Source organism: Dysgonomonas massiliensis (assembly GCF_900240225.1).
GTDB classification, from domain to species: domain Bacteria; phylum Bacteroidota; class Bacteroidia; order Bacteroidales; family Dysgonomonadaceae; genus Dysgonomonas; species Dysgonomonas massiliensis.
The window spans coordinates 115,343-173,013 of record NZ_OEPV01000007.1; the positions used below are offsets into that span (position 1 = coordinate 115,343).

Sequence of the window (57,671 nt, forward strand, 5' to 3'; positions counted from 1 at the left end):
TCTTTCACGCAGAGTACGACGCGCAAGTACAATCAATTCGTCGTAAGCACGATCGCGCGCCTCGTCTACTGCTTTCGAAAAATCAGGTTTCGTATTTTTCCATTCATAAAAAGTTTTTCTGGTTATTCCGACCGCATTACAGATTTCTGTCACCGACATATCAGCTTCGATTAACTCAACTATTACCTCTGCTATTTTCTTACTAAACTTTGCCATAACTTTTCTTGTATAGATAATTATCTTCCCAAATTATTGGCTTTAACGCTGCAAATAAACGGTCTCTATGCGTTTTAGCAGAAGTCTGAAAACTGAATCGCTACAAAATAAGGGAGCCATTCTGTTGGAAATATCACTAAATAAGGATATTTTTGCATCGTTCTAACATCGATAATAGAATTTTATAAAATGAAAGTACACCACGAAGGGCGTGACGTTTTAGCAATATACTTTGTCATACTGGCATTATTCAACGGAGCTTTATTTTACCTTTTCCCGGTAACTATACTGCAATACATCGTATTAGCTGTATCTGTAGTCCTTTATCTCATCGTTCTCAATTTCTATCGCTCGCCAAACCGCAAGTTCAGCGGCGATGCCGAAGGAAAAGTTATAGCATCGGCAGATGGCAAAATTGTAGCTATTGAAGAAGTTTACGAAGGCGAATATTTCAAAGATAAACGCATCATCGTATCCATTTTCATGTCTCCATTCAACGTGCATGCCAATTGGTTCCCTATCAACGGAAAAGTTCTGCTCAAAAGACACCATAATGGTCGTTTCAAAGCAGCCTATCTTCCTAAATCGAGCACCGAAAACGAGCGTTCGACAGTAGTAATCGAAACTAATGACGGCAAACATCAGGTATTACTTCGTCAGATAGCCGGAGCAATGGCACGCCGTATTGTTACCTATGCCGAAGTCGGCGAAGTTGGTCACGTTGACGAACATCTTGGGTTCATTAAACTAGGTTCACGCGTGGATGTTTATCTTCCACTTGGTAGCGAAATCCTTGTCGAAATGGATCAAAAAGTAACCGGTAATCAAACCGTAATTGCAAACTTGAAATAAAAGACACAAATGAAAAAGCATATTCCAAACACCATAACTTCTTTAAACCTTTTATCGGGGAGTATTGCAACAGTAATGGCCTTCAACGGCGAATACATGTGGGTGGTGGTTTGGGTAATAATAGCAGCTTTATTCGATTTTTGTGACGGATTTTCGGCTCGTCTACTGAAAGCATATTCACCGATGGGTAAGGAGTTGGATTCTTTAGCTGACGTGGTCAGCTTCGGATTCGCACCCAGCATGGTTGTATTCCGTTTTCTATCGGACAATGTAGACAAGATCAGCTACAATCCGATTGTTTGCGAATATCTACCCTACTTCGCATTCTTGATTGTAATTTTTTCGGCACTTCGCCTTGCTAAATTCAATATAGATACCCGTCAAAGCGAATCTTTCATCGGGCTGAACACTCCTGCGAATGCTTTGTTCTGGACAAGTTTCATATACGGATTAACACACGATGTTCCTTTGATTACATCCAGCCTTGTATATGTAGTATTGGTCGGAGTACTTGTTTTTTCGTTATTACTTACATCCGAGATCCCAATGTTCTCCTTAAAAATAAAGAGTCTACGCTTCAAAGGCAATGAATATCGTTACTTCCTATTGATATTTATTATACTGATGCTTATATTCTTAGGCATACTTGGTATTGCTGCCGGCATATTACTATATATTGCTCTGGCAATCATCGAAAGCAGAACACCGAATACAAACAATGCAGAAAATTAATAGTTTTTTGCACCCAAAGCTTGCATATATCGCGTATTTGTCGTAATATTGCACTCGATTTAAAAAATCAGGTCCTATAGCTCAGCTGGTTAGAGCACATGACTCATAATCATGGGGTCCTTGGTTCAAGCCCAAGTGGGACCACCCAATAAAAGAAGCAGTTAAGAAGAAATTCTTAGCTGCTTTTCATTTCTATAGCTATGGCTTTAGTAGATCTAAGGGGCTCTTTGATACAATCATTAGATATAATTCAGAATGTCAGAAATTTTGGCTATTTTGAAAAAGTTAGGATGCTCAATTATTTGCTCCGATTGCTCATGCTTCCACGTAACACGATAAGGTACATGAACAGCATTTCCATTTATATCTAACACTGGTATTATATCTGATTTTAATGAGTTTCCTACCATTAGAAAATTATTTGGAACACAACTTTCTTTTTTAAGTAGCTCTTTATAATCCAATATTTTCTTATCACTCATTATATGTACGGAATCAAATATATCTTTTAATCCAGACTTTTCTATTTTTCTTTCTTGATCAGTTAAATCACCTTTAGTAGCCAGGATTAGTCTATATTTTCCTTTTAGATTAAATAATGTTTCTTCTACACCATCTAACAATTCTATGGGCATCTGCAATAGTTCGTGGCTTAGACTGATAACCTTTGCAATTAAATTACTGCATGCTAAGTCATTTTTAGCCAAACGTCCTATAACTTCAATCATACAAAGAGTCATACCTTTGGCTCCATAACCGTATAAATGAAGATTTTTCATCTCTGTTGAGAATAATTCATTTGATACTACTTCAGAAGGTGCTATATCCTTCATTATTGAGCAAAATTCTCTTTCAAACTCCTGAAAGTATAATTCGTTGTCCCAAAGAGTATCATCCGCATCAAATGCTACAATCTTGATTAAATTTTTCATTTCTGTTTTTAATGATTATTTTTTTATGTCGTATCTTTATAAAACAAAATTACAAGAGGTATCAATATCAAAAAAGGACAAATGTCCAATTTAGTCATGTCACAATCTAAAATCAACTTACGATCTTATATAGAAGAACTATATTTTGAGCACGGACAAGCATACATATCTCTAAGGGAATACAAAAAAGATGATGTTCTTATCAGACAAGGCAATCAACAGAGTAAGGTGTTTATCTTAAAAGAAGGATTTGTAAAATGTTTTTTCACAGAAGATAACGGCAAGGACTTTATCGTTGAATTTCTAGGACAAGGAGAGATTATTGGCGAAATTGAAGCTATAAGGGAGATCAACTGCTTGTGCTCAGTTCAAGCTGTCTCGGATGTGACTGCTTATTCTTTCACCAGATCATTTTTTAATTCTTTATTAGAAAGAAATCCACAATTTACCCAAAGTCTGTTGAACGAGTTGGCTAGACGTATTGTAAATACAAGCGTTCGCGCATCAAATCAACAGTTATATACGGTCAAATATGGATTATCGAAATTAACTGATCTGCAAAATCGATTAAATATCTTTTTATCAAAACAGGATATGGCCGCCTATCTAGGTGTTGATATACGAAGTCTAAACAGAGCTTTAAAAGGATAGCTGTGAGAATCATTGAAAACGCATAGTGAAAAAATCCTCTACAATTAACACAACAATTTGGTGGAGCAATAGCAAGAGAATACTACTACTTTTGAAAATATATCCATAAAAATACAAACCTCTTTAGCCTAATAACAATTTCTAGTGGGGTTATTCAATAAGAAAAGGAGTTAAGAAGAAATTCTTAGCTGCTTTTCTTTTTTGACAATTACTATTCTAGGGAACTTTAGATAAGTTTTGTAAACCAAACTGTAAACCAAGAATTGAATCAATATGTTGTATTATAAATCGAATCCGATAAAGTAAAAGGCTGATATCTGTGATATCAGCCTTTTTTGTATTATAAGCTATAAACTTTAATCTTCCTTAGTCAGATCTAAAACTTCGTTATCTCCACCTCTCTCTACATAAAGTTTCTTCAGAGGATTACGATGAGCCTCGTCATACATCTTTCTATTTTGAAACACATCAACCGCCATATAAATTGCCTGACGGAAAGACTCTTCCGAAGCTTCGTTCTTACCTGCAATTCCATATGCTGTTCCATGCGCCGGAGACGTACGTACGATAGGCAAACCAGCCGTAAAGTTTACGCCTTCTTCCATAGCTAGCGTTTTGAAAGGTGCAAGACCTTGATCGTGATACATAGCAAGGACTCCATCGAAATGTCCAAATTCACCTGCACCGAAGAAACCATCTGCAGCGTATGGTCCAAAAGCAATTATATGCTTTTCTTCCAATTCTTTGATCGCAGGAATAATAATATCTTTCTCTTCCGATCCAAGTAAACCATTTTCGCCGGCATGAGGATTCAGCCCTAAAATAGCAATGCGAGGACGACCTATACGGAAATCGCGTTTAAGGCTTTCATTGAAGCGAATTGCAGCATCTACAATCTTTTCCTTCGTAATACTACCCGGAACTTGAGATAGTGGCATATGTCCAGTTACAAGAGCTACACGGATAACATCCGTAGCCAAGATCATCAGACTTTTCGATCCATTTTCACCAAAACGTTCCTCCAGATACTCGGTATGTCCCGGGAAATGAAAATCGTCGCGCTGTATACTGTCTTTATTGATAGGTGATGTTACAAGCACATCTATTAATCCTTCTTTCAGATCGGCAACTGCACGTTCAAGCGATTCGTAAGCTGCTTTTCCTGCTGTTGGAGTAGCTTGTCCCAAGTCAATCTTTACATCTTCATTCGTAATGTTTATCAAATTTACCTTATTGATTACAGCTTCTGATGCACTGTTGATCTGATTAAAATTTATGGCTTGCAACTCCATCGCTTTACGATGGTATGCTGCTGCTTTTACCGATCCGTAGATCACAGGGATAAAACTCTCAGCCATACGTATATCTGCAAATGTTTTGAGAATAACCTCGTAACCAATGCCATTTATATCACCTTGCGTAATTCCTACTTTTATCATAATTTATTTTTAGTATCTAAATTAAGGATTTAATTCGAACCTACAATTCGACTCCATTGATCAGCTAATATCTCTACATAATCAACAAATAACTTCACTCCTTTATACCTATAAATGGCTACCGGAGGTGCTACTTCAAATGGTTCTACTTCGAACGGAGAGTAATCATCGTGCAAGTAGACAAATATTTCTTTAGTAAGATAATTATAGAATGTAACGTTGCCATTCTGTTCCTGAGCAAAGGTAACACAACTATCGATATTTAGATCACCCGCATTGCCCGAAGAGCGAGAGAAACAATCTTTCAATCCTCCGCCAACAAAAGTATCTGTCAGAGAGAAAGTAAATTCATTAGTATCAATAAAAGAGTTTTCAACCTTATCGCCATCAGTCCAATAATTGATGATTCCCCCGACATTAGTCGAGAACAGAATATGCTCATCAATAATATTTCTGCCAACAGGAATACAATGTTCCAATTTACATAACCATCCGTAAGACGATCCGTTTTTATTCCAAATATACTGGCGGAATCGTTGATTCCCATTTATCGTAAAATCTATCACTGATGCTTGCTCCAACAAATTTGTCATTCGAGGAAATTGAGCTTTAAACTCTTCCGACAAATCTAACTTAGCGCTATGTATTCTATCAAAATTAACTTGATTCTTCATATTACATCATTGCTTTTTACTCTTCTCGGTCGACAGCATACCGCAAGCTGCAAATATATCTTCACCACGAGATGAACGAATTGTACAAGTCAACCCTTTTTTAGTCATGAAATCACGGAAAGCCTCCATTTTTTCACGAGTTGAAGTTACAAGATCAACATTCGGTATAGCATGGAATCGAATCAAATTTACACGACAATCCAAATCTTGGAGTTGTTTTGCTAATGCTCGTGCATGATCCAGCGAGTCGTTGAAGTTGTTGAACATAATATATTCAAACGATAAACGACGTTGCCCAGACCAATTATATTGCTTCAACAATTCCAGCACACCATCAATAGGGAATGCTTTTTCGGCCGGCATAATCGACAGTCGCTGCGATTTTTCAGGACTGTGAATACTTATCGCCAAATGAGCAGAGCTTTCTTCTAAGAATAGCTTCAGCTTAGGAGTTACACCCGTCGTAGAAACCGTGATACGCTTCGGACTCCAACCCATACCATAATCGGAAGTCATTATCTCCAATACTTTCTTTAGCACGGGATAGTTATCCAAAGGCTCGCCCATTCCCATAAATACGGTATTGGTCAAATCTTCGGCTTCGTGTACCGAGTACAGCTGATTGATGATCTCGTTCGCCGTCAGATTCCCGTTGAATCCCTGCTTTCCAGTCATACAGAACAAGCAGTTCATTTTACAACCTACTTGCGATGAAACACAAAGGGTCTTTCGATCGTCTTCCGGAATCATCACCGATTCGATCAACTTTCCTTTATCTGTCTGAAATAAGTATTTTACTGTTCCGTCTATCGACTTCTGAAATTCGCGAGGCTCACTTCGACCAACATCGAATTTTTCGGACAACAAAGCTCGGTTAGCCACAGATATATTTGTCATCTCGTCAATTGTCGACACTCGTTTCTTATAAATCCAATCAGCAATCTGTTTTGCTGCAAATTTAGGCAAACGACACTCTTCGGCTACAGCCCGGAGTTCCTCCATCGTCATACCCAAAAGGTGTCGTTTATCCATAATAATGTTTATCGTTTCTATCAGATACGTTTTTTAATTTCTTCTGTTTCTTTTTCATAACCAGGTTTACCTAGCAAAGCAAACATGTTCTTTTTGTAAGCCTCAACTCCCGGTTGATCGAATGGATTGATACCTAAGATATATCCACTGATGCCGCAAGCTTTCTCGAAGAAATAAAGAAGCTGACCAATTGAGTTTGCATCCAATTTAGGAAGTTCAACTTTGATATTAGGAACACCACCGTCAACGTGAGCGATCTGAGTTCCAAGCTCTGCCATTTTGTTTACGAAATCAACGTTTTTACCAGCCAAAAAGTTCAATCCATCAAGATCTGCTTCGTCTGTTGGCACTAATAATGTACGATTAGGTTCAGCTATCGAGATAACTGTTTCGAAGATTGTACGCTCACCTTCCTGAATCCATTGTCCCATCGAGTGAAGGTCTGCTGTAAAGTCAACAGCTGCATTGAAAATACCTTTGTTTTCTTTTCCTTCGCTTTCGCCGTAAAGTTGTTTCCACCACTCAGCGATGTAGTGTAATTTAGGATGGAAGTTTACAAGGATTTCAATTTTCTTGCCTTTTTTGTATAGCTCGTTACGAACAACAGCATATTGTTCTGACAAGTTTTCTTCGAATGGTACGCTCGGAGCAGTAGCTGCTTCCATAGTTGCAGCACCTGCTACTAATTCTTTGATATCGATTCCTGCAATAGCAATAGGAAGCAATCCTACCGGAGTCAATACCGAATAGCGTCCACCTACGTTATCAGGAATAACATACATTTTGTATCCTTCTTTTTTAGCCAAAGTAAATAGTGCACCACGAGCAGCATCAGTAATAGCCACGATACGTGATTTAGCCTCTTCTTTACCTACAGCTTTTTCCAATTCAGCTTTCAAAATACGGAATGCCAAAGCAGGCTCTGTTGTAGTACCTGATTTAGATATATTGATCAATCCGAATGATTTTCCTTTCAGGTATTCAAGAAGTTCTACCAAGTAGTCTTCGCCGATGTTGTTACCTGCATAAAGGATAACCGGATTTTTACGATCTGTTTGCAACCAGTCGAAATAGTTTGACAATGAGTCGATAACAGCTTTAGATCCAAGATAGCTACCACCGATACCTACAAGAACTACAACATCGCATTTGCTGCGGATACTAGCAGCTGTTTCTTCTATATCTTTGATAAACTCAGGAGTGATAGATGAAGGCAAATTCAACCATCCTAGATAGTCGTTCCCTTTACCAGTTCCTGCGTGTAATGTTTCGTTACATTTTTTTGCCAATGCAGCTTGTGCATTGATGTCTTCTTGCGAAATAAATCCTAATGTCTTGCTGACATCTAACTTAATTGACTTGCTCATAATCTATTATTATTACCTATTATTTCAAAAAATGTTCTCTTAATTTTTTTATTTCCTGACGTGCCGGAGCTTGTTCGTACAAAATGCGATATACAGTCTCGACTAATGGCAACGACACACCGAACTTTTCGTTCAGTTCCATTACGCATTTAGTTCCGAAATAGCCTTCGGCTATCATCTGCATTTCTATCTGAGCTGCTTTGACCGAATAACCTTTACCGATCATCGAGCCGAAAGTACGATTACGGCTGAAGCTTGAATATGCTGTAACCAGCAAATCGCCCAAATATGCCGAATCATATATATTTCGCTCGAGCGGATAAACTGTTTCGAGAAATTTGCTCATCTCGCTGACTGCATTCGATACAATCACAGCCTGAAAGTTATCACCGTATTTCAAACCATGGCAGATACCCGAAGCTATGGCATATACATTTTTCAGTACGGCTGCCAATTCTATTCCGTCAACATCAGCCGAAGTAGAAGCCTTTACAAATCGATTGTCAAATATCTGAGCCAAGGCCTCAGCTTTTTCAATATCAGCACAAGCTATCGTAGGATATGTCATTCTTTCCAAAGCAATCTCTTCAGCATGACATGGCCCTCCAATAATGGCTACATTATTGCGAGGCACATTGTACTCATCTACCAGATAATCGGTCACCATCACATTCTCGGGAGATACAATCCCTTTGATTGCCGAGATAACAAATTTATCCGAAAGACTGACAGTCAACTTTTCGAGATGCCCTTTCAAGAAAGGAGATGGTACTGCAAAAATCAGCGTATCCGAATCTTTTACTATTTCACTAATATCCGAATAGAAACTGATTCTATCAGTATTAAATTCTACGTTCGTCAGATAAGAAGGGTTATGCCCAAATTTGCGGAACTCTTCTATTTGCTCCGGGCGACGCATATACCAATTGATGTGCTTCTGTTGCATCAGCATGATTTTGGCCAATGCTGTCGCCCATGTTCCTCCACCTAATATGGCTATTTTTCCCGGTAAACTCATATATTTTTATTTATTGAACTTTAGCTACCCAAGCTGCAACCTCTTCGGCTGAAGGTAGGGTAAGTTCCAATTTATATTTCTTGTTTGCTTCGCTCATTTCCTGACGAAGTTTGTTCGGATTCACATCTTTCATATCTTCGACAAGCAGATATCCTATTTTTTGTAGAGCAGGCACCCATTCTTCAGCAATACCAAGTTCTACATATTTGGCAGGAGCATCTTTCTTCGCTACTTTTTCAGGACGCATCTGAGGGAAGAACAATACTTCCTGAATAGAAGTTTGTCCTGTCAACAACATCACGAAACGGTCCATACCGATACCCATTCCCGATGTAGGAGGCATACCGTATTCCAATGCACGAAGGAAGTCTTGGTCGATAAACATCGCCTCGTCATCTCCTTTTTCTGACAATTTCATTTGTTCTTCGAAACGTCCACGTTGATCGATTGGGTCATTCAGCTCAGAATATGCATTCGCAAGTTCTTTACCATTAACCATCAACTCGAAACGTTCAGTCAACTCTGGATTGTTGCGGTGACGTTTACATAGCGGAGACATTTCGATCGGATAATCGGTAATGAATGTTGGCTGAATGTAGTTTCCTTCAGCTTTCTCTCCGAATATCTCATCAATTAGTTTGCCTTTACCCATTGTTTCATCTTGCTCAACTCCTAGCTGTTTACATACTTCACGAAGTTGCGCTTCATCCATTCCATTGATATCGACACCTGTATTTTCTTTGATCGCATCAATCATAGTCACACGTCTGAACGGAGCTTTGAAACTGATTTCTTTTCCATCAACCGTAACAGTTGTAGTTCCGAGAACATCCATACAAACACGCTCAACCATTTGCTCCGTAAATTCCATCATCCAGTTGTAGTCTTTGTAAGCTACATAAATTTCCATTGCTGTAAATTCAGGATTGTGAGTACGATCCATACCTTCGTTGCGGAAGTTACGAGAGAACTCATAAACTCCATCGAAACCACCTACGATCAGACGCTTCAGATAAAGTTCATTCGCAATACGCAGATACAAAGGAATATCCAATGCATTGTGATGTGTAATAAACGGACGAGCTGCTGCTCCTCCTGGTATACTTTGTAGTACCGGAGTATCAACTTCGATATAACCTCTTTCGTTGAAGAAATTACGCATCGAGTTGAACATTTTGGTACGTTTAATGAAAATATCTTTCACTTGATCGTTAACCACAAGGTCAACATAACGTTGGCGGTAACGTTGTTCTGGATCGGTGAATCCATCATAAGTAACACCATCTTTCACTTTTACTACCGGTAGCGGACGAAGTGATTTTGATAATACTGTCAATTCCTGAGCGTGTACCGATATTTCGCCCATCTGTGTACGGAAAACGAATCCTTTGATTCCGATAAAGTCACCTATATCAAGCAGTTTCTTGAATACAGTGTTATACATTTCTTTATCTTCTCCCGGACAGATATCATCGCGAGTTATATATACTTGAATACGTCCTTCAGCGTCTTGTAGTTCGACGAACGATGCTTTACCCATGATGCGACGTCCCATTATTCGTCCTGCGATAGTTACTTCGCGCTTAGGAGCATCATCAGAAAATGACTGCTTTATCTCTTCCGAATATGCATTAACATCATACATTGCCGCAGGATATGGTTCGATACCCAATGCGCGCATTTCTTCAAGGCTTTTGCGGCGAATAATCTCTTGTTCGCTCAATTCCAACACGTTCATACTTACTTTATATTAATTTTTACGATTTAATTACTTGATTTATAAGTCAGCAAATTTACGAAATTTAATCGTAACATCGTGCTTTTAACGGCGAAATCGCCTTATCGTGAATGATCATTAACAAACAAGGCCTCTGCACAATACAGAAGCCTTGTCGATACGATATAGAACTTTTTTATTTTTCAGTCAAAACAGCAATGCATTCCTCAACAGTCAGCTTGCTTTGCTCGCCCGTTTCCATATTCTTCAATGCTATTTTACCCTCTGCCATTTCTTCTTCTCCTACAATAGCAACAAAAGGGATTTTATTAGAGTCGGCATAAGACATTTGTTTTTTCATTTTTGCACTATCCGGATATATCTCTGTCGAGATATTGGCTTGACGCAATTTAGAAATCACCGGAAGAATAAATTCTTCTTCTTTCTCTCCAAAATTAACAAATAGCACCTTAGTTCCCTTGATAGAATCTTTCGGATAAAGATCTAACTGATTCAAGACATCGAAGATACGATCTGCACCGAACGAGATACCCACACCCGAAACATTATCCAAGCCAAAAATACCTGTTAGATTATCATAACGACCACCACCCGTAATACTTCCGATCTGAACATCAAGCGCTTTTACTTCGATAATAGCTCCGGTATAATAGCTCAATCCACGAGCTAATGTCAAATCAATTTCCAATTCGCTGGCTAGCGGTGTTAGATCGATACGATTCAGAATAAACTCCAATTCTTCGACACCTTTCACTCCTATCTCAGAAGCACTCAGTACATTTTTCAGCGTCGAAAGTTTTTCGCGATTATCTCCTTCAAGAAGTATAATAGGTTGTAATTGATCGATAGCAGATTGTGGCAAGCCTTTCGAAGCCAATTCTTCATTCACTTTTTCTAGGCCTATTTTATCTAATTTATCGATAGCAACAGTTATATCAACTATTTTTTCAGGCTGACCGATAATCTCGGCAATACCTGAAAGGATTTTACGGTTATTTAGCTTAATCGACACACGAATGCCAAAACGGGTAAATACTGTATCGATAATCTGAAGTAATTCAACCTCATTCAACAGCGAGTCAGAACCTACGATATCGGCATCACACTGAAAAAATTCGCGATAGCGACCTTTCTGCGGACGATCGGCACGCCAAACCGGTTGTATTTGAAAACGCTTGAAAGGGAACGTAATTTCATTACGATGTTGAACCACATAGCGTGCGAATGGCACTGTCAAATCGTAACGAAGTCCTTTTTCGCAGGCTTTGGCAGCAAATCTGGCAGAATTTTTATCAGCCAGTTCTTCATCACTAAAATTGCTAAGAAAGTCTCCAGAATTTAATATTTTGAAAAGTAATTTATCACCTTCTTCTCCATATTTTCCCATCAGCGTCGAAAGATTTTCCATTGCCGGAGTTTCTATCTGACGGAATCCATAAAGTTTATACACTTCACGTATTGTATCGAAAATATAGTTACGTTTCGCCATTTCTTCTGGCGAAAAGTCACGAGTTCCTTTTGGAATAGATGGTTTTTGCATTTTCTTAATTATCTGAATCGTTAAAATATTAGACCACAAAGATAGGTCTTATTTCACAAAATAACTTACAACAAAACATGAAATCCGCTCATAAACAATCAAGTTGCGACAGCAAGTGTATAAACACTTATGCGAATATCTGTTATTTTGAGCAATTCTTTAGCACACGCTTCTATTGTCGATCCTGTTGTCAGTACATCATCTATTAACAGAATATGTTTACCCTCAAACAACTTTATCAGTCAAAGAAAAGATATTCTCGACATTCGCCCAACGTGCTTCGCGCGAATCACTTTTCGCCTGAGAAGGATTATTTATTGAACGAACAACCACAGTATCATTAAGATTTACATACGTTCGTTCAGCAATTCCCCTAGACAATTCATATGCTTGGTTATATCCTCGTTCCTTCAATCTCTTTTGGTGAAGTGGAATTGGAACAATAAAATCAATTGATTCAATAAACTTACTTCCATTCAAACTATCGCCACACAACTGACCGAGATAAACACCCAATTCAGGATTGTTTTTATATTTCAGCTCATGAATTATTGGCTGCAAAGTGCCACCTTTCACAAAATAAGCGAATGCTGCTACTCTTTCAAAGGGGATTCGCCCGGCAAAAAACTCTTCTAATTTATTATTTTCCTCGTCGTGATAGTTAGTTCTCGGAATCTTCGAGAGACAATCCAAACAGATATGTTTCTCGTATTCGGCCAGTCTTTTTTCGCACGAAGAGCACAGAGAAGGGAAAAAGAAATCGAGCAAATTACGAAAGATCATCACAGTCAGTTTTCAAGAGTTTGCTTACCATTTTCAAAACTGCATCCATGGAGAATCCTCTACCCAGAGCAAACCGTATCAATTTATTTCGACGATCATAATCATCCTTGCCCTTTACTGTTTTCAGCTTTATCTTCAAGATTGATTCAAGCTGTTCGTTAAAACTTTCATCTTCGAAATCATCTAATATTGGTTGATAAACAGAAGAAGATATATTTCGTTTACGGAGTTCAAACACAATCTTAGTCTTGCCCCATTTGTTGAACCGCATTTTGTCGTTGATAAAACTCCGACAGAAACGCTCATCACTCAAGAAACGTTCGTCTTTCAAGCGTTTTACAATACGCGCAATCTCATCCTCCTCCAACTCCCAAGCTTTCAATTTGCGACGCACATCCCACTCGCATCGCTCTGCTTTAGAACAATACGCTGCGATTCTATTCAATGCTATGGGTTCGGACAATTTCATTCTTGAATTTAGATATATGCTACAACAATACGATCATTTTTGCTAATATCCCAAACAACACGAATATTTTTATATCCTTTACTTTCTAACATATCAATCATTTCCTGCCCTTTGGCACGATTGATCTCGAAATAAAGTTTTCCGTTCGGATTGAGCAACTCACGACCAATATCTGCTATACGTTCGTAGAACATTAACGCCTTGTTATCCGGAACAAAAAGTGCCGAATGAGGTTCATACTTCAATACGTTGGCCGTCATATCACCTTTCTCGCTATCCATCACATAGGGAGGATTGCTAACAATGATATCAAATTTATGCGATTGGGGATAACGTCCCAATACATCTACGCATTCGAAGTCTACAATCACATTATTAAGAGAAGCATTACCTCTTGCAACCGCCAAAGCTCCTTCCGAAATATCCCATGCTGTCACTTTTCCTTCGGGCATATATTTAGCTACCGAAATAGCTATACAACCACTTCCTGTACCAATGTCCAATATTGATGCTGATGGATTTAAATCTTTATTTTCGGCAAGTATAAGCTCTACTAATTCTTCGGTTTCCGGTCGCGGAATCAAAGTATCTGGTGTAACCTTAAATGTCAAACCAAAAAATTCTTCTTCGCCAACAATGTACTGAATAGGCTCGAATTGCTTCAATCTATCGACCACAGTAGCAAGTTGAATATCGTCAATATCAGCTTTATCGTCCAGAATCAACGATGGATATTGACATTTAGTGATATAGGGTAAAATTATGCGAATGAAGGCTGAGATTTCGCCTTCATCGTAATAGCCTTTCAGGCTGTTCTTAATAGCCGAAACAGCTGATTGGACTTGCATAATTATTCTTCAGTAGTTTCTGTATCGTAGCGCTGAAAAAGGAAATCATTATAAGGATAACGCTCGATATGTATAGTTTTCACTCTTTCGTAAAGCATTTCACGCAATTCTTCAAGATTAAGCTTCGTCTTAGCCGAAATGAAAATACAATCATTCGCCATTTTGCTCATCCATGTCTTTTTCAATTCCTCAAGAGAAAGGTTTTCACGTTTCACCGGAGTCAGATCATCTTCGTCTTTCGGCACATACGAAAAGGCATCCACTTTATTGAATACCAAAATCATTGGTTTTTCTTCGCCATCGATTTCCAACAAAGTCTTGTTTACAACTTCAATTTGCTCCTCGAAGTTAGGATGTGATATATCAACAACATGAACCAATAGGTCTGCTTCACGAACTTCATCCAAAGTAGACTTAAACGATTCGACAAGGTGTGTCGGCAACTTACGGATAAATCCTACGGTATCGGACAATAAAAATGGAAGATTGTCAATAATAACCTTGCGAACAGTAGTATCCAAAGTTGCAAATAGCTTATTCTCAGCAAAAACATCCGACTTACTCATCAGATTCATCAAAGTCGATTTACCCACATTGGTATAACCTACCAAAGCAACACGAACCATTTTACCGCGGTTCTTTCGCTGAGAAGCCATCTGTTTATCGATGCTTTTCAGCTGATCTTTGAGCCAAGAAATACGATCGAGTACAATACGACGGTCGGTCTCTAGCTGGGTTTCACCCACACCACGCATCATAGCACCACCACCTCGCTGACGGTCTAAGTGAGTCCACATACGGGTCAGACGTGGCAACAAATATTGGTATTGTGCCAATTCGACTTGAGTCTTTGCGTATGCAGTTTGCGCACGCATAGCGAAAATATCAAGAATAAGACTCGTTCTGTCCAAAATCTTGACTTTCAATTCGGCCTCAATATTACGTAGCTGACGAGGAGAAAGCTCATCATCAAATATGACTATACCTATTTCCTCTTCTTCGATATATTCTTTAATTTCTTGTAGTTTCCCTGTTCCAACAAAAGTTGTAGGATTGGCATAATCCAGTTTCTGTGTATACATTTTATCTGGAATAATGCCGGCCGTATCGGCTAAGAAAGCAAGCTCGTCAAGATACTCTTTCACACGATCTTCGTTTTGCTGCGGAGTAATTAGACCAACTAGAACTGCACGTTCGTTTTTTGCTTCCGATATAATAAAGTCTTTCATATAGTTACCTCAAAATTTTATAGACGACAAAGGTAGTTGTTTTTCAGCGAACCTCAATCAGTCGACAACAAACATATTTTTGAAAAATAAAAAAGTTAACTTCAGCTATACTTACGAATATATACTTTCAACGCCAGTACAATAGGAACAACTACCGAAAATGGAATAAGAAAAGAAAAATCTAGCTTTATAGCCGCATAAACGCCAATTACTCCACCTACTAATCCAACCAGAAGAAGTACAAAACCAAGCTTAATACTATGCAATCTTATACCTCTTACTGCTTTATTGTTAATCTTATTGTAATCGGTATCAACAAATAGAGAATCCGCATAATTACCAATAAAAAACTGCCACAGCTCCAACTCTCTTTTTGTCAATATTTGCTTCGGTTCATCAACAACATAATCGACAACGACAGAATCCTCTTTTATCTTAACTTTCACCTTCGATTTCCAAGCCAATGGATTAAAAATCCAGCTACTTAAACAGAATAAACCCCTACGAAAGATTAAAAGATTCTCTGTCTGTCTAATCAATTTAAATCCTGCATCCGTAAAATATTTAATTGTCTTATCAATTAATCCATTTTTATTTACATGGTCAACCACCATATTTCCTATAAATCTTGCCATCTAGGAAAAAATATTTTTACTCTCCTTCAACTTTTGTCGGCTGAGTATCATTTTGTTTAGGCTGCTGTTCGTTAGTTGCTTCTTGCTGCGGACGCTGACGATCACGGTTTCGACGGCGAGGCAAGAACAAACGTTTCAGAGTACGCGCTTCTTTCGTATAAACGATACCAATACCTTGTGTGTACTGAGCTTGTTCGTAAACACGTTCGTTGGTTTTATTGTATGCTTTGATAGTCCAATTGTTTGACAACTGATACTCGGCATCGAAATCTCCGATAAATGAACTTTCGGTAGTTGCGGACTGATTATAACCTACACTTGTATGTAGTTTCAGCTTGTCATTCATAAATCGTTTCGACACATCTACCGACATACCCAATTCGTTCATCGATCCATCAGCCGATTCTATGTTCGTACCAATTTCCCATTCTTTGCCCAAAACTCCACCCAGGACAGAGTTCAAAGCACTAGACAACGTACTTGAAGCCAATCCGGTCCACATACTTGTACCAATCTTACTTCCTGCTCCGCTCGAATAGAACGATCCCGTTCCTATCAGATACGCAAACTGAGTTATCCTTTGTTCATCAGTTGCAATCAGACTTCGCACCTTACGCTTCGTATCGTCCGGAGCATCCGGCAATTCCACATCGTAAGTAAGCTCCATCTTGTCCATGTCTCCGCTGATTCCCAAAACGCAATCGACATTCACTTTAGGAGATGTATCATCCGTACCGAAACTCTGATCGAGAGTCGTCAAATCGGCACGTTTTCGGGCATAAGCCTTAATATTGAATTTAGTTTTCAGCGGATCGCCAAGGAAAGTCAACTTACTACCTTCTCTGATTTTCATATCAAACGATTTCAAACCCTGCAAACTGATGCGCACACTACCATCAGTGGCCTTAAAATCACCGAAGGTATTCATCGTCTCGGTGTTCAGATCGTATGTAAAATTAATCTTTCCATTACCTTTAATTTCCATTTTGTCGCCCGTAGTCGGATCTATCACAACAGTCAACAATATATCGGGAGTTAAGGTTATATTGGCATTCATATCAATATTCATCGTCGGAGCTTGCAGCACCACTGGCTCAACCTTATCCAATTTATCTTCTGGAACATTTATATATACCAAGTTTTTATACTCGGTAGCAGACGATGTTTGCGGAATAAGAACATTGATTTTCGACTTCTTATCGTTTTTTATGTTCATATTCATCGACATACCAGCCTCATCCCCCTTTATATTTACTGTTCCCGAAGCATATACTTTTCCGTAGAATAGGCTATCCACGCGATTCTCGGTATTCAAGAACATTAACTGCTGCGCACGCATATCCAATGAATATTTCATATCATTAAAATATTTGTGCGTCAACCGCGCATTAACCGTTGCCTTATTCCCTTCATTATCTTTCAGTATAAGATTATCGAATCCGATCTTATCGGGCGTAATCTCGATTGTATCCGAAATACTGTAAGTCACGTTCGTATAATCGATACCCAGAGATGTATCGTTAAATCCCAAAAATCCCTGACTGACTGGAGCCTTAAAATAACCTGTTACCAGCAATTTCGAACTAACCGTTCCAGAAAGATGATTTAGTGTACCTTCCATAAAAGGCGCTATCCAGTTTATAGGAAATCTGTCTGCTTCAAGCCCCAAAGCCAAAGAGTCGTTTTCTAAGAAGACAAATCCTGCGAATTGCATTAACTTACGCTTACGATGTTCTAGAATCGTATTTACCGCAAGCCCCTGCTTCTCCGTACTCCAATAGCTTTGAGTATTCAATGTTCCGAGCGAATCGCTGAATACAACAATATCTTTTGCCACAAAATTATCGGTATAAAGCTCCAATCTGTCCAAAATATTCGTCAACAAAATATCGCCATCAAGCTCCATCTTAATATGATTCACATCGAAAGCTGAAAGCACATCCCCCACCTGAGCATGATTGAAGTAAACGTTCAGGGTATCTGTAGGCAATTCGGAAATAGCTCCTTCCATTCCGAATATTCGTTTTTTATTCAACGCAATACCAAAATCATAGATTTCTGTCTTTCCACCCAGATATTCTATTGTTGCAGGTAGTACTCCAACAATCAATTCTCCAATGTGAATATCGCTTGGTGTGACATCGTGATTAATAATCAGACTATCTCTTTCGTTACGACTAAATGTTGTCAATCCTTCCAACCTTCCATCGATTACGATATCTGTATTTCCCGGATTACTGCTTTTCAATCCTATCGATGATTCAACCTTGTCGTTTGCTCCCAATATTTTAAATACTCCCGAATAATCTCCGGCCGTTGTTCGGAGCATACTCTTAAGGTCGATATCAAACACTGAGTCTTGATTCTGAATATTCAAAAACGCAGCTTCAACCAATACATCCCCATACTTCACATTTGACGCATAGCCTTCCGCAAACACATGTTTAATAGGGAATTTGGCTTGTCCCGATATCACAAGTGAGTCTACGACATCTACCGGTAATTGAAAAACTCGTCCAAGCTCTTCGGTATTTCCCACTTCTAAAGAGAAGGCTAAATCATTCTTGAATTCATGATTTTTGTGTTCTTCCTCATCAAAAACAGCAGGCAGATAGCCATGCAGTATGTGAGTCAATTCATCGTAGAACTCCACAAAATTATATTTTCCCAAAAGCTTCGCTCTTGCAAATTTTGACGAAAACTCGGCATACATTATATCCTCCATGACATTATTCACAGCAAGACTAATCTTACCCGGCTTGAAGACGAATGTTGTATCTCTCAATACAAAATCGTTTATTTCCACAAGCCCCGTCATGCGATCGACATCTATTCCTTTCAAATCTCCGCTCAGCTTAAGACTCAACTCTGGCTCGTTCCAGTATTCATTTTTATAGAATTTTTCAACATCCAAATGTTCCAGATCCAGATCGAAATGTATATCCGGAACCTTAGCCTGCGTCATCATTGCATTTGCTGCAAATCGTAGTGCCGGATTATCCGAATCGATCGAAACAGCCATATCCTGAGCATTATAATGCCCATTGAAATTGATGTCTTTCAAATCATTTGCTTGAAATTCAAATAAGCCTACATTTCCTAAAGCATTGACCGAAAGAGGCTGCTTCGTTGTCTGAACAAGATCAACATCCGTAAAAACAGTCAGTTTACCAAAACCGCTACCAGCACCCATCACTCGGCCCAAATCAAAATTTTGAGTTGCCAAATGAGCTTTCGCGGCAATATTGTTAAAGGTTGTATCTGTTCGGCCGGTAGTTGTAAGCATCAATACTCCGGCGCTTGTCGAAGCATCGGCATCCAACTTGAAGTTACCCAAATGACCATCCAGATTGGCCTGTAAAAGTATATTGCCCAGATTGCGCAACATATCGGGAGCTACAAAAAGAGAATCACCCAGTCTGGCTAAATCTGTAACTCCTTTAGGCGTAAGCTGCAAACGCGACAACTTTAGTTTTATGTCAGAAATACCATATTGCATACAATCCGACATATAGGCATTTGCCTGCAAAGCGGCATCGTCGCCATAATTCACAAGGAAAGTATCTACCGTAACCATTGGCAATTGCCCCCACGCATTTGCTTTCAGTACAATATCTGAAGTTAAAAATTTCGCGTTCGGTAAGAAGTATGCAATATCCCGAGGCGCAATATTGGTTTCATCAACACCTAGATGAAACTCATCGGTAGCCATATTGTATTGAACATTGGACGCTACCAACTGCGAGTTCTCAAGCTTCAATATCAGTTTATCGGTTTTATAGATATCTTTTTCGCTTCTGAAATGTGTTTCAACAGAAGTAATCGCCAATCCTGATTTATCTCTGACAGCCAAATTATTCAACCTTACATCCAATTGGTCGGGATCTAATGAATTCAGATTCAAATCAGCATTAAAGTCTGACAATGCAATATGCGAAGCATTAAAGATGCCCGGAGTTTCGGGATCAGACAGAACATCGTATGTCAATCGCCCTCTTTCCAATAGGACATCGCTTACAACGATCATCAACGATGATTTAGTCGTATCTGTTTGCGTAGTATCGCCAGTGGCAAAAGCATCAATCAAGAACTGGAAGTTAAAGTCGGAGATTGAATCTTTTTTATTGACCGAAATATCAAAATCTTCGAGCAAAACCTGATCTATCTGCAGCCTGTTGTCCAACAACTTCCATGGGCTGAGCTTTACGTCCAACAATTTAGCATAGAGCAACGTATCCTGACTTTGATCTTCGACATATACTCCTTTGAGCGTAACATGATTGAACAGCGAAATCTGCACTTCTTCTATCGAGGCTTTCGAGTTGATCATCTCGCTAAGCTTGTCAGTTACCACTCCCACCAAACGGGTTTGGATGGCAGGTATAGATAGCAGGCCATATATCAACACATTCAGCGCCAATATACTGACCAGTACCCAGAACGAAAAACGAATGATTCGAGCTAAACAACCGCGTTTGGGTTTCGGCTGTGGCTCATCCGCTTGCTGAGTATTTTCAATATCTATAATCTCCTCCATCGGTTTTGTATTATTTCAATTTTTCAGTCCACTCGCTTTCGTTGAATCCTACCAAAACAAAATCGTCGGCAACAATCAATGGACGTTTTACCAACATACCATTAGTTGCCAAAAGCTTTATAAGCTCCTCTTTCGGTGCTATTTTGACAACATCTTTCAGATTTCGCTCTTTATATATCTTGCCCGATGTATTGAAGAATTTAGCAATAGGCAAACCGCTCATATCAATCCATCGAGTCAATTCCTCTTCATTTGGATTTTCTTGAGTGATATCACGATCTACGACTGATATATTATTATTTTTCAACCACTTTGCGGCATTGCGGCATGTACTGCATTTTGGGTACTGCAAGAATAATACTGATTTCATTTTCTTAATATTTAGATGTATTCAGTACAAAAATAGCTCAAATAGCCAAATTCAAGCATTTTTTACGCATTTAAAGTGCAGATAATTAATAATAAGACTTAAATTTATATACTTTTGTATCCTGTAAACATAAAATCACAACGGATGATTAAATCGATGACCGGCTTTGGTAAAGCCATTGGAGAATTGCAAGAACGCAAAGTTACTGTAGAAATTAAGTCTCTTAACAGCAAACAAATGGATCTTTCGGTCCGTATGCCCAATATATACAAAGAATATGAGATGCCGTTGCGCAACTATCTGAGCAATACGCTTGAGCGAGGCAAAGTAGATTTCCTTTTGTATACTGAATCGATAAACGGAGAGACCAGCAACAGCATCAACCAAAGCGTTGTAGAAGCTTACCACAAACAAATAACCGAGTCGGCAGCCAAATTAGGAGTTAGCGTTCCTAACGATTGGTTTACAACACTGCTTCGTATGCCCGATGTAATGAAATACGAAGTACAAGAAATAGATAGTGAAGAATGGAGCGAAGTTCTGAAAATAGTTGAAGAAGCTGTAGCTAAACTTAACGATTTCCGCCAACAAGAAGGTCAGATGCTGGAAGATTTATTCAAAACAAAAATTGCCAACATCAAAGAATTATTGATTAGTGTTGATCAATTTGACGCCGATCGTATAGAAAAGGTAAGAACACGTATTACCGAAAGCATCGAAAATCTGAATGTAGATTACGACAAAAATCGTCTGGAACAAGAATTGATTTATTATATCGAAAAGCTGGATGTTAACGAAGAAAAAAATCGTTTGAATAATCACTTGAAATATTTCATCGAAACTCTTAAAAACGGATCAGGTCAAGGTAAAAAACTTGGATTCATCACACAAGAGATCGGTCGTGAAATAAACACGCTGGGTTCGAAGGCAAACAATGCCGAAATGCAACAGATAGTTGTACAGATGAAAGACGAACTTGAACAAATAAAAGAACAAGTTCTGAATGTTCTGTAACCCTTCATATCTGAAATAAAATAACCAAACAAGAAAATTTAAATTCGGTTATCTATACAAACATAGAGTTTCAATAGCTATAAAACGTTATTGAAACTTCTTTTTTAAGGATTATCTATTTATGAAGCTATCGCAAGTCAACGAAAAGCAATATCTTTGTTTAAAAATTCGGCTCACGAAAGTTATCTTCTGAATGATAAAGAAGAATGGCAACAAGCTATCACTGATTTTTTATCGTTCGGATCAAATAAAGAATAACTACTATTTACAACATGAGTAAACTAATTATTTTTTCAGCGCCTTCGGGCTCTGGCAAATCGACCATTATCAATTATCTCCTTTCGCAAAACCTTGGATTGGAGTTTTCGATATCTGCCACCAGCAGACCTCCGCGTGGCAGCGAACAACATGGGATTGAATACTACTTTCTTTCGCCCGACGAATTTCGTGAGCGTATTGCTCGTGATGAATTCCTCGAATACGAAGAAGTTTATCCCGATCGATTTTACGGAACACTGAAATCGGAAGTTGACCGCATAGCAGCAAAAGGTCACTTCGTAATATTCGATGTAGATGTAGTGGGCGGATGCAATATCAAAGAATATTATAAAGAAAATGCCCTTTCGATATTTGTCGAACCACCATCAATCGAAGAGCTTCGTGCCCGACTCAACGGCAGGGGTACCGATTCTCCTGAAGTAATTGAGGACCGCATCGCCAAGGCCGAATTCGAGCTTGCTTTTGCTCCCAAATTCGATGTCGTTATAGTAAATGACAATCTTGACCACGCAAAAGAAACAGCTTTAAACGTCATAAAAGACTTTTTATCGAAATGAAAATAGGAATCTACTCTGGATCATTCAACCCGATACATATCGGGCATCTAGCTTTGGCTAATTATATTGTCGAGTTTACCGACCTCGACGAAGTCTGGATGCTTGTTAGCCCTCAAAATCCTTTCAAAGAAGAGGATAAACTTGTTTCGGAGCGTCAGCGATTTGAGATGGTAAAACTGGCAGTAGAAGGATATCGCGGAATACGTGCAAGCGATTTCGAACTAACTTTGCCAAAACCTTCGTACACTATCACTACATTGCAAAGCTTAAAAAGAATGTATCCCGAGCATGAATTCTCACTGATAATGGGAGCCGACAACTGGTCAGTCATCGAAAAATGGAAAGACTACACAAATTTAATCGAAGATTTTGCAATTAAGATTTATCCACGTCTCGGCGACAACATTACCATACCACCACGACTTCGCGATAAAGTAGAGGTTATCGATTCTCCTATTATGGAAATTTCATCAACTTTCATCCGCGAAAGTATTGCCGAAGGCAAATGCATCAAAGCGTTTCTGCCCGAAAAAGTACAACAATACATTATAGCAAACGAGCTATACAAATAAAGCAGACATCATGACATACCAAGAAGAACTAATTAAAGATTTAAGTATCCGCCTAGCCAAACTACAAGCAGCTATGCAATCAGGCGGTTACGAAGCGTGTATTGTATCGACGCCAGTCAATGTTTTTTATCTTACCGGAGTTATCTACAATGGCTATTGCTATGTTCCGGCCGAGGGTAAACCTCTTCACTTTCTGAAAAGAACTGAGAATTTTAAGTTCGAAAATATAATTCCGATTCGCAAACCTGAGCAAATTAGCGAAGAGTTCGCTAAACTGAATATTCCGCTTCCTAAAAACGTTCTGCTCGAAGTAGATCTTTTGCCCTATACCGAATGTAGCCGTCTGATGGGAATGTTGGGTATAGAAAAAGCTGCCAACGCTTCGGTATTGATGCGTCAGGTACGTATGATCAAAACTGATTTTGAAATTGAGCAAGTAAGGCTTTGCGCCAAACAACATCAGGCAGTATATGCTACCATTCCATCCCTATTTCGTCGGGGAATGACAGACATACAGCTTCAAATTGAGATCGAACGTCAAATGCGACTTCACGGATCGCACGGTATTTTCAGAAGCTATGGTATGAACATGGATATCTTTATGGGTAGCCTCTTGACCGGCGATAATGCGCAGGCATCTTCGCCATTCGATTTTGCTCTCGGCGGTCATGGTACTGAGATTCTTCCATTGGGAGCTACCGGCGAAGAAATAAAAGAAGGAATGACTATTATGGTAGATATGGCGGGAAATTACCGCCCATGGATGGACGATATGACGCGTGTCTTCTCCGTAGGAAAAACTACAGAATTGGCATACAAAGCCCACGAAGTATCTCGCGAAATTCATGCAAAAATAGAAGCCACGGCTAAACCCGGAACATCTTGCGCCGAAATATACAACATAGCTATGGACTACGTCCAGAAAAACAATCTGGAAGATTATTTCATGGGAACTATACAGCAAGCCAAATTCGTAGGACATGGTGTTGGTATTGAAATAAACGAACCACCGGTTCTGACTCCTCGATCGAAAGAAGTACTTGAGCCGAACATCGTTTTTGCTCTCGAGCCTAAGTTTGTCATTCCGCAAATAGGTGCAGTAGGCAACGAGAATACACTTCTGGTAACAGAAACCGGTATCGAAAAATTGACTATATTCGAAGAATCAATCATCGAATTGTAAATCAAACGGATGAAAACAATCAACATAAAAGGACAGCTTGTCGATTTCAACGAACCTCTGGTAATGGGAATCGTCAACATTACGCCCGATTCATTCTACTCGGCGAGTCGCAAGCAAGATGAAGCTGATATAATAGCGCGCATTCAGCAAATTGTAGACGAAGGCGGTAAAATTATTGATATCGGCGGGCAATCGTCGAATCCTAAATCGCCGTTTTTATCGGCCGAAGAAGAGATGAGCAGACTGAGATATGCCTTAGCTATCATCAACCGCGAGTTTCCCGATATCACTATTTCAGTCGATACTTTTTATGGCAGTGTAGCTGCCGAGTGTGTCGAAAAATATGGCGTAGCCATCATCAACGATATATCGGGTGGACAAATTGACAAAGACATGTTCAAGACTGCAGCACGTTTGCAAGTTCCCTATATTCTGATGCATATGCGTGGCACACCGCAAGATATGAATCAAAAAACGGACTATAAAAACCTGATTCAGGATATTTTTTTATATTTTTCCGAAAAAATAAGAGAACTGAACCTGCTTGGCGTTAATGATATCATCGTTGATCCCGGTTTTGGATTCAGCAAGACTCTCGATCAGAATTACGAGCTTTTTGCAGCGTTGCGTGGATTCGAAATACTTGATTGTCCTCTACTTGTTGGCATTTCCCGAAAAAGCATGATTTATAATTTATTAGGGATTTCTTCGGCCGAAAGTTTAAATGGTACAACAGTTTTAAATACATTTGCGTTGCAGAATGGTGCGAATATACTTCGCGTTCACGATGTAAAAGCGGCAGTTGAAGCTGTAAAGATTACAGAAAAGCTGAAACAATACGCTTTTTGAAAATACGAAGATTAAGAATATATGATCAATTTCGGAATAAAAGATATTATTGACATTGTACTGGTAGCTATGCTTATGTATCAGCTTTACCGCTTGGTGCAGCGTGCAGGTACTTCGTCGGCCGTATTCAAGGGCGTAATATCTTTTATCGTTATCTGGATTCTGGTTTCTTACGTATTCGAAATGCGACTACTTGGAAGTATCTTCAATCAGATTGCTCAAGTAGGACTGCTTATCCTTATCATTGTTTTTCAAGACGAGATCAGGCGTTTCCTCATGTCAATAGGTTCGCACAAAGCATTTTCATTTTTATTTCCAAAGAAAAAGAAAAACGTACTTACCGATGCTATTATTACGCCGATTGTCATTGCATGTTCCAATATGGCACGCGCACACACTGGCGCACTAATAGTCATACAACAAGAAATTCCACTTTCGAATATTGTCAAAACAGGAGAAGAAATCGATGCCGAGATCAGCACACGGCTCATCGAGAACTTATTCTTCAAGAATAGTCCTCTGCACGATGGAGCAATGATCATCATTGGCGACCGCATCAAAGCTGCTGGTTGTATATTACCCGTAACCCAAAGTCCGGATCTTCCAAAATATCTAGGATTAAGGCACCGCGCAGCTGTAGCTATCTCGCAGGAAACTGATGCAAAAGTTATTGTAGTATCGGAAGAAAGAGGGAAAATATCTTATGTTGCTGATGGAAAAATCCAAATCAGTATCACCCCCGAGCAATTGCAAGAATTGCTGATGGACAGTTTCACTAAGGGTAAGAAGAAATAAAGAGCCATATAAATTAGCTTTTATTTAAAACACCGTTTAGCCCCTCATTTCGAAAAAATAAATCATTTGCCATTTATCTGTAGCTTTGTATTAGGGAAAAGTTTGCGTATTCTACGCATTTCAGCCTTAGAAGCTTCGCCCCACAAGTAAAGTTCTTTGATATCCATATCGCCCATTTCATCAGGAATGCGAATTTCTTCCACAAAAGTGATACTTACTGAATTTGCTTTTTTTAGTCTCAATAATTCTTTAGGGATAGTATCGGTTTCGAAAAATATAAAACTGTCTTTACCCTTCTCGAAATAATATTCTAACACTGAATTTCTATTCTCTTTTCGACGAATCAACCAGCCTATTTCCGGCTTCAGAGCCATTGTCTCCCTACATTGCTTGACACCCATAAAACCAGCCCATATCTCTAAAGGAACAGTTATCGTGTCAGAGACATTCACCTGAGTAAAATTCAGATCGACTCGATGAATTTCAGATACTAGATCAGCATCAAGAGCCAATGTCTTAAGATCACACTTTTTACCCGTCGCATAATATGGAAAGAACTTTACGATCCACCCATCAGCTACCCTAGGCTCTCCGCACATCATTGGATCATGAATTTTAAAAATCTTTCTCCAAAAAAGATTATCAACATTTCCTTTCGATGATTGTATGATTTTTTCTAAGACCGGCTCTATTTCTTCAATCCACCACTCGAGCTTATACTTTTTCAGACTTTGTGCTTTAGCCAGCACTCGTTCCCAATCTGCAGTTGTTCCTTCTAATGTTATTTCTGGAATGCCACAGACTGACATCGAATGTACGAATTCGAAATAACTTTGAAACGTACCCATTATGGTTATCTGCGAAACGGTACGGCTCACATCTGTTGTTGTCGTGAAATCAGCACGCAATATATCTATCAATTCCTTTCCTGTATATTTCGCTATCTCAGGCGGAAAAGTGGCAAAGATGTCTTCCCAAGTCAAATTATCTGTTATCAAAGACTCTGTTTTAAGAGTACGTTTTCCTTCGAAATCGACAAAGAACGGACGCATTTCCTCGGAGTTGAAATTAACATGATTAGCAAAGCCCTGCGAAATAAGCAACCAAATCATATCTGGAGATAAAATCAACGGTCGATGCCTTTCATAAGCAATACGAACCGTTTTCCAGAAAGGATGATTTGCACTTGAAAAAACTAAAGAATCACTACCAGCATAATGACCTCTGATCTTACTATCAATAAGAGGTCCGTCTTCCAATTCGAATTTTGATACTCCAAGCTCTAAATTGACCAAATAATCTAAGACAGACTTCAGCGGCATTTCATCTATAAGCTCTGTATCTCTCACTAATTCCTCGACATCAAACGTAATACTATGTACCGAATCGTCGCCTCTAACTTTCATTGGCCTACTTTTAGGATATATCACATGGCTATCGTCTACATAAGGTAAAGTATCCTGAAATGTAGCCTCCACCACATCGGATTGTTTATCTTTGGTTGAATCTTTTGAGTGACAAGCAGCAATGCCTAATATGACGCAGAAACAGAAACAAAGCAAGGAGCTGATTTTTTTCATGGCACTGGATTTAGATTATTCTCTTAAAGATAATTATTAAAACATGCTAAAACTGTATAAACACTAAAAAATATAAATATTCCTGCACCGACGAACAATCTCAAAAAATGTTTCTATCTTTACGATAACGTACAAAAGTAGTTAATATGAAAAGTGAAGATAAAATGAACAGTACATCTAAAAAAGTATTAGCAGTAGCTATTATAGCAGCTGTTAGCAGCGTGGCAGTGTATGCGTATGTTCAATCAAAAAAAAAAGAAGAGAAGAGAAAAAATCTACCGATGACGTTTATGTAAGATCTCGTATGAGCAGATATGCACCATGTCGCATGGCTGCTAATCGAGCTCACTTACATCACTGATTCCTTTTTTGTTGACCAGTAAACGGTATTTACGGTAGTAGGTTTCATTGTTCGATACACAAGCTATAATCATATATAAGGGGTACTCTTTGTACCCTTTTATCGTTTTGTAACCATTATCCGCATCAACCATATAAAGAGGCAAAGTAGGATCGGCCATCTTCTGCACAAACCCCGACAGATTGAAACGCGTAATATCATTGATCCCCGTCAGGCGATATTGTTTATATTTCTCGATATCCTTGCGTGAAAGACGAACTAACTTACGATACATCATAACTTTTTCGTCATAAATCTGATTCTCAGCCTCAACCAACGGACTTCTGTTGCGCAGAGCCTGAATTTCTTCGGGAACACGCTCTTCGGGAATAACATCAAAAGACTCTTTTATCCAGCCGATTTCCTGATTACGAACATTCAATTTTCGCTTATGATCGAAATACTTGCGGCTCATATGTGACGAAAAATAGTAACGCATCAGATCCTTAATACGATCTTTACCTATATAACTAATAACCAAAATGATAAAAAGGTCGGTCGTGAAATTACCGAAACGCTGAGTTGCAAAAAAAGATATAACTGTAGCAAAAATCATGGCTACTCCGGCGGCAATACCATATAACACTTGCTCGGTCAGAGCGCCATCTTTCTTTTGGGTAACGTGCAGATACAAATCGCTTTCGACAAACTTTTTCAGAGCTGTACGCTTTATTACCAGCAACTTGTTATGATCATCATTTCCTTCGACGGGCAATTGATAACCCATTTTACGCTTGTAATCCTGCTCATCAAGAAGCAATTCGACCAGAGGTTTCTTCAATTCTGCAAATTCGGGATTATTCTTATGGGCAACCATTATCCTGAATACGTGTTGCGCAATCGTATTTGCCCAGAATTCGTCGCCAAACAAGAAATAATCACGCTGCTTATCACTTATCGTATCCACTTCGAGGCGCGAATATTGCGAACGAAATCGTTCCGATATCTCTCGAATCTGCTCTACTAATTTATCAATTCGTTTTTTCAGAAAAACATTATCCCTTTCGCAAAGAATGAAATTGGTCTGATCACGCAAAGCACTTTTTGTGATGCAGGCAAACATCTTCACCTGATAAAGATAATTTTCAGTTTTGGCCTCACTATCCGGCTCGCCCAACAGCTCGCCTATTGCTCGCTGCAAACGAGGTATCGGTCCTCGTCCTTCTTCCAGAATTCCGGCTATCGTATAGACCGGAGTAATAAGACGGATATTGTTTTTTGTATCTCGGTAGAATTGTTCTTTCGTGTAGGTCGACCGATTTATATCCAGACTATTAGGCACATAAATCCATGTATTGATCTTAAACTCACTAAAATCAGTATCATTCTGATCGGGTACAAAACCGACTTTTGTCTCGATCGAGAACTTGTCATGTATTTTTATTTCGGGTATTATCATCTGCCTATAGCATACAGATCACCATTTTGTATAAGGTTGTTTCACCAGCGAAGCATTGTAATAGCGTTCGTCGCCAGTCACTTCTTCGCCAAGCCATTCGGGCTTTTCGTATTTTTCATCTTCGCTACCTAACTCAATTTCAGCAACTATCAGCCCTTCATTCTCGCCAAAGAACTCATCGACTTCAAAAACATGCTTGCCCACAGGAATCAGATAACGCGTTTTATCGATTACTCCGGGTTCACACAACTTGATAAGCTCTTTTGCTTCCGCAATATCAATTTCTTTTTCCCACTCAAAACGTGTTAACCCATTTGCCGAGCTATTTCCTTTGATTGTCAAGAAAGCTTTATCTCCGGCTATTCGGACACGAACCGCACGCTCGGGAACAGAAGACAGATATCCTTGTACAATATGCGTATGACTAATGGCCAAACTTTTAAAGTCGCCTCCGACCAGAAACTTCCTCTCTATTTCGACCATACCACTGGTTTTTATTGTATAATTTGCTGAATTGCACCTAGTTTAGGATAGAATATCACTTTTATAGGGCGTTTATTGTTATCGAACATATTAGGAGCCAAAACATCCTGAATACCATATTGAACAATATCGCACTCTTTGTTTACAAAAGCTTTATTATTGTATGATATTTTCAACATTCCTTTTCCTGGCACATTATAGATAATGCCTTTCGAGAATTTCTTCTCCATTTCTTTGGCTTCTTTTTCTGTCAACTCTTGCTCAACACGAGGCTCTTTGTTCGTCAAGCTGATATAAACCGGAGCTCCGGACAAGTCGTTTGGCTCAACTACTCCCAATTTGCTAGAAAAACGAAAAAGTATTTCACGCTCTATATCCTGCTTGTCGGGTATAACAGTAAAGGTACGCAAACCTTTCTCGGTCGTTTTTGTCCCAATAAACATAGCCATAAGTGCTTTTTCCTGAGCATCAAGCTGATTCATAACCAATTCATAAGCAGCTCCATCCGGTGGCATATTATCGGCCTCGCCCGTCAAGATATTGGTACGACTCTCGCGTAAACGATATATTTGTTTCGCTATCAACTCTGCTTGCTTAGCCGTAGATCCGGCACGAAGAATTTCTTCCGACAAAAATGTATTCGGGTTCAAAATCACTTCATTCTTCGATTCTTGAACCACAGTTTGTTTAACATTTGGTACAAAATCATAACCCGAATTGATTGCACAGATCAAACCATCCTCGGTCAGCGTTACATAAGGAGCAGTGGTGTTAGCACGAAATTCCACTTGATATGAATTCTGACTATCGATCACGCCTTCCGTTTCGGCAGTCAAGCCATCCAACGTATATTGGACTTCATTCTCAATTATCGGATTCGAAATATTCAGATAACGCTCGGCATACTGGTAGTACTGCCCCGCTTTCAGGGTCGTCTTAGTATATTCGGCAGTCACTTTAATCGAAGTTTTCGGCAACGAATAATTCACGCCAAAGTTATTGCCTTTAACGGCATTCATCCGCACTGTATTCTGCGCTGTCAACGTACACGACAAAGCTGCGCTAACTACTAGTAATATAAAGGTTTTCATATAAAATCAATTTGCTATTCCTATAATACAAAGCTAAGTATTTTTTTTGATAATGATATATTTCGAATATTATTGTATGTGAAGACGGATTTCGAACAGCTAACTATTCGAACGCACATTTTGAGGATAAACTAGTAGAAACGAGTTTTTTATGTTTTTTTTATGTGTTTTTTTTTATATGCTAAATAAAAGCTATATATTTGCAGACCAAAAAATTAATTATACAGAATTAAAAAATATTTGAAATGACAAAAGCGGATATCGTTAATGAAATTGCCAAAAACACTGGCATCGACAAAGCAACTGTATTGAAAACAGTAGAGTCGTTTATGGAAGTTGTTAAGGACTCTTTGAGCAAAGACGAAAATGTGTACCTAAGAGGGTTCGGTAGTTTCATCGTGAAAACAAGAGCAGAAAAAACTGCACGTAACATATCTAAAAATACAACTATTATCATACCTGCACACTCAGTTCCAGCTTTCAAACCGGCTAAAACTTTTGTTGCACAAGTTAGAAAATAATATTCTTAACAAATAACATATTAAAAACTAAAAGATATGCCAAGCGGAAAAAAAAGAAAAAGACATAAAATGTCTACGCACAAGCGTAAAAAAAGACTTAGAAAGAATAGACATAAAAAAAGAAAATAAAATAACTTTTTAGTCTGAAAATGTACAAGAACAAACTTAAAATTGTAAAATAATTTATAAGTTTGTTCTTTGCGCATATTGGCAGCTGCCAAATAATGCCACAAGCTCTTTGAAATCATTATTAAAATCTAAAATAATATGGATAGTGAACTAATTGTAAACGTCCAAGCAGACGAAGTATCCATCGCAGTTCTGGAAGACAAAAAACTTGTAGAACTACAAAAAGAAGGACGCGACGTCTCGTTTGCCGTGGGCAATATTTATGCCGCAAAAGTAAAAAAACTGATGCCCGGGCTGAATGCTGCCTTCGTAGACATAGGCTACAAAAAGGATGCTTTTCTTCATTATTTAGATCTCGGTCCACAATTTAAATCTATTGCAAATTTCTACCAACAAGCATTAGCCGACACCAAGAAATTCCCCAACATTTCGAAGATGAAGCTCGAGCCCGACATCGAAAAAAACGGGTCGATTAACGATATACTGAAGGTAGGAGATCAAATTCTGGTACAAGTGGCAAAAGAACCAATTTCGACAAAAGGCCCACGCCTTACATCCGAAATATCATTTGCAGGTCGTTACCTTGTACTGATTCCGTTCAACGACAAAGTCTCTGTTTCACAGAAAATTAAATCGCGGGAAGAGCGAATAAGACTTAAACAGCTCATCCAGAGCATAAAGCCAAAAAACTTCGGGGTAATCGTGAGAACTGTTGCCGAAGGAAAAAAAGTTCAGGAACTAGACACTGAATTGAAAACCCTTGTTAAGAGATGGGATGACAACATGCCCAAAATACAAAACTCGAAGCTACCCGCACTTATATTTGAAGAGACCGGACGTATTGTAGGACTATTGCGCGACGTATTCAGTCCATCATTTAGTCACATACACGTAAACGACAAAGAGACATACGCACAGATCAAAGATTATATAACACTCATCTCGCCCGAGAAAAAAGATATCGTAAAACTTTATGAAGGCGAACTGACAATCTTCGACAACTTTGCCGTTACAAAACAGATAAAAGCCTTATTCGGAAGAACCGTTACTTTCCGCAATGGAGCTTACTTAATAATAGAGCATACGGAAGCTCTGCACGTAATAGACGTAAATAGTGGAAACCGATCGAAAAACCCTGAGGCCGGACAGGAGCGCAATGCATGGGAAGTAAATGCCGCCGCGGCCGAGGAGATAGCACGACAATTGAGACTGCGTGATATGGGAGGGATCATCGTGATAGACTTTATCGACATGACACAGAACGAGAATAAGGCGAATCTGCTGGCAAAAATGCAGGAAGCCATGTCCAACGATAGAGCAAAACATAATATTCTGCCTCTGAGCAAATTCGGATTGATGCAAATCACACGCCAACGAGTGAGACCCGAAATGGAAATTTCGACAACCGAAGCTTGTCCCGACTGTAATGGTAAAGGCGAAGTACGCCCATCAATACTATTTACAGACACCATGCGCTCGAAAATCAGCTATCTGGTAAACGATCTAAATGTAAAGAAATTCACCTTGCACGTACATCCGTACGTAGATGCCTTTATTAAAAAAGGATTTCTTTCGCTAAATACTCAATGGAAATGGCGATATGGCCGAGGATTCAAGATTATTCCTAATCAGGATCTGGCATATCTCGAATACCATTTCTACGATGAAAAGGGCGAAGAAATAAATATGAAACAAAAATATGAAATGATATAATGAAAGCGGGAATCGTTGTGGGGACGATTTCCGCTTTTGTTTTTTATGTATCTTTATAGATAATGGATATACTCATAATATGCTGAAAGATTTAATAAGATTAGCTCTTTTTGAAAAGCGTACACTTCTTCAGGGATGGATAGTATGCTCATTGCTAGTATTTCCATTAACCTTTCTGCCGGTACTGGTCTCTGATGGCTTCAATATCCTAGCAATCATCCGACGCATTCCTCTATCCATATTATATTCAACTTCATTTTCGCTCATTGCCGTCATTGTATCAATTATTAATAATTTCAACGAATTAAGTATGAAACGTGATGTTTTCAATTATCCAGCTTTCACAAGTCTTAATTTTCAGGGGAAAATGGATGGTTTTGGAAACATCGTGGAAGATATAGACATGTTTATCATGGGTGAAATAGAGGAGTATCGTTTCATTATAAAACTTGAGAATATAAATCTAAGAAAAAGGACTACAGATGTTATAATCATCCCATTCCTTGACATATATGAAGATAAATCACTCGTAAAAAGACTAATAGCAGAACAAGGTTTCTACAAAGACACTGTTCTCAAGAAAAAGATAAAAGCCTCTCAAGCAGATTTAGAGACAGATGCCTTTATTAGAAACCATCTTATAGAACTTTGTAGTTATCTAAGGAATAACGACATGGTTAGACACGATATTAAAGAAACTGTCTAACGAATTATATCTTACATTTTTATTTATCTTTATCTATACAAGTAAAAAAATATTGACTATCATGAAAAAAGCAATTTTCACATTCATAATATTCATAATATCTACGTGCTGCTTCTCTCAAAAGAAAGAAGTAATAGAACTATCGATAAAAGATGAAATATCAAAAGGCATATATTACTTTATCATTAATGGAGATGATAAGATTTTAGGAGATTCCATAACAATAGATATTGATGGATTAGAAATCATTTTTTCTAAATCTGATTTTCAGAAGAAAGCCTCGAAATGGCTTAGACGTTATTACTATGGGAGTGATTATATTGTTGAAAAGATTGAGGGAGATTCGACACATGACTATTTAATCTACAATCATTGCAACCGGCACGCATTCGTTACAGAGAATAAGAAAATAATAAAAATTAGACTGATTGAAAAACTCATAAACTGCGAGGAAACAAAGGGCGAGCTTGAATAGCTTTCAAATAATATACGCACCTAATAGAGCATGCTATAAATAATACAGAATTCTGATACAAGTGTTACTTTTTGACAATTAGGTTCAAGATGGCGGACAGACAATTAGATATAGACGGAATTAAAATAAGAGTAGTAGGAAATGTCGATAAAATCGAAGGATTCATATACTACACATGTTACATGGAAGATGGTAATTTTATAGTGTTTTCTAAGTTTGACGGAGATACCTTATTGCTAAATGGCAACGACAAAGGTGTAGATAAGAAACTGATACAGAAACTAATTGATATACTGAGTAACGATTAGAAGTAAGTCGTCAAATTTATGTAATTTTACACCGTACAAAAGATCATCTTCACCTATAAACAATGGCTGCTAAAAAGAAAATACTCTGGGCTGATGACGAGATTGACATACTTCGTCCTCACATCCTTTTTCTCGAAGAAAAGGGCTATTCTGTCACACCCGTCAACAGCGGGCAAGACGCATTAGATGCTATCAGAGAAAAGCTATTCGACATAATTTTCCTTGACGAACATATGCCCGGATTGAGCGGCTTAGATACATTAACGTTCATCAAAGAAATTGTACCCGACACACCTGTCGTAATGATCACGAAAAGCGAAGACGAAGGTATTATGACTAACGCTATCGGACGAAAAATAGCCGACTATCTGATCAAGCCAGTAAATCCTCATCAGATTCTTTTATCCCTCAAAAAGAATCTGCATAAAGATGATATCGTTACCGAAGCAACCGTAGAAAGTTACCGTGATGCATACAACCGCATCAATCAACAGATAAACGAAGCCGAAACTGCCGCCGACTGGACAGATATATATAATAAAATTACGAATTGGGATATCGAGCTAACGAGTTCTCAAAATCCGTTGCTCGATCTATTGAAAATGCAACGGCAAGAGGCTAATAACGCTTTCACGAAATTTATCAAGCGTAATTACGAATCGTGGATTCAAACACCGGACGAAGCACCGACGCAAAGTCCAAGAGTATTCAAGGAGAAGATTTTCCCCCTACTCGATCGCAACGAAAAAGTATTCGTCCTCTTAGTAGACAATCTTCGATTAGATCAGTGGCGTGAAATCAAAAACCTATTCGCTGCCGATTTCAACATTCAGGAAGATACTTACTTTAGTATTTTGCCTACTACAACACAATATGCACGCAATGCCATGTTTGCAGGATTAATGCCCTCTCAGATAGCAAAAATACATCCTACACTATGGGTGAATGAAGAAGATGAAGAAGGCAAAAACTTACATGAAGAGGAACTTCTAAGGGCTCAAATCGAGCGTTTACATCAATCTTATACTTTCAGCTACAATAAGCTAATGACTTCTGCCTCGGGCGAAAAATTAGCTCAGAATATATCGAATCTGTCGAACAATCAGCTCAACATAGTTGTTCTAAATTTCATTGATATGCTTTCGCATGCTCGTACCGACTCGAAGATGATTCGCGAGCTAGCCTCAGACGAAGCTGCTTACCGATCGCTTACCCGGTCGTGGGTCAAACATTCAAGTACGATTGATTTAGCTAAAAAAGCCGCAGCAATGGGATATAAGATTGTTCTGACAACCGATCATGGCACTATACGCGTGAAACGGCCGCAAAAAGTGACAGCCGAGAAAGATCAGATCAATTCGAATCCGCGTTACAAAGTAAGCCGTCACATCGGATACGATCGTAAACAGGTTTATGACATCTTGAATCCCGAAAAGGCAGGCCTACCAAGCCAGAATATAAGCAGTAAATATATCTTTGCTTGCAACGATGATTTCTTTGCTTATGCGAACAATCAAAATCAGTTTGTTTCGCATTATACCAATACATTTCAGCATGGTGGCATATCAATGGAAGAAATGATTGTACCTTTTATAACAATGACATTAAAATAAATATATGGAACTAAAAATTCAATCGTTAGATACAATAAACGAAACAGCCAAAGAATTCGTTCGAGCGATGGGCGATAATACTGTTTTTGCATTTCACGGACCAATGGGAGCCGGCAAAACAACATTTATCAAAGCCGTATGCGAATGCCTAGGCGTAGAAGACGTAATCAACAGCCCTACCTTTGCCATCGTGAACGAATACCGTTCGAAAAGTGCTGAACTGATATATCACTTTGATTTTTATAGAATCAATAAAATAGAGGAAGCTTACGACTTCGGATACGAAGACTATTTCTACAGCGGAAGCTTATGCTTTATCGAATGGCCTGAAAAAATAGAAGATATTCTTCCTTCCGATGTAGTAAATGTAGTGATAGAAATACAAGAAGACGGTAGTCGAAAAATTACTTTCTAAAAAATAATTGCTAAAATATCCACTTTCATCAAAGAGGTTTATCTATACAATAGAAAAGGTCTTTGATTATCGATTAAGAATATAACTATATATTACGGCAATAATAAACAAAATAGCCCTCTCTAACGAAAGGGCTATTTTTATAAGTTAAGGAAACGTTCCTTATTTATTTTTTACTGCTGTAAAGATTACGACACGGTTCCAAGCATCATTTTGGAATGGTTGAACTTTGTCACCACTTGCTTGAGTTGTAATACGGTCTGCGCTGATTCCGAATTTTTCAACCATTACTTTCTTAACTGCCTCAGCACGTTGTTCAGAAATTCTTTGGTTTACTTTTGCGCTACCAGTTGCTTTATCTGCATAACCAGTGATAATACAACGATAGTCTAGATTATCTTGGAAGAATTTCGCAGCATTGAAGATGTTGATTTCTTGGTTTTCTTGTAATTCAGATTTACCAAGTTTGAACACTACTACAGCATTCATCAATACTTCTTCAATAGTTTCTTCTACGGCTTTTTCTTCTACAATAACTTGAGGTTTTTTAGCCAACTCTTCTTTCAAACCTGCAATAGCATTATCTTTATTAGCTAGAGCAGCTCTTTGTTCGTTGATCTGACCATTCAGTTTATCTACTTCCGATTGGCTGTAAACATCTGATTGTTTGAATCCTCTGTTGATATGGAAAGTAATACCACCAAGTACATTAACCATACCATCATATGAACGATCTTGCACAATACCATTGAAACGGTCTTCAAGAAGTGTTCCATTGGCTTCAAGGTTAAGACTTACTAAGTTTGACACATGATAGTCAACTTGGAATCCTAAACGAGGAAGAACCATGTTAGATTTGCTAATTCCTTGTTTACCGAATTCTTCAGGACTTCTACCTTCATTGATATTTACCGAATTATTGCTTTTTCCATGAACAAAAGCAAGTCCTACAAATCCATAAACATCTACTGCTCTGCTTGGATCATACTTTCCAAAGATATTTGTTAGATTCCACATTCCATCCAATGATCCTTGAATATATTTATGTTTGTAATACTTATCTACCGCTGGATATTTACTTTTTGATTCCCAACCTGCTACTTGAGCACGTAGGCCAAATACGGGAGTAAAGTGTTTACCGAAAGAGAGTGCCACTTGTGGCGTGATTAATTTACCGAATGATGCATCTCTATAATACTCGCTAAAAGTATATGATGCGCCACCTTGTGCCTGGATAAACCAGTTGTCACTAAACTTTGCTTTCTCAATAACTTTTTCCTGAGCCGAAGCTGATGTAGCAACTAAAGCGAATGCTACTAGTGAAAATAGTAATTTTTTCATCGTGAAGTTTTAAATTATTAATACATCTATAACAAGATAGATAGTGATTGTGTTTAATAAATTAGGCCTTTTTTTATAATTTTAGCTTAAAATATAAAGACAAATGTATGAAAACATTTTCGCTCATTCTTGTAATCTAAATTTCTTTTTTAGAAACGTTAGTTAACAAAAGTAAAACCAAAATACATAAAACACTATAAATCAGTAATTTAAAATCAGCCTAAAAGTATCATAACTTTTATCTATAGATATTACACTTTTATCGCCAGACATGAATTCTCTAAGTTTTTCAGGGATTTCGACAGTAGAAGTTATGATATGCTCAACAGTCTCATTGAATTTAGCTGGATGAGCAGTCTCCAAGAAAACGCCAACTTCGTCGCTATTCAAATTATCTAACAAAGACTGATATGCACATGCACCATGAGGATCTAACAGATAACCGGTTTTAGTATATGCTAATTTCAATGCCTTGGCTATTTGATCATCATCATAGCTGAATCCTGAAATTTCAGAGGTTATTCGTTCATGAGAATGTCCATACAAGTCAATCACTCGGGCAAAATTGCTCGGATCACCCACATCCATTGCATTGGCAATTGTCTGAACAGATGGACGAGGAGTATAAACTCCGGTATTCAGATATTGAAGAAATATGTCGTTTCTATTATTTGCAGCAATAAAACGCCTAATAGGCAACCCCATACGTTTAGCAATAAGTCCAGCCGTAATATTCCCAAAGTTTCCACTCGGAACTGCAAATACAACATTATTTGCTTTCCCTTGTCGCTTCAACTGAGCATAGGCATGGAAATAATAAAATGCCTGAGGAAGGAAGCGCGCAACGTTAATTGAATTGGCTGAAGTTAAATTCAACTTCTTATTCAGTTCTGCATCCAAGAATGCAGTCTTAACAAGAGCTTGACAATCATCAAATGTACCATCAACCTCAATAGCTGTTATATTCTGTCCTAGTGTTGTGAATTGACATTCTTGAATAGGACTTACTTTTCCCTTTGGATATAATACATATACATGAATTCCATCTACCCCTAAAAAGCCATTAGCAACGGCACTTCCAGTATCTCCTGATGTTGCAACAAGAACCTTAACATCTGTTTGTCCTTGCTTCTGAATAAAATAAGCTAAAAGGCGAGCCATAAAACGGGCACCGACATCTTTGAATGCCAATGTTGGCCCATGAAAAAGTTCGAGGCTATAGATATTAGCATCAACATGCACAACGGGAGTATCAAAACTAAGAGTATCTTCTACAATAGAGCGCAATGTATCGGCCTCAATATCTTCGCCGAAGAAAGCATCAGCTACGGTATAAGCGATATCATGAAAACTCAGTTTATCTATATTTTCAAAAAACTCCTGCGGAAGCGTTTTGATTCTTTCCGGCATGTATAAACCTTTATCTGGTGCTAAACCTTTTACAACAGCATCCTGAAGATTCACCTCTGCAGATTGCTTATTTGTGCTATAAAATTTCATTCTTTGGCATTTTAATATTAGTAAGAGCGCTAAATTAGCAAAATGAGATTAGACAAACAATTTATAAAACCTATTTTACATTTTTCCGGCTTATAAACCCTAAAATGAGACCATTTCTTCTAAATTTAAAATCTATCTATGATTGTTGCGTAAATTAGGAGGCTCTAAAAAAGAAAATATAAAAGTATTTTTACTATGTTTAAATTATAAAACATTTAACACCTTATATTGAATACAAACTTGCAGATACACAAAGGGAATTGCTTAAGGGAATAATAATACAATTAATATTATATGAAAAATCTAGTCAAATACCTAATAGTTTTTTATTGCTGCGCCTCATTCAGTTGTGACAGCAATAACCCAACAGACAAAGAAGTAGAATCAGTATTTACAATATCACCCAGATCAATAGAAATTCCTGTCAAAGGGATCATACTTTATGTCATAAAACCATATTTGGATGGCAAGGAGCTCAGCGGAGAAAATATAACTTGGGATTCAAAAGATCCCGAAATAGCTCAAATAAATCACCTTGGAGTAGTTACAGGAATATCAATAGGCGAAACTGAAATTACAGCAACATATACAATCCACAACAAATCACATACAGCAAAGTGTAATGTGATCGTCGGGCATGGTTCGAAAAGTAAACTACGCCTGCAACTCACTGATAAAGGATCATCCACTTATTCAATCAATAGGCCCGAAGAATTCCTTTCGAAAAATGCAATTGAAAGACGAACTAAATACAATATACCAATAGATGAAGCTGACTTGCCTATCTCTGCAGATTATATAGACCAAATTGAGAAAATCGGAGGCATTGTTATTGCCCAGAGCAAGTGGCTCAACACTGTGACCGTATATTGTCCTGACGCAGATTTAGCCTTTAAATATAAATCTCTCCCCTTTATAGAAAAAATAACAGCTGTAGAAATAGATGATTTTGGGGCGGTAAATATTCTCGAGAAATCTGCAAGAGGGGAATTTAATTCATTAGCTTCTGAATATGGAGATGCACAGAGAAACATTAATTTGAATAAAGGCAATATTCTCCACGAAAAAGGATTAAAAGGACAGGGTATGGATATTGCGGTCATAGATGCAGGCTTCCTTGGACTTAAAACTAATCCATCCCTTGATAATACAATAATTAAAGGATCAAAGTCTTTCGTTTATGAAGATAAAGAGCCTATTGGATTAGATGCAGATGAACATGGAATTTGGGTTTTATCGACTATGGCAACGAACAAGCCCAATGAATATATTGGCACAGCACCTGAAGCCAATTATTGGATTTTTCGAACTGAGATATCAGACATTGAAGCTCCCATTGAAGAAGACTATTGGGTAGCTGCACTTGAATATGCTGATAGTGTTGGAGTTTCGATAGTAAATACCTCTTTAGGCTATACGACGTATCAAGGGCCATATACAAATTACACGAACGAAGATATGGATGGAAAAACAGCATTCGCTACACGCGCAGCAAACACAGCCGCAAAAAAAGGTATACTTATAGTTTGTTGCTCCGGTAACCATAGGGACTGGGTGGGAACTCCTGGAGACTCACCAAATATTTTAACCGTAGGATCGGTTAATTCAAGCAGAGCACTTGGGACTTTCACAGCGTGGGGAATGACTCCTGATGGAAGAATAAAGCCAGATGTAATGTCTCTTGGCGATTTTGCTTATGTAGTGGGACCAGAAGGCTATACAGATCGCAGAAGTGGTTCTTCATATGCAAGTCCTATTATATGTGGCCTAGCTACATGCTTATGGCAAGCCTACCCGCAACTAACAAATTTCGAAGTAATAGATATCATCAAGAAGTCATCAGACAGATACAACAAGCCAGACATTCAATTTGGATATGGCATACCCGATATGGAAATAGCAATACAAATTGCGGAGGCGGAAATTGAACGAAAGTACAATTAATCTTATTTTACAACTGATAAACCCCTCTTTTAATAAATGACATCAGATATTATTTTGTAATCTCTGTCATGGTCCAATCCTGACACCTTGTAAATATGTACACCTAGGAATGCATCTAAGAGGACATAACCTCTTTCAAAAAAAAATTAACTTTGTAAAACATCATATTTTATTGTTTTGTCAGAAAGAAATGATTCATATAAACAAATAGTTAAAGCCACGGGAATATTCGGTGGTTCGCAGATTGTTATTATTCTATTAGGAATAATACGCACCAAGTTTGCAGCTTTTCTTTTGGGAGCTTTAGGTGTTGGACTAATCGGTATATTTCAATCAGTCGTAGATATGATTCGCACCATCAGCGTATTGGGCGTTGATACTAGCGGAGTGAAAGAAATAGCCGATACCGAGACCAATAAAAGCCAAGAAGAGCACATAAAAACAATATCAACTTTCCGTTTGTGGTTCTCATTGACGGCATTTTTAGGATTGTTTATCTGCTTTGCTTTTTGCTTTCCCATCAGTTTATGGGCTTTTCAAACGCCACAATATGCAATGCACGTTGCAGGATTGTCACTTTGTGTATTCTTCGGAATATTGGCTACCGGCAGATCTGTCATATTGCAAGGCCTACGACAAATAGGTTATATGGCCAAGGCTGGCATATGGACCGCTTTGGCAAGTTTAATCATTATTGTTCCGATGTATTATTTCATGGGAACAAGAGCCATCGTACCTTCACTTATAATAGGCAGTCTACTTTTCTATATATTTTCGGACTATTATTTCAGAAAACTTAAGATAAAAAAGGTATCCGTAAACAATCAGGAGGCTTTCGAAGCGGGTACAAATACGCTAAAATTAGGATTATATATATTGATATCCTCAATATTGAATACAATCGCAATGTTTGTAATCCGCACTTATATTGCTCGCGTTGACAGTATCGAATATGCAGGCCTTTTCCAAGCTGTTTGGGTCATTACTACTGTTTACTTAGGATTGATTTTAAAATCGATGGGAGCCGACTACTACCCTCGCCTCTCGGCAATTTCAGACCAGAACAATGCTGTCAAAACTCTTGTCAATGAACAAAGTTATATTGCCATCCTTGTATCCTTACCTATCATTGTAGGTATGATCTTATTCTCTAAATTTATATTGACATTATTCTATTCAACTGAATTCATTGCTGCTTCCGAACTACTCAGATGGCAACTTCTTGGCTCTATATTCAAAATAATCTCTTGGCCTTTAGCATTCATTTTACTGGCCAAGAATAAAGGGAAGCTATTCCTCCTTTCTGAGATTATATTCTATGCAAGCTATCTTTCGTCAGCTTATTTATTATATTCAACTTACTCGATCAATGCATTTGGAATTGCCTACCTTATAGCATATATCATTTATCTCCTAACAGTCTTTGTTATGGCTAAATATCTGACCAAATTTGAATGGACTCCGGAGATTACATCGATTATATCCATAAGCTTAGCTTTCGTCATAGCATCTTTTATAGTGCTGATGTATTTCGACAAGCTCGGCTTATTATTGGGAATCGTACTTCTATTTGCTTCAACATTCTATTCGTACATAAAACTAAATAAAGTATTTACAATTGAAGATCTCAAGAATTGGATCAATAAAAAAGAATAAACAACACTAAAACAACCACAATATGAAAAAACTAATTATACTTCTGACTCTAAGCATCATTTTCGCAAGTGCATGCAGCTCTAAAAACAATAAGGAAAATCAAGAAACAACGATAGAATTGCAAAAATCGATACACGATTTCATCGTCAAAGATATTGATGGTAAGGATTTCGATCTATCAACGCTTAAGGGTAAAAAGGTACTTATCGTGAATGTTGCTTCAAAATGCGGCTTAACGCCACAATACGAGCAGCTGGAAGCGCTCTATCAGAAATACAAAGACAATAACTTTACGATCCTAGGTTTTCCTTCAGATAACTTTAAAGGACAAGAGTTCAATTCGAACGAAGAAATTAAGTCTTTCTGTACCTTAAATTATGGAGTAACATTTCCTATAATGAGTCGTGTTGATGTTATCGGAGAAAAACAAATCCCGTTATTCCGATGGCTTACTCACCAAACAGAAAACGGGAAAATGGATATTGAGGTTCAATGGAACTTTCAGAAATTTATGATAGACGAAAACGGAGAGCTGATCGATTTTCTTTCGCCTCGCGAATTACCTGACACTCAAAAGTTGATCGACTGGATCGAGAGCAAGTAATTTCTCACCAATTCAACGCATGAATTGAGTGACAAGCCACCAAAGCTGCTGTTTCAGTTCTCAATCTACTCTGACCTAATGATATTGGTTCGAAGCCAGCTTTCAGAGCTTGCTCAACTTCTTGCTCGCTGAAGTCGCCTTCAGGCCCAATAAGTATTAATGCATTCTCTCCTTTCTTGTATGTCTCATGTAATTGAAGTTTTTCTCCTTCGTAGCAATGAGCTATGAACTTACGTCCGTCAAATTCTTGCTTAATGAATTGAGTAAATGGGATCATCTGATCCAATACAGGCAAGACTGCTTTTTGAGATTGCTTCATCGCCGATATCAAGATCTTTTCTATGCGCTCGTGCTTGATTTCTTTACGTTCTGAATAACGGCATAAAAGTGGAGAAAAACGATCAATCCCAATTTCGGTCGCTTTTTCGGCAAACCATTCAATTCTATCGTTATTTTTTGTCGGGGCAAAAGCGATCTGTAAATTGAAATCCCAATATTTTGGTTCTACTATTTCATTCACAATATCCACAATACAATGCTTCTGGTTCGCTTGTACGATACGAGTATCGAAGAAAGATCCTTTACCGTTTGTTATTAGAATCTCGTCTCCCTCTTTTTTACGAAGGACACGTATACAATGCTGAGCTTCTTCCGTTGGAAGCTCTGTATTCTGAAGAATATCGGGGGCAAAAAATATAGTTTTTTCCATATCTAAAAAAGCAGTCACATAACAAGCTAAAACAAATATTATACAACTAGTGATTTGAAATTAGTCTTCAAATATGATCTTATTCTCGCCCAATTCTTTGATCTTTGCCAATGACTCAACATGAATATTAAGATCGCGAAGTCTTTGACCTCCGTTCTGGAAACTTTTCTCGATGATGAATCCCATTCCGTATAGCTCAGCTCCGGCCTCTTTGATCAGGTTATTTACTGCAACAGCAGCATTGCCATTAGCCAAGAAATCGTCGATGAAAACGACTTTATCGTTCTCATTTAAGAAATCACGACTGATACAGATTTTATATTCTTTGTTCTTTGTAAATGAGTATGCGGTCGTAGATACCGGATTTTTCATTGTACTCGGTTCAGCTTTCTTCACAAAAACTACCGGCAACTCCAACAGATAGCCTAGCATGATTGCCGGAGCAATCCCACTGGCTTCTATTGTTACTATCTTATTGATCGGCATATTTCCGAATTTACGGACAAATTCTACACCGATAGACTTCATCAAAATAGGGTCCATTTGATGATTGATAAAGCTATCTACTTTCAATATTCCTCCGGCAAAGCTTTTGCCGTCTTTCAGAATGCGATCTTTAAGTACTTTCATTGTATTTATTCTTTAATTCGTATTACGATATTTGAAATGATTGCAGCAACACCACCTGCAGCAATACCCGACGAGAATACTCCTTGGATAGCTTTAGGCATGAATGTCAAAATCTCTGGAACTAGTTCAACACCTAGTCCGAATGCAAAACTGACAGCTAATACAAGTATAGCTTTGCGATTTATATCTTGCGAAGCAATAATGCGCACACCCGATGCAGCCACTGTACCAAACATCAAAAGTGTAGCTCCACCCAATACCGGTTCCGGCATCAGAGAGAATATACCTCCAACAAAAGGGAACGCACTAAGCACGACTAAGAATCCTGCAATATAATAACCAATATAACGACTTGCAACTCCGGTCAACTGAATAAGACCATTATTTTGTGCAAATACTGAGTTCGGGAACGAGTTGAATACTCCTGCTATAATTGAATTGAATCCATCGGCAAATACCCCGCCTTGCACACGTTTCATAAACTTAGGTCCTTCGATTGGCTCACCACCGATCATTGAGTTAGCTGTGATATCTCCGTATGCTTCGATTGCAGTAATAAAGTAGATTACGGCTATAGCAATAAATACACCCAAATCAAAATCTAGTCCATATTTGAAAGGTACAGGAAGTGTAAATACTCCGAAATCTTTCATCTGACTGAAATCAATCATTCCCATAAAATAGGATGCTATATAACCGACTGCCAATCCTATAATAATAGAACACATACGCAGGTATTTATTGTTCATACTATTCATTAGAAGTATTATAACCAACACTGTGGCTGCAAGACCCAGATTCTGAAGACTTCCCATCGTTCCGTTTGCCATTGCTGGATAGCCGCCTCCACATGAGATAATTGCAACCTTAATAAGACATAGTCCAATCATTGTCACAACGATTCCCGATACAAGGGGAGTAATTATCTTCTTTGTATATTTCAATATACGACTCACTATCATTTCTACCGGAGCTGCAGCAATACATACCCCAAATATAATAGGAAGAGCACTTACCCCTACTCCCGTAAATGCTGAAACAAGAGGACCTATAAAAGAGAAACTTGTTCCTTGAACACACAATAAGCCACACCCGGCAATACCTATTTTGCGGCACTGTACAAAAGTTGAGATACCCGAAGCCAAAAGAGACATAGAAACCATGAATGCCGTAGTTTCTCCGTCCAGACCTAAGGCTCCCGAAATTATGAGCGGAGGAGTAATAATGGCTACGAAAATAGCCAACAAGTGCTGTAATGCTACAAAGAAAGCCTCTTTGAAAGGTGGACGATCTTCAATCTGATAAATAAGATCTGTCTTCTTTAGAGGAAAAACAATTTCTGACGTTTCGTCTTTAAACTCGCTCATAAAATAATTAATTATAAAATAACTTTAGTTATACTTAACCCAATATTCGTATACACCATTTACAGTATATACCAACACAAACTTTATTGATTTATTTCTGATATTAAAGGATGACTCCAGCAAATCCACAGCATCAAAAAAAAGCACAAAGCCGTAAGGACATAGTGTCTTTACGGCTCGCCGCTATCTTTTTGCCGATTTAATATTCATCATCGACTCGTACAACTCTTCGGCAGAAACTACTTTTCGCGAGACTTCTTCTATATTCCGTCCCTCCTTAGTCCACAAGAAAGGGAATAGACTGTATGAATAGTCCGGATTCAGCTGCGAGACATCGATACGCCAGTTTTTCCAACGCATACCTTGGTAGAAATCGTCCATATCGGTTTCTAAACAGAACAAAAGAAACTGACTATATTCCATATCCATTGGCTCCCAGTTCAGCGAGTCAGCAAGATTGTAATATATTTTACCTAAGTCTTTTCCGAAAAATCCCCCATTCAATGCATAATGTCCTCCGATAGCATCGTCGGCAATCAGCAGATAAGGAGGTATTTCACCGTACTCGGTAAAAGTTTTCCCTCTGTTCCACGAGATAAGACTTCTCTGCATACGTTCACATCCCGATCCAAAAATTCGAATCCAGCCATCATCTATCAGCAGACCGCCAGTTTCATAAGCTAACGCTCCCATCAACGAGCGGGTAGTTATCTGAGTATACAACAGAACTTCTTCTCCTCTTTTTTTATCAACAGGTAAGATTTCTATCTTATTGGCAGCTTCGCCAATCCACTCTTCAAGTATCGGCCATCCCGGATCGTTCGTATCGATCAGTTCCTGTAGTGTACGAATCATTTTTATTTATATCTCGATTATTCCCACTCAATAGTTGCAGGCGGTTTAGACGATATGTCATAAACTACACGATTCACACCTTTAACTTTATTGATAATTTCATTCGAAACTTTTGCAAGGAATTCGTATGGTAAACGAGACCAATCTGCCGACATCCCGTCGACCGACGATACGGCACGCAACGCAACCACATTGTCGTAAGTACGTTCGTCGCCCATAACCCCTACCGATCTGACAGGAAGAAGAATTACACCCGATTGCCATACTTCATCATATAAATTATGCTCGCGAAGAAGACGTGCAAATACATCATCTGCATTTTGCAGGATTTCCACTCTTTCGGGAGTAATTTCGCCAAGGATACGGATACCAAGTCCCGGTCCTGGGAACGGATGGCGTTTGATCAAATGTGCAGGCATACCCAATTCATTTCCTACTCGACGAACCTCGTCTTTGAAAAGTAGTCGAAGTGGCTCAACCAACTTCAATTTCATAGTATCAGGCAATCCACCTACATTATGGTGCGATTTGATGGTTGTTCCGGTAATCGATAGAGATTCGATCACGTCAGGATAGATAGTTCCTTGTCCCAACCATTTAATATTTTCAAGTTTGTGAGCTTCTTCATCGAATACATCGATAAAGCCTCTACCTATAATTTTACGTTTTTGTTCAGGTTCTGTCACTCCGGCTAGTTGACTATAAAATCTTTGTTTAGCATCAACACCAATAACATTCAGACCTAGTACTTCATAATCTTCCAATACTTTTTCGAACTCGTTCTTGCGAAGGAGACCATGATCGACAAAAATACAAGTCAGATTCTTACCTATTGCACGGTTCAATAATACTGCTGTAACAGAAGAGTCAACACCTCCCGAAAGAGCCAAAATCACTTTATCGTTACCTAACTGAGCTTTTAGTTCAGCAACCGTAGTTTCGATAAATGAAGCAGGTGACCAGTCGCGTTTCATTTCGCAGATATCTAAGAAATTACTTAGCAATTTAGTTCCGTCTGTCGAATGAGAGATTTCAGGGTGATATTGTACTGCCCAAGTTTTTTCGCCATTGACACGATATGCTGCATTTTTAACATCCTCGGTACTTGCTATTATCTCATAATTTTCGGGTAATGTCATAATTGTATCGCCGTGCGACATCCATACCTGAGATCCCGTTGAAATTCCTGCAAACAATGCATCTTCCGAATTGATAGATACCAGGTGTGCACGGCCATATTCGCGCGAATCACTTTTCTCTACTACTCCACCTTTTGAGTAAGCAAGGTATTGAGCTCCATAACAGATACCAAGAACTGGATATTTGCCACGTATTTCGCTCAAATCAGGCTTGAATGCATCCTTGTCATTAACTGAAAATGGACTTCCCGAAAGAATAACACCTTTTACTGTTGGATCTCCGAATGGGAATTTGTTGTATGGTACTATTTCGCAGTATGTATTCAGTTCGCGAATTCTACGACCAATCAACTGTGTGGTTTGGGAACCGAAATCAAGAATTATGATTTTTTCGTGCATAAAAAAGATAGGTTTGTTAATTTTATGCACACAAAGGTAATGCTTTTTTCGGATATATTTTAATAATTAAGACCTCGATTCCCGTGCTTTAAGACTAATTGAAAACATTTTTTCAAATCCCGAAAAAATCAATAGAGTTGCAAGCCAAATTACGTGCATCAAGACATTTCATCGATTCGCCTTCCAACCTTAGTTTAGGGGTTTCACCACCTATAGTAGCATAAGAATTCCCTTCAGATTTTACATTCATACTATTTTCGACATGAATTTCTTCGATATTACTTCGGCTCTCATTCTTCATCGTCAGATTCAAGTTGCTTGCCGTAAGTTTTTTTATAGTTAATTTTGATTTTCCGAAAACAACCAGATCAACACTATCCGTCACGTCCAGATCAGTAATTTCGACCAATGAACTCTTATTTTGGATAACTTTAAATTCACATCCACCTGAAATTTTAGAAGTTTTGAAACTGGCACCTCTCAGCGTATAAATTTGTTTCAAACAAGGGTTTTCTACATATACGGTCACAACATCTCTTTTTTTTACGTCATGATCGGTTTTTAGTCCGATTTCCAACACTCCGTTATTTACATTTGTGACAACATCTTTTGAGACCTTTTTGTCTGATGTGACTACTTCAACATAGTATCTATCGGATTGTTTATATACCACATGTACTCCTTGCGAAACAGTGATTTTATCAAAGTTTGGTAATTCACGTTCATCCTGAGCAAACAAATTCATGGTAACACATGATACAATAAAAAACAATGCTGCTAATAATATATTCTTGGTTTTCATAACTATTCAATTTATTGTGTAATTAATATTTGTCGTTTTTCCGGATTATTACGACGGGTCTATTGCAGCTAGCTATTATATATGACGAGACCAATACCCAAATAGTTACAAAAAATGACTATTATTTTTCACAAGTAGACACTATTTACACTTCGATAAGCAACAATGCCACTTACGAGGAATAGACTTTGGGTATTGCATTAGACTTTTTTTTGAATCTTTGCCAATCTTTTTTTAACCTTATAATAGAAAACATTAGTTATATTTGTCCTAATAATAATTATTCACCTCAATATTATTTTTTAAATCATGAAAAGGGATACCAAAATTTTTGAACTTATCGAGTTAGAGCATCAACGCCAACTTAAAGGCATAGAGCTGATTGCATCTGAGAACTTTGTCAGTGATCAGGTTATGGAAGCAATGGGGTCGTATATGACAAACAAATATGCCGAAGGATATCCCGGGAAAAGATATTATGGGGGTTGTGAAGTAGTCGATCTGAGTGAACAATTAGCTATCGACCGCTTGAAAGAGCTTTTCGGAGCCGTATGGGCAAACGTACAACCTCACTCAGGAGCACAAGCAAACGCTGCAGTATTCATCACTTGCCTAGAACCTGGAGACAAATTTTTAGGTCTTAACCTATCACACGGAGGACACCTTTCTCATGGTTCGCCCGTAAATTTCTCTGGCTTAATTTATCATGCGCTGGAGTATAACGTACGTCAAGATACTGAAACAATAGATTATGATCAGCTAGAAGAAGTAGCTTTACGCGAAAGACCGAAACTGATTGTAGGTGGTGCTTCTGCTTACTCTCGCGAATGGGATTATGCACGCATCCGTAAAATTGCCGATAAAATCGGTGCTATATTTATGGTTGACATGGCTCACCCTGCAGGGTTGATCGCAGCTGGATTGCTAGAAAATCCGGTTAAACATGCACACATCGTAACTTCGACAACACATAAAACTCTTCGCGGACCTCGTGGAGGTGTAATCCTTATGGGAGAAGATTTCGAAAACCCATGGGGCAAAAAAACTCCGAAAGGCGAAACTCGCATGATGTCGGCATTGCTTGACTCGGCAGTATTCCCTGGGATCCAAGGAGGACCACTTGAGCACGTTATCGCAGCTAAAGCAGTTTCGTTCGGCGAGGCTCTTGATCCATCATACAAAGTGTACCAAAACCAAGTTAAGAAAAATGCAGCAGTAATGGCTCAGGCATTTATCGATAAAGGTTACAAAGTAGTATCGGGTGGTACTGATAACCACTGTATACTTGTTGACCTTCGTACTAAATATCCGGAATTAACTGGTAAAGTTGCAGAAAAAGCACTTGTAGAAGGAGACATCACAACAAACAAGAACATGGTTCCTTTCGATAGCCGTAGTCCATTCCAGACATCTGGTCTTCGTTTCGGTACATCAGCAATCACAACACGTGGTGTAAAAGATGATTTGATGGGAGAAATAGTAGAGATGGTAGATCTTATCTTATCTGACACTGCAAACGAAGCTCAAATAAAATCAGTTCGCGAAAAAGTGAACAGCTTGATGAAAGATTATCCATTGTTCGCTTGGTAATAAATTAATCAAAGTATTTTTTCGATGAAAACAATATTTACAAGCATAGCTCTATTTTTTATCACAATTGCCTCGATCAATGCTCAAACTTTGGATGAGGCTAAGCAATTGTATTTGGCTGGCGAGTACGCTAAAGCGTTACCCGTGATTGAGGCTGAATACAATGCAAAACCAACCGACGCATCACTCAATCAGTGGTACGGAGTATGCCTATTCGAAACAGGTGGTGATTTGAAGAAAGCTGAAGAATGCTTACTTGTTGCATCGAAAAAGCGGATACGCGATTCACATTTATATTTAGGACGAATATATACCTCTCAATACCGTTTCGATGAGGCAGACAAATCGTTTGCCTCTTTCGAAAAACTACTAAAAAAGAGAGGTGATGACGAACCTAAGGAGAAACTAGAAGAAGCTAGAAAATTTCAATCCCGACTTCGTCGCATGGTTACAAATACTGAAGATGTACAGATTATCGATAGTATTGTTGTTGCCAAAAAAGACTTTCTAAGTGCATATCTTTTAAGTACATCAGGAGGAAAACTAGACTACTTCAACAATGTATTCAATGCTAATATGTATGTTCCAACAACAACATACAGCAACGAAAAAGGATCGAAGATCTATTATGCACAACCTGATGACAATGGAGACTTACGCTTATTCTCGATGGAAAGGCTATTGGATGGTTATGGAAATGAAAAGGCTTTATCAAATGATAATTTCGGTCTTGAAGGTGGTAACACCAATTTTCCATTTATGATGCTTGATGGAGTAACTATCTATTTTGCAGCGAGCGACAGCGAATCAATCGGAGGTTATGACCTTTTTGTTTCGCGTTACAATCTGAATAACGATACTTATCTGACGCCCGAGCGCTTAGGGATGCCTTTCAACTCTCCGGCAAACGATTACCTGATGGTTGTTGACGAAGAGAAAGGAATAGGTTGGTTTGCATCGGATCGTTTCCAGGGTAAAGACAACATTTGCGTGTACACATTCCTACCTAACGACAGAGTAAATATTGTAGATAGCGAGGATATGGCCTATAAGGCAGAGCGCGCTATGATAACATCAATCAAGGCGACTCATGCAGCTGGATATGATTATAGCAAGGAATTAGCTCTAGCACACAAAAAGCCAGTTGCAAAGAAAGAAGCTATCAGAGATTTCGAATTCGTTATTAACGACAAACATACTTATTACACATTGGCAGATTTCAAAAACAGCGCAGCTCAAGAAACATACTTCAAGGTTATTCAGAAGAAGAAAGAGCTAAAAATATTGAGCAATGAACTCGAGTTGATGAGACAAGAATACAGCAAATCTGATGCCGGTAACAGAAGATTGATTACAAATGACATTCTTGTAAACGAGAAAAAAGAAGAGCAATTAACCTCTGAAATAGTCAAGCTTGAACTCAACGCCAGAAACCAAGAAATCAGAGAATTAGGGGAAGCCTCTTTCTAAGAAATATTTCAACAAATAAAAAAGCCCGTATTTCTACGGGCTTTTTTATTTTATTTATCAAGACCAATTAGAATTCAATCTTCTTATTTATATCTGAAGGTATAGCATCTTTATGAATAACAACACTCATTGTTTTATATTTAACGAATGCTTCCGAAGCATACCACAAACCTTTATACTTACCGGCTTCACCCCATGAGTTTTTAACCATGTAATATTTTGTGCCATTTTGATCTTTTGCAATTCCGTAAATTAACATACCATGGTCATCTGTAGTCTGATAATTATCATAGGCCAACTGACGCATTTCTTGAGTAATAACTTTCTCTTTAACCGGACCTTCAGATACTTTCTTTTTCAGTGCTGCATCCTTATCTCTCTGAGAAAGACCTAACCAATGAGCCTGATCAGAACCTACATTTTCTGCACTAGTTTCGTCCGGCATAACAGCTAAGCCGTCGCGAGTAAATCCTATTTCGCTTACATCAGATGCCCATGCAACTGTATAACCATTTTCAAGTGCATAGTCTATTGTTTTCATCATTTCATCAATCGGAAGATTGTAAGATTTAGACCAACGCCAGTTGTCTGGAATTTCAAGTGCAAATCCTTTATAGAAAGGCTGATGTGTAAATGATGTCAAAGACACATAATTCGATGCAGTAAGCCCTAGCTCTTTGGCCCAAGCCTGAGGTGTGTAAGTTTTACCATTGTAAGTAAAATTAGCCGGAACTTCGCCAAAGTAAGCATCAAGTACAGCATCGAAACCTTTACCCCAAACCGGAGTCAAAGTTTTATTTTTATTTTCAACAACAGATTTCACAATACTACCCAAAACACCTTCTACTTCGCCATGATTATTCTTATCCAAGCCATAGTTCAGACCTTTGTAAGCTTCCTCTGGCATAAGACCATATTCATCGATTGTTTCGATAACATCGGCAAAAGAGCCTCCTTGTGCAAAGTTCAACATGCCATGTAGACGTACATACTTATCTCCTTTATCTTTGTAGTTGCGGCGTACATTATACATTTCCGATAGGTCATGTTCACCTTTACCCATACGGATCAGTTCAGACTCTAAGAATCCCATTGCCGAATAACTCCAGCATGTTCCGCTGTTTGCCTGATTTTTAACTGGTGTAATTGGATTTTTCTTTACTTCTGTAAATTGATAACCTTGCGCAAGCAAAGAGCCGCTCAAAAGCAATGATACAGATAATGCAATTAATTTGTTTCTCATGATCTCTTTCTAGTCAATTAATATATTATTTATTTTCTTCTTTAAGTTCAGGGTATGCAATTCTAGAATGATAAATCATTTTTAGTTTATCAATAAACACCTCTTTAGCCAATTCAATTTCGCTCAACGTGATTGGTGCATTTTTCATCAGGCCATCACTAATCTGAGTATCGATAAGCTTATTAACCAACATCGAAATTGTTTCTTCAGTATATTCAGTCAAACTTCGTGAAGCAGCTTCAACAGTATCTGCCATCATCAACAATGCCGTCTCGCGACTGAATGGATTTGGTCCCGGATATGAAAATTCTGCCGGATCGACATATTCATCGGGATGCTCATTTTTATAAGTATTATAGAAATATTTTGCTTTGCCTTTTCCATGATGTGTCTCGATGAAATCGATAATTTGCTGAGGCAAGCCATATTTCTTTGCTATCTTGACTCCTTCTTCTACGTGTCCGATTATAATCTTTGCACTTTCTTTAGGAGACAATTTTGCATGAGGATTCATTCCCGGCGACTGATTTTCTGTAAAAAATGCAGGAGCCGTCATCTTTCCGATGTCATGATACAAAGCCCCAGTACGTACTAATACTGCATTAGCACCAATACGAATGGCTGCTGCTGTAACCAGGTTGGATACTTGCATCGAATGCTGGAATGTACCAGGAGCCACTTCGGATAATTCTTGTAAAAGAGGTCGATTGATATTCGATAGTTCGATCATACTTACGTCTGATATAAATCCGAACACCTTTTCGCACATATATACCAGAAGGTAAGAGAATGTCACCAATACGAAGTTTATACTGAAATTAATATAAAGCTTATAATTAATCTGCTTGATATCGCCGTCGGTAGCAAGTACCCAAGCAGTATATACGATTACATAAGCTGCTAGAACATAGATTGCAGTGATAAACAATTGCGAACGCTCTGAAAGATTCTTCAGACTGAACACACATATATAGCCAACTACAATCTGAATAAAAACAAATCCGAGCATAGTTCCTTGCGGCATCATTAATGCTGCAATAAGAACCGTTATCAGATGGACAATTATCGCTGTACGCGAGTCTATAAATGTACGAATCAGAATGACCGATATAGCGAAAGGTATTACATAAATCAAATTCTCCGATTTAGTACTTACCGTCAACATCGTCAGTATCGAATAGATACTGATAAAAGAAAGAATAAAGACAATACTTTTTTTATTCCTATATTCAATCGGCCGATATAGGCGAAGATAAACAAACAAGACCATCATCAGGATAATCACCATGGAGGCTTTACCAATAAAGGTCCATATTTGTTGCGATCGGGGAATCATATTACTACCCAACTCGCTCGTCAGAGAGTTCAGTATATCGAATGTTCTGGCATCAACAATTTCTCCTCTATCTATGATTTTTTCTCCAATTTGCACCATTCCTTCGTAGATTGGCACTCTTTGAAGTAAATTTTCTTTGTCCATCGCCGACATTTTCTCGTCGAAAACGATATTTATTTGCAGATATTCATTGATATTCATCGATTGAAGTTGCGACACATCAATCTTCTCTGGAGCCGAGGATAATATCTTTTCGTAAGCCTTACGTGGAGTATAGAAAGATGACAAATGGCGGGTAGAGGCCATATTATTTTCATCCTTCAATTTTATCTGCGAGATATTTTCCTTCGTGAGTTTGTCGTAATTATCAGCAGAAATCACTCCAGCTTTATATATTTCACGCATCATTCCATTGATATATGAAATATACGCACCATCAATACTTTTTGCTCTGGCATCTTTAACAAACTGCGAAACCGCACGTTTGCCCAACTCTACATCCTCGAAATAATAAGGCTGAAAGCTCTTCAGCACACTATCTCTCTCAGCAGCAACTTTCTCATCAGATTTTTGCACATGAAAATCGAAGGGAGCTGTCAGCAGACCATATCTCCAAGGTCTGTCTACCGAATATATATATTCATTCTTATCTTCTCGAGGTAAGAATAATATAATAAGTGCTATAGCGGCTATGAAATAGATTGACGGGTGAATGTTCAATCTACTGAAAAAGTTTTTTTTATTTTCCATAAAGTTCAAAGTAGATTTGACTTCTATATACAAAACTAAGAATATTTTCGTAAAAGAGCCACAAATAGAAATTGTTTACTGCTTCTATCAGCAGTATTTTTATAGTTTAATAGCCTTTAATACACGATCAGCGGCTCCAGTATTTTCTTTTACAAATTTACCAGACGATTGCCCTGCAGAATACAATGTCTCGTCATACATCATAAACTCGTCCATCAAACCTTTAAGCGTATTATAACCAGTAACCGAATAACCACCATCAGCCTCGATAAGTCCTATAGCTTCGATAAATTTTTTGAAGTTAGGACCGAATATTACAGGAATGCTATAAACTGCAGCTTCAAGGACATTGTGTATACCTACACCGAATCCACCTCCAACATATGCAATCTGCCCATAACGATAGATAGATGACAAAAGTCCGAAGCAATCAATTATTACACAATCATAATCATCGATATTCTCTAACGTTGCCTGCGAATAACGAATAGATTTACGTTTAAGATTACTTTCAATATATTTCAGATGCGACTCATTCAATTCGTGTGGCGCAATTATCAATTTCAGGTTAGGCGTTGCATTGAAATACGGCAAATAAACATCTTCATCTTTAGGCCATGAGCTGCCAACTACCATGATTTTTTGGTCTTGTTCTTTTGCCAAATCAGCAAAACGCGCGATGACTTCGATATTTTTTGCTTGCGTAGCTATCTCCACTACACGATCGAAGCGGGTATCTCCACAGACTTCGACTGCAGTAACTCCCAATTCGTTCAACAAGTTTTTTGAATTCTCATCTTGTACGCATAAGCATTTATACATATGCAAAACTTTCTGCATACGTTTTCCGTACCATTTGAAAAAAATCTGCTTGCGACGGAATATGGCCGAAACCATATAAACCGGAATTCCTTGTTTATGCAGATTATTTACAAAATTATACCAGAATTCATATTTGATAAATATGGCAATTTTGGGTTGCGCTAATCTGAGGAACTTTTTCACATTACGCTTCTTATCGAACGGCAAGTAACAGACAACATCTGCCAACGGATAGTCTTTTCTAACTTCGTATCCCGAAGGAGAAAAGAATGTAAGAAGCACTTTATATTGAGGATATTTTTCTTTGACCAACTCTATAATCGGACGTCCTTGCTCGAATTCGCCCAACGATGCTGCATGAAACCATATA

At 38.3% G+C, this 57,671-nt stretch carries 54 protein-coding genes and 1 tRNA gene (2 of these 55 running past the window's edge); 23 read left to right on the forward strand and 32 right to left on the reverse strand.

Features of this window, described 5'->3' with window-relative positions; all coding sequences use genetic code 11:
• A protein-coding gene (locus C1A06_RS08565) for a bacteriophage terminase small subunit (RefSeq protein WP_101689845.1) crosses the window boundary here: on the reverse strand, positions 1 to 216 show its beginning. The gene continues 306 nt to the left of window position 1, outside the view; 216 of the gene's 522 nt are visible here — the first part of the coding sequence; it begins with the start codon at positions 214 to 216; its stop codon lies off the left edge, out of view.
• Between the two features lie 189 nt (positions 217 to 405).
• Here C1A06_RS08565 and C1A06_RS08570 point away from each other — a divergent pair, with 189 nt between their 5' ends.
• From C1A06_RS08570 to C1A06_RS08580, 3 genes are all read left to right on the forward strand, one after another.
• Entirely contained in the window at positions 406 to 1,068 is a 663-nt protein-coding gene (locus C1A06_RS08570; RefSeq protein ID WP_101689846.1) for a phosphatidylserine decarboxylase family protein, read from the forward strand.
• 9 nt (positions 1,069 to 1,077) lie between these two features.
• On the forward strand, positions 1,078 to 1,800 hold the full coding sequence (locus C1A06_RS08575) for a CDP-alcohol phosphatidyltransferase family protein (protein WP_101689847.1): 723 nt from the start codon (positions 1,078 to 1,080) through the stop codon (positions 1,798 to 1,800).
• Positions 1,801 to 1,870: 70 nt separating this feature from the next.
• Positions 1,871 to 1,944 (forward strand) — tRNA-Ile (locus C1A06_RS08580).
• 95 nt (positions 1,945 to 2,039) lie between these two features.
• Here C1A06_RS08580 and C1A06_RS08585 read toward each other — a convergent pair.
• Positions 2,040 to 2,732: an HAD family hydrolase gene (locus C1A06_RS08585; RefSeq protein WP_101689848.1), complete on the reverse strand. Its 693-nt coding sequence runs from the start codon at positions 2,730 to 2,732 to the stop codon at positions 2,040 to 2,042.
• Positions 2,733 to 2,828: 96 nt separating this feature from the next.
• Here C1A06_RS08585 and C1A06_RS08590 point away from each other — a divergent pair, with 96 nt between their 5' ends.
• The gene (locus C1A06_RS08590; protein WP_101689849.1) at positions 2,829 to 3,383 is read left to right on the forward strand and encodes a Crp/Fnr family transcriptional regulator; all 555 of its coding nucleotides are present in this window, start codon (positions 2,829 to 2,831) and stop codon (positions 3,381 to 3,383) included.
• Positions 3,384 to 3,739: 356 nt separating this feature from the next.
• Here C1A06_RS08590 and pdxA read toward each other — a convergent pair whose 3' ends face one another.
• From pdxA to C1A06_RS08660, 15 genes are all read right to left on the reverse strand, one after another.
• The gene (pdxA, locus tag C1A06_RS08595; RefSeq protein WP_101689850.1) at positions 3,740 to 4,822 is read right to left on the reverse strand and encodes a 4-hydroxythreonine-4-phosphate dehydrogenase PdxA; all 1,083 of its coding nucleotides are present in this window, start codon (positions 4,820 to 4,822) and stop codon (positions 3,740 to 3,742) included.
• Between the two features lie 29 nt (positions 4,823 to 4,851).
• Complete coding sequence (locus C1A06_RS08600) at positions 4,852 to 5,496, reverse strand: hypothetical protein (RefSeq protein WP_145996370.1); 645 nt, start codon at positions 5,494 to 5,496, stop codon at positions 4,852 to 4,854.
• Between the two features lie 6 nt (positions 5,497 to 5,502).
• A complete protein-coding gene (gene rlmN / locus C1A06_RS08605; RefSeq protein ID WP_101689852.1) occupies positions 5,503 to 6,531 on the reverse strand; it encodes a dual-specificity RNA methyltransferase RlmN in 1,029 nt (342 codons plus the stop codon).
• A gap of 17 nt (positions 6,532 to 6,548) precedes the next feature.
• On the reverse strand, positions 6,549 to 7,895 hold the full coding sequence (locus C1A06_RS08610; RefSeq protein ID WP_101689853.1) for a glucose-6-phosphate isomerase: 1,347 nt from the start codon (positions 7,893 to 7,895) through the stop codon (positions 6,549 to 6,551).
• A 19-nt stretch (positions 7,896 to 7,914) separates the two neighbouring features.
• On the reverse strand, positions 7,915 to 8,913 hold the full coding sequence (locus C1A06_RS08615; RefSeq protein ID WP_101689854.1) for an NAD(P)H-dependent glycerol-3-phosphate dehydrogenase: 999 nt from the start codon (positions 8,911 to 8,913) through the stop codon (positions 7,915 to 7,917).
• Positions 8,914 to 8,923: 10 nt separating this feature from the next.
• Entirely contained in the window at positions 8,924 to 10,651 is a 1,728-nt protein-coding gene (gene lysS, locus C1A06_RS08620; RefSeq protein WP_101689855.1) for a lysine--tRNA ligase, read from the reverse strand.
• A 175-nt stretch (positions 10,652 to 10,826) separates the two neighbouring features.
• A complete protein-coding gene (gene hisS / locus C1A06_RS08625; RefSeq protein ID WP_101689856.1) occupies positions 10,827 to 12,191 on the reverse strand; it encodes a histidine--tRNA ligase in 1,365 nt (454 codons plus the stop codon).
• A 98-nt stretch (positions 12,192 to 12,289) separates the two neighbouring features.
• Complete coding sequence (locus C1A06_RS15230; RefSeq protein ID WP_245872031.1) at positions 12,290 to 12,424, reverse strand: ComF family protein; 135 nt, start codon at positions 12,422 to 12,424, stop codon at positions 12,290 to 12,292.
• A complete protein-coding gene (locus C1A06_RS08630) occupies positions 12,417 to 12,974 on the reverse strand; it encodes a ComF family protein (protein ID WP_245872032.1) in 558 nt (185 codons plus the stop codon). Before C1A06_RS08630 ends, C1A06_RS15230 begins: the two co-directional genes overlap by 8 nt.
• Positions 12,961 to 13,443 (reverse strand): regulatory protein RecX, encoded by a 483-nt coding sequence (locus tag C1A06_RS08635; RefSeq protein WP_101689857.1) that lies wholly within the window; start codon positions 13,441 to 13,443, stop codon positions 12,961 to 12,963. The genes C1A06_RS08630 and C1A06_RS08635 overlap by 14 nt, the downstream gene beginning before the upstream one ends.
• 8 nt (positions 13,444 to 13,451) lie before the next feature.
• Entirely contained in the window at positions 13,452 to 14,291 is an 840-nt protein-coding gene (gene prmC, locus C1A06_RS08640; protein WP_101689858.1) for a peptide chain release factor N(5)-glutamine methyltransferase, read from the reverse strand.
• 2 nt (positions 14,292 to 14,293) lie between these two features.
• Entirely contained in the window at positions 14,294 to 15,520 is a 1,227-nt protein-coding gene (hflX, locus tag C1A06_RS08645; RefSeq protein WP_101689859.1) for a GTPase HflX, read from the reverse strand.
• Between the two features lie 101 nt (positions 15,521 to 15,621).
• A complete protein-coding gene (locus C1A06_RS08650) occupies positions 15,622 to 16,155 on the reverse strand; it encodes a hypothetical protein (RefSeq protein WP_101689860.1) in 534 nt (177 codons plus the stop codon).
• Between the two features lie 16 nt (positions 16,156 to 16,171).
• Entirely contained in the window at positions 16,172 to 20,692 is a 4,521-nt protein-coding gene (locus C1A06_RS08655; protein ID WP_101689861.1) for a translocation/assembly module TamB domain-containing protein, read from the reverse strand.
• Positions 20,693 to 20,702: 10 nt separating this feature from the next.
• Positions 20,703 to 21,062, reverse strand: a complete 360-nt coding sequence (locus C1A06_RS08660) for an arsenate reductase family protein (RefSeq protein WP_101689862.1) — start codon at positions 21,060 to 21,062, stop codon at positions 20,703 to 20,705.
• A gap of 144 nt (positions 21,063 to 21,206) precedes the next feature.
• Here C1A06_RS08660 and C1A06_RS08665 point away from each other — a divergent pair, with 144 nt between their 5' ends.
• The 6 genes from C1A06_RS08665 (at position 21,207) to cdaA (ending at position 26,311) form a co-directional block, all read left to right on the forward strand.
• Entirely contained in the window at positions 21,207 to 22,076 is an 870-nt protein-coding gene (locus tag C1A06_RS08665) for a YicC/YloC family endoribonuclease (protein ID WP_101689863.1), read from the forward strand.
• Positions 22,077 to 22,348: 272 nt separating this feature from the next.
• A complete protein-coding gene (gene gmk, locus C1A06_RS08670) occupies positions 22,349 to 22,912 on the forward strand; it encodes a guanylate kinase (RefSeq protein ID WP_101689864.1) in 564 nt (187 codons plus the stop codon).
• Complete coding sequence (gene nadD, locus C1A06_RS08675) at positions 22,909 to 23,484, forward strand: nicotinate (nicotinamide) nucleotide adenylyltransferase (protein ID WP_101689865.1); 576 nt, start codon at positions 22,909 to 22,911, stop codon at positions 23,482 to 23,484. The genes gmk and nadD overlap by 4 nt, the downstream gene beginning before the upstream one ends.
• 10 nt (positions 23,485 to 23,494) lie before the next feature.
• Positions 23,495 to 24,667 carry a M24 family metallopeptidase gene (locus C1A06_RS08680; RefSeq protein ID WP_101689866.1) on the forward strand — a complete coding sequence of 391 codons (1,173 nt, stop codon included), beginning with the start codon at positions 23,495 to 23,497 and terminating at the stop codon, positions 24,665 to 24,667.
• A gap of 9 nt (positions 24,668 to 24,676) precedes the next feature.
• Positions 24,677 to 25,516, forward strand: a complete 840-nt coding sequence (gene folP / locus C1A06_RS08685; protein WP_101689867.1) for a dihydropteroate synthase — start codon at positions 24,677 to 24,679, stop codon at positions 25,514 to 25,516.
• 21 nt (positions 25,517 to 25,537) lie between these two features.
• Positions 25,538 to 26,311 carry a diadenylate cyclase CdaA gene (gene cdaA, locus C1A06_RS08690; RefSeq protein WP_101689868.1) on the forward strand — a complete coding sequence of 258 codons (774 nt, stop codon included), beginning with the start codon at positions 25,538 to 25,540 and terminating at the stop codon, positions 26,309 to 26,311.
• 62 nt (positions 26,312 to 26,373) lie between these two features.
• Here cdaA and C1A06_RS08695 read toward each other — a convergent pair whose 3' ends face one another.
• Positions 26,374 to 27,891, reverse strand: a complete 1,518-nt coding sequence (locus tag C1A06_RS08695) for a DUF4419 domain-containing protein (protein ID WP_101689869.1) — start codon at positions 27,889 to 27,891, stop codon at positions 26,374 to 26,376.
• Between the two features lie 146 nt (positions 27,892 to 28,037).
• Here C1A06_RS08695 and C1A06_RS15060 point away from each other — a divergent pair, with 146 nt between their 5' ends.
• Positions 28,038 to 28,187 carry a hypothetical protein gene (locus C1A06_RS15060; protein ID WP_159461394.1) on the forward strand — a complete coding sequence of 50 codons (150 nt, stop codon included), beginning with the start codon at positions 28,038 to 28,040 and terminating at the stop codon, positions 28,185 to 28,187.
• A gap of 39 nt (positions 28,188 to 28,226) precedes the next feature.
• On the opposite strand, the gene C1A06_RS08700 is transcribed toward C1A06_RS15060, so the two are convergent.
• The 3 genes from C1A06_RS08700 to C1A06_RS08710 are packed head-to-tail and all read right to left on the reverse strand — an operon-like array spanning position 28,227 to position 31,264.
• Positions 28,227 to 29,690 carry a hypothetical protein gene (locus C1A06_RS08700; RefSeq protein ID WP_101689870.1) on the reverse strand — a complete coding sequence of 488 codons (1,464 nt, stop codon included), beginning with the start codon at positions 29,688 to 29,690 and terminating at the stop codon, positions 28,227 to 28,229.
• 18 nt (positions 29,691 to 29,708) lie between these two features.
• Positions 29,709 to 30,173 (reverse strand): CYTH domain-containing protein, encoded by a 465-nt coding sequence (locus C1A06_RS08705; protein ID WP_101689871.1) that lies wholly within the window; start codon positions 30,171 to 30,173, stop codon positions 29,709 to 29,711.
• Between the two features lie 11 nt (positions 30,174 to 30,184).
• Entirely contained in the window at positions 30,185 to 31,264 is a 1,080-nt protein-coding gene (locus tag C1A06_RS08710) for a DUF4831 family protein (protein ID WP_101689872.1), read from the reverse strand.
• A gap of 245 nt (positions 31,265 to 31,509) precedes the next feature.
• Here C1A06_RS08710 and C1A06_RS08715 point away from each other — a divergent pair, with 245 nt between their 5' ends.
• The 7 genes from C1A06_RS08715 to tsaE all read left to right on the forward strand — a co-directional run bounded on the left by C1A06_RS08715 (position 31,510) and on the right by tsaE (position 37,144).
• On the forward strand, positions 31,510 to 31,785 hold the full coding sequence (locus tag C1A06_RS08715; protein WP_101689873.1) for an HU family DNA-binding protein: 276 nt from the start codon (positions 31,510 to 31,512) through the stop codon (positions 31,783 to 31,785).
• Between the two features lie 267 nt (positions 31,786 to 32,052).
• Complete coding sequence (locus C1A06_RS08720) at positions 32,053 to 33,627, forward strand: Rne/Rng family ribonuclease (RefSeq protein ID WP_101689874.1); 1,575 nt, start codon at positions 32,053 to 32,055, stop codon at positions 33,625 to 33,627.
• Between the two features lie 79 nt (positions 33,628 to 33,706).
• Positions 33,707 to 34,333, forward strand: coding sequence for a hypothetical protein (locus tag C1A06_RS08725; RefSeq protein WP_101689875.1), 627 nt, complete (start codon positions 33,707 to 33,709; stop codon positions 34,331 to 34,333).
• Positions 34,334 to 34,394: 61 nt separating this feature from the next.
• The gene (locus tag C1A06_RS08730; RefSeq protein ID WP_101689876.1) at positions 34,395 to 34,808 is read left to right on the forward strand and encodes a hypothetical protein; all 414 of its coding nucleotides are present in this window, start codon (positions 34,395 to 34,397) and stop codon (positions 34,806 to 34,808) included.
• A gap of 89 nt (positions 34,809 to 34,897) precedes the next feature.
• On the forward strand, positions 34,898 to 35,116 hold the full coding sequence (locus C1A06_RS08735; protein ID WP_101689877.1) for a hypothetical protein: 219 nt from the start codon (positions 34,898 to 34,900) through the stop codon (positions 35,114 to 35,116).
• 62 nt (positions 35,117 to 35,178) lie between these two features.
• Positions 35,179 to 36,729: a T9SS response regulator signal transducer PorX gene (gene porX / locus C1A06_RS08740; RefSeq protein WP_101689878.1), complete on the forward strand. Its 1,551-nt coding sequence runs from the start codon at positions 35,179 to 35,181 to the stop codon at positions 36,727 to 36,729.
• 4 nt (positions 36,730 to 36,733) lie between these two features.
• Positions 36,734 to 37,144 (forward strand): tRNA (adenosine(37)-N6)-threonylcarbamoyltransferase complex ATPase subunit type 1 TsaE, encoded by a 411-nt coding sequence (gene tsaE, locus C1A06_RS08745; protein WP_101689879.1) that lies wholly within the window; start codon positions 36,734 to 36,736, stop codon positions 37,142 to 37,144.
• Between the two features lie 162 nt (positions 37,145 to 37,306).
• Here tsaE and C1A06_RS08750 read toward each other — a convergent pair whose 3' ends face one another.
• Together C1A06_RS08750 and thrC are read right to left on the reverse strand one after the other, a co-directional pair.
• Complete coding sequence (locus C1A06_RS08750; RefSeq protein WP_101689880.1) at positions 37,307 to 38,485, reverse strand: OmpA family protein; 1,179 nt, start codon at positions 38,483 to 38,485, stop codon at positions 37,307 to 37,309.
• 201 nt (positions 38,486 to 38,686) lie between these two features.
• Positions 38,687 to 39,985, reverse strand: coding sequence for a threonine synthase (gene thrC, locus C1A06_RS08755; protein WP_101689881.1), 1,299 nt, complete (start codon positions 39,983 to 39,985; stop codon positions 38,687 to 38,689).
• 294 nt (positions 39,986 to 40,279) lie between these two features.
• Here thrC and C1A06_RS08760 point away from each other — a divergent pair, with 294 nt between their 5' ends.
• From C1A06_RS08760 to C1A06_RS08770, 3 genes are all read left to right on the forward strand, one after another.
• The gene (locus C1A06_RS08760; RefSeq protein ID WP_101689882.1) at positions 40,280 to 41,929 is read left to right on the forward strand and encodes a S8 family serine peptidase; all 1,650 of its coding nucleotides are present in this window, start codon (positions 40,280 to 40,282) and stop codon (positions 41,927 to 41,929) included.
• Positions 41,930 to 42,106: 177 nt separating this feature from the next.
• Positions 42,107 to 43,585 (forward strand): O-antigen translocase, encoded by a 1,479-nt coding sequence (locus C1A06_RS08765; protein WP_159461395.1) that lies wholly within the window; start codon positions 42,107 to 42,109, stop codon positions 43,583 to 43,585.
• Positions 43,586 to 43,607: 22 nt separating this feature from the next.
• Positions 43,608 to 44,189: a glutathione peroxidase gene (locus C1A06_RS08770; protein ID WP_101689884.1), complete on the forward strand. Its 582-nt coding sequence runs from the start codon at positions 43,608 to 43,610 to the stop codon at positions 44,187 to 44,189.
• Positions 44,190 to 44,193: 4 nt separating this feature from the next.
• On the opposite strand, the gene C1A06_RS08775 is transcribed toward C1A06_RS08770, so the two are convergent.
• From C1A06_RS08775 to C1A06_RS08800, 6 genes are all read right to left on the reverse strand, one after another.
• Positions 44,194 to 44,898: a 16S rRNA (uracil(1498)-N(3))-methyltransferase gene (locus C1A06_RS08775; RefSeq protein ID WP_101689885.1), complete on the reverse strand. Its 705-nt coding sequence runs from the start codon at positions 44,896 to 44,898 to the stop codon at positions 44,194 to 44,196.
• A 60-nt stretch (positions 44,899 to 44,958) separates the two neighbouring features.
• Positions 44,959 to 45,528, reverse strand: coding sequence for a xanthine phosphoribosyltransferase (gene xpt / locus C1A06_RS08780; protein WP_101689886.1), 570 nt, complete (start codon positions 45,526 to 45,528; stop codon positions 44,959 to 44,961).
• A gap of 5 nt (positions 45,529 to 45,533) precedes the next feature.
• Positions 45,534 to 46,895 (reverse strand): nucleobase:cation symporter-2 family protein, encoded by a 1,362-nt coding sequence (locus tag C1A06_RS08785; RefSeq protein WP_101689887.1) that lies wholly within the window; start codon positions 46,893 to 46,895, stop codon positions 45,534 to 45,536.
• Between the two features lie 183 nt (positions 46,896 to 47,078).
• The gene (locus tag C1A06_RS08790) at positions 47,079 to 47,750 is read right to left on the reverse strand and encodes a DUF2625 domain-containing protein (protein ID WP_245872033.1); all 672 of its coding nucleotides are present in this window, start codon (positions 47,748 to 47,750) and stop codon (positions 47,079 to 47,081) included.
• A 17-nt stretch (positions 47,751 to 47,767) separates the two neighbouring features.
• The gene (gene guaA, locus C1A06_RS08795) at positions 47,768 to 49,288 is read right to left on the reverse strand and encodes a glutamine-hydrolyzing GMP synthase (protein ID WP_101689888.1); all 1,521 of its coding nucleotides are present in this window, start codon (positions 49,286 to 49,288) and stop codon (positions 47,768 to 47,770) included.
• A gap of 112 nt (positions 49,289 to 49,400) precedes the next feature.
• Positions 49,401 to 50,090 carry a GIN domain-containing protein gene (locus C1A06_RS08800; protein WP_145996371.1) on the reverse strand — a complete coding sequence of 230 codons (690 nt, stop codon included), beginning with the start codon at positions 50,088 to 50,090 and terminating at the stop codon, positions 49,401 to 49,403.
• A 309-nt stretch (positions 50,091 to 50,399) separates the two neighbouring features.
• On the opposite strand from C1A06_RS08800, the gene glyA reads away from it, so the two are divergent.
• Together glyA and C1A06_RS08810 are read left to right on the forward strand one after the other, a co-directional pair.
• Entirely contained in the window at positions 50,400 to 51,680 is a 1,281-nt protein-coding gene (gene glyA / locus C1A06_RS08805) for a serine hydroxymethyltransferase (protein WP_101689890.1), read from the forward strand.
• Between the two features lie 24 nt (positions 51,681 to 51,704).
• The gene (locus C1A06_RS08810) at positions 51,705 to 53,150 is read left to right on the forward strand and encodes a tetratricopeptide repeat protein (RefSeq protein ID WP_101689891.1); all 1,446 of its coding nucleotides are present in this window, start codon (positions 51,705 to 51,707) and stop codon (positions 53,148 to 53,150) included.
• A 67-nt stretch (positions 53,151 to 53,217) separates the two neighbouring features.
• Here the strand turns inward: C1A06_RS08810 and C1A06_RS08815 are convergent, their stop codons facing one another.
• The 3 genes from C1A06_RS08815 to C1A06_RS08825 all read right to left on the reverse strand — a co-directional run.
• The gene (locus C1A06_RS08815) at positions 53,218 to 54,393 is read right to left on the reverse strand and encodes a C1 family peptidase (RefSeq protein WP_101689892.1); all 1,176 of its coding nucleotides are present in this window, start codon (positions 54,391 to 54,393) and stop codon (positions 53,218 to 53,220) included.
• Between the two features lie 25 nt (positions 54,394 to 54,418).
• Entirely contained in the window at positions 54,419 to 56,479 is a 2,061-nt protein-coding gene (locus tag C1A06_RS08820) for an HD family phosphohydrolase (protein WP_101689893.1), read from the reverse strand.
• 99 nt (positions 56,480 to 56,578) lie between these two features.
• Positions 56,579 to 57,671, reverse strand: partial view of a 3-deoxy-D-manno-octulosonic acid transferase gene (locus C1A06_RS08825; protein WP_101689894.1) — the 3' portion only. 146 nt of this gene lie beyond the right edge of the window; the window shows 1,093 of its 1,239 coding nt (coding positions 147–1,239); its start codon lies beyond the right edge, outside the window; the stop codon is at positions 56,579 to 56,581.

What these genes read in the sequence shown, in the direction of transcription:
- C1A06_RS08570 (WP_101689846.1), top strand. Translation starts at nt 406, where the DNA reads ATGAAAGTACACCACGAAGGGCGTGACGTTTTAGCAATATACTTTGTC.
- C1A06_RS08575 (WP_101689847.1), top strand. Translation starts at nt 1,078, where the DNA reads ATGAAAAAGCATATTCCAAACACCATAACTTCTTTAAACCTTTTATCG.
- C1A06_RS08585 (WP_101689848.1), bottom strand. Translation starts at nt 2,732, where the DNA reads ATGAAAAATTTAATCAAGATTGTAGCATTTGATGCGGATGATACTCTT.
- C1A06_RS08590 (WP_101689849.1), top strand. Translation starts at nt 2,829, where the DNA reads ATGTCACAATCTAAAATCAACTTACGATCTTATATAGAAGAACTATAT.
- pdxA (WP_101689850.1), bottom strand. Translation starts at nt 4,822, where the DNA reads ATGATAAAAGTAGGAATTACGCAAGGTGATATAAATGGCATTGGTTAC.
- C1A06_RS08600 (WP_145996370.1), bottom strand. Translation starts at nt 5,496, where the DNA reads ATGAAGAATCAAGTTAATTTTGATAGAATACATAGCGCTAAGTTAGAT.
- C1A06_RS08610 (WP_101689853.1), bottom strand. Translation starts at nt 7,895, where the DNA reads ATGAGCAAGTCAATTAAGTTAGATGTCAGCAAGACATTAGGATTTATT.
- C1A06_RS08615 (WP_101689854.1), bottom strand. Translation starts at nt 8,913, where the DNA reads ATGAGTTTACCGGGAAAAATAGCCATATTAGGTGGAGGAACATGGGCG.
- lysS (WP_101689855.1), bottom strand. Translation starts at nt 10,651, where the DNA reads ATGAACGTGTTGGAATTGAGCGAACAAGAGATTATTCGCCGCAAAAGC.
- hisS (WP_101689856.1), bottom strand. Translation starts at nt 12,191, where the DNA reads ATGCAAAAACCATCTATTCCAAAAGGAACTCGTGACTTTTCGCCAGAA.
- C1A06_RS08630 (WP_245872032.1), bottom strand. Translation starts at nt 12,974, where the DNA reads ATGATCTTTCGTAATTTGCTCGATTTCTTTTTCCCTTCTCTGTGCTCT.
- C1A06_RS08635 (WP_101689857.1), bottom strand. Translation starts at nt 13,443, where the DNA reads ATGAAATTGTCCGAACCCATAGCATTGAATAGAATCGCAGCGTATTGT.
- prmC (WP_101689858.1), bottom strand. Translation starts at nt 14,291, where the DNA reads ATGCAAGTCCAATCAGCTGTTTCGGCTATTAAGAACAGCCTGAAAGGC.
- hflX (WP_101689859.1), bottom strand. Translation starts at nt 15,520, where the DNA reads ATGAAAGACTTTATTATATCGGAAGCAAAAAACGAACGTGCAGTTCTA.
- C1A06_RS08650 (WP_101689860.1), bottom strand. Translation starts at nt 16,155, where the DNA reads ATGGCAAGATTTATAGGAAATATGGTGGTTGACCATGTAAATAAAAAT.
- C1A06_RS08655 (WP_101689861.1), bottom strand. Translation starts at nt 20,692, where the DNA reads ATGGAGGAGATTATAGATATTGAAAATACTCAGCAAGCGGATGAGCCA.
- C1A06_RS08660 (WP_101689862.1), bottom strand. Translation starts at nt 21,062, where the DNA reads ATGAAATCAGTATTATTCTTGCAGTACCCAAAATGCAGTACATGCCGC.
- C1A06_RS08665 (WP_101689863.1), top strand. Translation starts at nt 21,207, where the DNA reads ATGATTAAATCGATGACCGGCTTTGGTAAAGCCATTGGAGAATTGCAA.
- gmk (WP_101689864.1), top strand. Translation starts at nt 22,349, where the DNA reads ATGAGTAAACTAATTATTTTTTCAGCGCCTTCGGGCTCTGGCAAATCG.
- nadD (WP_101689865.1), top strand. Translation starts at nt 22,909, where the DNA reads ATGAAAATAGGAATCTACTCTGGATCATTCAACCCGATACATATCGGG.
- C1A06_RS08680 (WP_101689866.1), top strand. Translation starts at nt 23,495, where the DNA reads ATGACATACCAAGAAGAACTAATTAAAGATTTAAGTATCCGCCTAGCC.
- folP (WP_101689867.1), top strand. Translation starts at nt 24,677, where the DNA reads ATGAAAACAATCAACATAAAAGGACAGCTTGTCGATTTCAACGAACCT.
- cdaA (WP_101689868.1), top strand. Translation starts at nt 25,538, where the DNA reads ATGATCAATTTCGGAATAAAAGATATTATTGACATTGTACTGGTAGCT.
- C1A06_RS08695 (WP_101689869.1), bottom strand. Translation starts at nt 27,891, where the DNA reads ATGAAAAAAATCAGCTCCTTGCTTTGTTTCTGTTTCTGCGTCATATTA.
- C1A06_RS15060 (WP_159461394.1), top strand. Translation starts at nt 28,038, where the DNA reads ATGAAAAGTGAAGATAAAATGAACAGTACATCTAAAAAAGTATTAGCA.
- C1A06_RS08700 (WP_101689870.1), bottom strand. Translation starts at nt 29,690, where the DNA reads ATGATAATACCCGAAATAAAAATACATGACAAGTTCTCGATCGAGACA.
- C1A06_RS08705 (WP_101689871.1), bottom strand. Translation starts at nt 30,173, where the DNA reads ATGGTCGAAATAGAGAGGAAGTTTCTGGTCGGAGGCGACTTTAAAAGT.
- C1A06_RS08710 (WP_101689872.1), bottom strand. Translation starts at nt 31,264, where the DNA reads ATGAAAACCTTTATATTACTAGTAGTTAGCGCAGCTTTGTCGTGTACG.
- C1A06_RS08715 (WP_101689873.1), top strand. Translation starts at nt 31,510, where the DNA reads ATGACAAAAGCGGATATCGTTAATGAAATTGCCAAAAACACTGGCATC.
- C1A06_RS08720 (WP_101689874.1), top strand. Translation starts at nt 32,053, where the DNA reads ATGGATAGTGAACTAATTGTAAACGTCCAAGCAGACGAAGTATCCATC.
- C1A06_RS08725 (WP_101689875.1), top strand. Translation starts at nt 33,707, where the DNA reads ATGCTGAAAGATTTAATAAGATTAGCTCTTTTTGAAAAGCGTACACTT.
- C1A06_RS08730 (WP_101689876.1), top strand. Translation starts at nt 34,395, where the DNA reads ATGAAAAAAGCAATTTTCACATTCATAATATTCATAATATCTACGTGC.
- C1A06_RS08735 (WP_101689877.1), top strand. Translation starts at nt 34,898, where the DNA reads ATGGCGGACAGACAATTAGATATAGACGGAATTAAAATAAGAGTAGTA.
- porX (WP_101689878.1), top strand. Translation starts at nt 35,179, where the DNA reads ATGGCTGCTAAAAAGAAAATACTCTGGGCTGATGACGAGATTGACATA.
- tsaE (WP_101689879.1), top strand. Translation starts at nt 36,734, where the DNA reads ATGGAACTAAAAATTCAATCGTTAGATACAATAAACGAAACAGCCAAA.
- C1A06_RS08750 (WP_101689880.1), bottom strand. Translation starts at nt 38,485, where the DNA reads ATGAAAAAATTACTATTTTCACTAGTAGCATTCGCTTTAGTTGCTACA.
- thrC (WP_101689881.1), bottom strand. Translation starts at nt 39,985, where the DNA reads ATGAAATTTTATAGCACAAATAAGCAATCTGCAGAGGTGAATCTTCAG.
- C1A06_RS08760 (WP_101689882.1), top strand. Translation starts at nt 40,280, where the DNA reads ATGAAAAATCTAGTCAAATACCTAATAGTTTTTTATTGCTGCGCCTCA.
- C1A06_RS08770 (WP_101689884.1), top strand. Translation starts at nt 43,608, where the DNA reads ATGAAAAAACTAATTATACTTCTGACTCTAAGCATCATTTTCGCAAGT.
- C1A06_RS08775 (WP_101689885.1), bottom strand. Translation starts at nt 44,898, where the DNA reads ATGGAAAAAACTATATTTTTTGCCCCCGATATTCTTCAGAATACAGAG.
- xpt (WP_101689886.1), bottom strand. Translation starts at nt 45,528, where the DNA reads ATGAAAGTACTTAAAGATCGCATTCTGAAAGACGGCAAAAGCTTTGCC.
- C1A06_RS08785 (WP_101689887.1), bottom strand. Translation starts at nt 46,895, where the DNA reads ATGAGCGAGTTTAAAGACGAAACGTCAGAAATTGTTTTTCCTCTAAAG.
- C1A06_RS08790 (WP_245872033.1), bottom strand. Translation starts at nt 47,750, where the DNA reads ATGATTCGTACACTACAGGAACTGATCGATACGAACGATCCGGGATGG.
- guaA (WP_101689888.1), bottom strand. Translation starts at nt 49,288, where the DNA reads ATGCACGAAAAAATCATAATTCTTGATTTCGGTTCCCAAACCACACAG.
- C1A06_RS08800 (WP_145996371.1), bottom strand. Translation starts at nt 50,090, where the DNA reads ATGAAAACCAAGAATATATTATTAGCAGCATTGTTTTTTATTGTATCA.
- glyA (WP_101689890.1), top strand. Translation starts at nt 50,400, where the DNA reads ATGAAAAGGGATACCAAAATTTTTGAACTTATCGAGTTAGAGCATCAA.
- C1A06_RS08810 (WP_101689891.1), top strand. Translation starts at nt 51,705, where the DNA reads ATGAAAACAATATTTACAAGCATAGCTCTATTTTTTATCACAATTGCC.
- C1A06_RS08815 (WP_101689892.1), bottom strand. Translation starts at nt 54,393, where the DNA reads ATGAGAAACAAATTAATTGCATTATCTGTATCATTGCTTTTGAGCGGC.
- C1A06_RS08820 (WP_101689893.1), bottom strand. Translation starts at nt 56,479, where the DNA reads ATGGAAAATAAAAAAAACTTTTTCAGTAGATTGAACATTCACCCGTCA.